Genomic DNA, 55133 nt, shown 5'->3' with positions numbered 1-55133 from the left:
CGAAGCGATGATGAACAGCGTCTCGGCCGGATCGAGATCACGCACGGCCTCGTGCAGGTCCGCGCCGTCCACGTTCGACACGAAACGGACCGTCAAGTCCCGGTCCGCGAAGGAGCGAAGCACCTCGTACGCCATCGCCGGACCGAGGTCGGAGCCGCCGATGCCGACATTCACGACGTTCTTGATGCGCTTGCCGGTGTGACCCGTCCACTCGCCCGAACGGACCTTGTCCGCGAAGACGGCCATCTTGTCCAGGACCGCATGCACCTGCGGGACGACATCGACGCCGTCGACCTCGATCACCGCGCCGCGCGGAGCCCGCAGCGCCGTGTGCAGAACGGCCCGGTCCTCCGTCGTGTTGATCTTCTCGCCGCGGAACATGGCGTCCCGCAGACCGAACACGTCGGTCGCGGCGGCGAGCTCGCGCAGCAGGCGCAGCGTCTCGTCAGTGACCAGGTGCTTGGAGTAGTCGACGTGCAGGTCGCCGACCTGGAGCGTGTAGTCGGAGCCGCGCGCAGGATCGGCGGCGAACAGCTCACGCAGCTGCACGTCTCCGAGTTCTTCCCGGTGCTTGGCGAGCGCCGTCCACTCGGGCATCTGATTGAGCCTCGCGCGGCCCTCATTTGCGTTCATCTCGGACTTCAGCCTTCTCTCGTACCTGAGTACGTACCTTGCCCCGCTGCTTGACCAACCTAATTGATCAGGGCCCGGTATACGGCGTCTGTCCGGACCGCTACGGCCGAACGAGTCCGGCCGGACACTTGGGTGTGTCCGGCCGGTGCTCAAGTCCTAGATCTCGCCCCGCAGTTTGGCGAGCGCCTCCGCGAGGATCGCCTCGCCGTCCGCGTCGCTGCGCCGCTCGCGGACGTACGCGAGATGCGTCTTGTAGGGCTCGGTGCGCGGGGGGTCCGGCGGGTTGTCCCGGTCCTGTCCGGCAGGGAAGCCGCAGCGCGGACAGTCCCAAGTCTCCGGCACCTGCGCGTCGGAGGCGAAGCTCGGCTGCGTCTCGTGCCCGTTGGAGCACCAGAAGGAGATGCGCAGACGCGGCGCGGACTCGCCGCGCTCGGCCTCGCCCATCGGCCCCGCCCCGACCCGACTTCCTCGGATCGCGTTGCCACTTGCCACGGTCGTAACTCCCTGCGTGATGGTGCCGCGGAGCGTCTCGGCGTCTCGCTCCGCCGCGGGCGCCTCAGTCTACGTAAGGCCCAACGCGCGTCCAGTGATTGGAGTTACATCCCCGCCCCTAGACGCAAGCCCCATGATAGGCCGCGCCGGAGGGCGCGTACCGAACATGGGGCCTTATGTGCGCGATGTGCAGGTGTGACGGCGTCAGTTGTTGACCTTCATGAGCAGGCCGAGCACGACAATGCACGCGAACCACAGCAGAGCGAGCACGATGGTGATGCGGTCCAGGTTGCGCTCGGCGACCGACGAGCCGCCGACGGAGGACTGCATGCCGCCACCGAACATGTCGGAGAGACCGCCACCCTTTCCCTTGTGCATCAGCACAAGGAGCATCAGCAGCAGGCTGAAGACGATCAGGGCGATCGAGAACCCCATAACCACGGCTGGTCCCTACTTCCTGGCAATTCTCTCGGACTAATACGTACTGCGAGGTAAATCTGTACTGCGACTTATACGTGCTGCGGGGGCCCGGTGGAAAGCCACCCGGCCCCCGCAAGGGTACGACGTAACGCCGCTACCGCATACTCGCAACCTGTTCGTTCGCCGCAGGGGCGCGTCTCACTGGTCGCGGAACCGGATGATCTTGACGAACTCCTCGGCGTCGAGCGCCGCGCCGCCGACGAGGGCGCCGTCGACGTCGGGCTTCGACATGATCTCCGCGACGTTCCCGGACTTCACCGAGCCGCCGTACTGGATGCGGACCTTGTCGGCCAGCTCCTGGGAGTACAGCTCGGCGAGCTTGCCACGGATCGCCCCGCAGACCTCCTGGGCGTCGTCGGCGCCGCAGACCTTGCCGGTGCCGATCGCCCAGACCGGCTCGTACGCGATCACGATGCTCTCGGCCTGCTCGGCCGGGATGTCCTTGAGGCCGCCCTCGACCTGCGACAGCGTGTGCGCGACGTGCTCGCCCGCCTCGCGGACGTGGAGCTCCTCGCCGACGCACAGGATCGGGGTCAGGCCGTGCTTGAAGGCAGCCTTCACCTTGGCGTTGCAGACCTCGTCGGTCTCGTCGTGGTACTGCCGGCGCTCGGAGTGGCCGACCGCCACGTACGTGCACTTGAGCTTGGAGAGCATCGGGCCCGAGATCTCACCGGTGTAGGCACCGGAGTCGTGGGCCGAGATGTCCTGGGCGCCGTACTTGATCTTGAGCTTGTCGCCGTCGACCAGGGTCTGTACGGAGCGCAGGTCGGTGAAGGGCGGCAGGACCGCGACCTCGACGGCGTCGTAGTCCTTGTCGGCCAGCGCGAAGGCGAGCTTCTGGACGTGGGCGATGGCCTCGAGGTGGTTGAGGTTCATCTTCCAGTTGCCCGCCATCAGCGGCGTGCGGGTGGTCATTGAGGTCAGTCCTCCAGTGCGGCAAGGCCGGGGAGCGTCTTGCCCTCAAGGTATTCGAGGGAGGCGCCGCCGCCGGTCGAGATGTGGCCGAATGCATTCTCGTCGAAGCCAAGGAGCCGGACGGCCGCGGCTGAGTCGCCGCCGCCGACGACCGTGAAGGCCGGGGAGTCGAGGAGCGCCTGGGCGACCGCCTTGGTGCCCTCGGCGTAGTCGGGGTGCTCGAAGACGCCCATCGGGCCGTTCCAGAAGACGGTCGAGGCGTCGGCGAGCTTCGATGCGTACAGCTTGCGGGTCTCCGGACCGATGTCGAGACCCTCCTCGTCGGCCGGGATGGCGTCCGCGGCGACGGTGGTGGGGTTGGCCGGGGCCTTGGTCTTGAGGTCGGGGAAGTCCGGCGAGACCAGCACGTCCACGGGGAGCACCAGCTCGACGCCCTTGTCCTTGGCGCGCTGGATGTACTCCTTGACGACCGGGATCTGGTCCTCCTGGAGGAGGGAGATGCCGACCTCGTGGCCCTGGGCCTTGAGGAAGGTGTAGGCCATGCCGCCGCCGATGAGCAGGCGGTCGGCCTTGCCGAGCAGCTGGTCGATGACGGCGAGCTTGTCGGAGACCTTGGCCCCGCCGAGCGCGACGACGTACGGCCGCTTGACCTCGTCGGTGAGCTTCTTCAGGACGCCGACCTCGGTGGCGATGAGGTAGCCGGCGTAGTGCGGCAGGCGGGCCGGCAGGTCGTACACCGAGGCGTGCTTGCGGTGCACGGCGCCGAAGCCGTCGCCCACGTAGACATCGGCCAGGGCGGCCAGCTGGTCGGCGAACTCGCCGCGCTCGGTGTCGTCCTTCGACGTCTCGCCGGCGTTGAAGCGGAGGTTCTCGATGACGGCGACCTGGCCGGGCTCCAGACCGTCCACGGCGTCGTGGGCGGCGGGGCCGACGGTGTCCTGGGCGAACGCGACCGGCTTGCCGAGGAGCTCGGCGAGGCGCTCGGCGGCCGGCAGCAGCGAGAACGCCGGGTCCGGGGCACCCTTGGGGCGGCCCAGGTGGGAGGCGACGATCACCTTGGCGCCCGCGTCGGCCAGGGCCTTGACGGTGGGCAGGACGGCGCGGATGCGGCCGTCGTCGGTGATCTGGCCGTCGGCGAGAGGCACGTTGAGGTCGGCGCGGACGAAGACCCGCTTGCCCTCGACCCCTTCGGCGAGCAGTTCGTCGATCGTCTTCATGGCTGGACTCCTGGACTTCTTGGGTGGGCTGACGCACAACAGGGCCCGGACGGCGCGGCGTTGCGCGGTCCGGACCCTGTGCTCACATCGAGATGTCTGCTCTGGATTTAGAGCTGGCCGCCGACGAACACCGTGAGGTCGACGAGACGGTTGGAGTAGCCCCACTCGTTGTCGTACCAGCCGAGGATCTTCACCGAGTTACCTTCCTGGACCATGGTCAGGGAGGAGTCGAAGGTGCAGGACGCCGGGTCACCGACGATGTCGGAGGAGACGATCGGGTCCTCGGTGTAGGCGAGGTAGCCCTTGAGGTCGCCGTCCTCGGACGCCTTCTTGAACGCGGCGTTGACCTCGTCCTTGGTGGTCTCGCGCGCCAGGGTGACGACCAGGTCGGTGGCGGAGCCGGTCGGGACCGGGACGCGCATCGCGATGCCGTCGAGCTTGCCCTTGAGCTGCGGGAGGACCAGGGCGGTCGCCTTGGCGGCGCCGGTGGTGGTGGGAATGATGTTCTCGGCGGCGGCACGGGCGCGGCGCAGGTCCGAGTGCGGGAAGTCCAGGATGCGCTGGTCGTTCGTGTACGCGTGGACCGTGGTCATCAGGCCCTTGACGATGCCGAAGTTCTCGTCGAGAACCTTGGCCATCGGCGCCACACAGTTGGTGGTGCAGGACGCGTTCGAGATGACGTGGTCCGTCGCCGGGTTGTACTGGTCCTGGTTGACGCCCATCACGATGGTGATGTCCTCGTCCTTGGCCGGAGCCGAGATGAGGACCTTCTTGGCGCCGCCGGCGATGTGCTTCTCGGCGTCGGCCTTCTTCGTGAAGATGCCGGTCGACTCGATGACGATGTCGACACCGAGGTCGCCCCACGGGATGTCGGCGGGGTTGCGCTCGGAAAGGACCTTGATGGTGTGGCCGTCGACGGTGATGGTGTCGGCGGTGTGCGTGACCTCGGCCTTGAGGCGGCCGAGGATCGTGTCGTACTTCAGAAGGTGTGCGGTGGTCGCGGTGTCACCGAGGTCGTTGACAGCCACGATCTCGATGTCTGCACCCTGCTCAAGCAGCGCGCGGAAGTAGTTACGCCCGATGCGGCCAAAGCCGTTGATGCCTACGCGGATCGTCACGAACCGATCTCCTCGTTGGTACGCCGGTTTTAGACGCCGGCGAGTTGTATGGGATGTCCCCGACCGCCTCCGACCCTACCTCTCCGAAGGCCTCTGAGTGACATTGAGTGGGCCCTTGTGCGGCCCGGCGGCCCGTACCGCCCAGTAGGGGTACGGACCGCCGGGATTCCCGCTCATCTGGCGCTTTTCGCGAAAAGTGAGCGGGGCATTTCGTCCGGTTTTCTGCTCGGCGTTTCTCAGCCCTTCAGGGAGTCCAGCGCCTTCCCCAGGAGCACGCTGCGCTCGGCCGCCGTGGCGACGTGTTCGAGACCGAATCCGAGGAGCACGGTGTCCTTGGTGCTGACGGCTCCGTACGTCTTGAACAGTTCACCCGCACGGGCCCAGTCCTTGGTGACGACGGGGCTGCCCGGGGGCGGGCCCGCGACCTTCCAGGCGCCGAACGACGACTCGAAGCCCTCGGTCTCCTTCGCGGTGCCGCCGGTGACGACGGACGCGTTGTCGGCGAGGACGCCGTGGCCGCCGCTGCCGGGGTCGGTGATGTAGCTGAGCGAGACCTCGACCGTCTTTCCGGCGTAGGCGCTCAGGTCGAAGGTCACCGGCTGCCAGCCGTCCGAGGCGCCCGTGAGGCTGTTCCAGGAGCCGGAGGTGCCGGTGGCCGTGCAGCCCGCGGAGCCGGGCGTCAGGTAGCGCTTGAGCGCCGGGTGCTCCTTGATCAGGAATCCGGCCTCGCACTCGGCGGGGACGGCGTTCGTCGTGGCGCCCCCGGCCTCGGGCAGCGTCGTCCAGTCGTCGGCGCCCGCTGTGTGCGCCTCCAGTACCGCGTGGTCGTAGCCGGGCTCGGTGTCCCACAGGAGCTGGAACTTCAGGGACGGCTTGTCGGCGGCGGAGACCCCGGTGAGGTCGACGGTGCGGGTCAGCCGCTTCCAGCCGTCGTCCGTGTGCACGGCGGCGGCCATGGAGCTGCCCTCGAACGGGCTGTAGGGGTTGGGCGTGCCCGCGTACTCACCGGCGCCCGCGCTCGTGAACTGCGGATAGTCGGCCTTGGCCAGCACGTCGGAGGTGGCCTGGTAGGTCGCGGCGGTGTTCAGCGGGTTGCCGGGGGCGTCCCCGAGGCCGGCGGCAGCGCCGGTGAGCACGCCGGATCCGGCGAACTTCGTGGCTCCCGGTGTCGACGTACGCGAGTACGCGCCCAGGTAATACTGGCTGAAGTCGTTCGTGGTGGTGTCGCCGATGGCGACGGAGCCGCCCGCCTGCTCACCGGCCTCGATCAGCTTGCCGCCCTCGTTGAGGTAGTCGCGCAGGGCGAGCTGGGTGGTGAGGCCGGGGCGGTCGGCGCCCGTGTAGTGGACGACCGTCCTGAAGTGGTCGAGGACCGCGAGTGCGTCCGGGGCACCCTGGGTGGCGACGTTCCACACGAGCGGGGTACGGCCGTTGGCCTTCAGCGCGTCCACGTATGCCTTGCTCTGCTGTCCCGTGGCGTCGTTCTCGGCGACGACGAGGGTGTCGGCCCTGGGGCGCTCGGCCACGGTGTACGTGAAGTGCTCGCTGGAGGTGCGCTTCCCGGACTTCGTGCGTCCGGTGAACCAGACCTCGACCTTGTCGCCCGGATCCGCGTCCTCGGTCTTCGCGCGGTACGCGTCGAAGTGGAGGTTGTCGTCGCCGCCGTAGGTCTCGCCGCCCTTCCAGGCGCGCAGGTCCTCGTCGTGCGTACGGCCGCCGTCCACGCGGTAGTTGAGCTCCTTGTCGCGCACCGACTTGCGGGCGGTCACGGAGACCTCCTGGTCGGCGCCGCGCGCGTACGAGGTGCTGAAGGCGGCCGGGGTGAAGTCGGCGGCGTCGAGACCGACCGAGGACGACGGCTGGTCCGGGTGCGCCGCGGTCTCGGCCACGGAGAGCGCGAACGGGATGTTCTTCGTGAACTCCTGCTGGATCAGCTTCTCGTCGTCCGGGAAGGTGAAGACCGACTCGCAGTCCTCGGGGCGCCACTGGTCGTCCGGGTCGACGGCCGACGCGGTCTGGCACTCGCTCATCTCGGGGGTGAACATCCCGGTGCCGTTGACGTTGCCCGCGTGCCCGTCGGCCTCGCCGTTGGTGGTGTACAGCTCGGAGGAGACCTGCGGGTGGTAGCCGGGGATCGCGGAGTGCTCGGGGGTCCCGGCGAGCGCCTTGTAGAGCACGTCGTCCGGCGTCGGTGTGGCCACCTGCCAGCCCACCCCGTAGAGCAGCAGCTCGGCCGCGGAGTGGTAGTTGATGGCGTACCGGAAGCCGATGCGCTTCTCGAAGGCGTCGAGGGCCTTCGTCTCGGGCTCGGAGCCGGGGCTCGCGCCGCGGTAGGTCTCACTGGCGGGGCTCGGGGACGAACCCTCGTCGTCGTAGCCCCACTTGTAGGCGAAGTTGCGGTTGAGGTCGACGCCGTCGCCCGCGGTGATCGCGCCGTCGCCGTTCACGTCCCGCATGTTCTTGCGCCACTGGCGGTCGCCGGCGGGGTTGAACGTCCAGTCGTACCCGTCGGGGTTCGCCGACAGGACGAACCACATCTCCGTGGAGTCGACGATCTTCTTGATGCGCTTGTCCTTGGAGTAGTTGTCCAAGTAGTAGTGCATCAGGCGGCGGGTCATCTCGGGGGTGATCCACTCGCGGGCGTGCTGGTTGGACATGTAGAGCACGGACGGCTTCGAACCGTCCCTGGTCGTACGGGCGCCCTTGGTGAGCTTGACCGCGAGGATGTCCTTGCCCTGGAGGGTCTTGCCGATGGAGACGACCTTGGTCAGGCCGGGGTGCTCCTGGCCCGTCCTGACGATCTCCTCCTGGAGATTGCCCTTGCCGCTGTAGGGGCGGAACACGCCGTCGCCCGCGGCCGCCACGCGCGCTCGCGCCTTGGCGGAGAGCGTGTGCTCGGTGAGCTCGACGCCCTTCTTCTCCAGCTGTTTCGCCTGCTTGTCGGTGAGGTAGACCTCAACCTCGGCCTTCCCCTTCTCGGGGGCCTGTTCACCGAGTTCGTGCCCGTCCTGCCCGGCCGCGAGGAGCAGGGGCACCTGCTCCTTCGTGACCTCGGCCCGGAACACCTTGACCGGATCGGAGTCCGACCGGGGTGCACCGCCGCTCTCCGCCTGGGCGGCGGGTGTCAGTCCCGCTCCTCCCAGTCCGCCCAGAATGAGTGCCGTGGCCGCGAGGATCGATCTCGCTCTTCGTCTCATGAGCCCCCCTTGCAGTTGTGTACCGCAGAAGCAGGTGAGTACCGCAGAAGCTGTGGTGAACCGCAGAAGCGGCTGTTCACCGCAGAAGAGAACAGACGCCAGACTCATGACAGTTCATGGTCAAGTCAAGGGCGCGTCAAAGGGGTCACGTCACGCCGTGCGCAGTCCCCCAGGGCAGCGAAAACGCCGGTGCCCGAGCCCCGGCAGGGCGCCGGCACCGGCGTGTGGCATTCCGCTCCGGGGTCAGCCGACGAGGTTGTCGGCCATCTCCTCGGTGATGTTCGACTCCGTGCCCGGGATGCCCATGTCCTGGGCCCGCTTGTCGGCCATCGCCAGCAGGCGGCGGATACGGCCCGCGACCGCGTCCTTCGTCAGCGGCGGGTCGGCGAGCGCGCCCAGCTCCTCCAGGGAGGCCTGCTTGTGCTCCATGCGCAGCCGCCCGGCGGCCGCGAGGTGCTCCGGCACCTCGTCGGCGAGGATCTCCAGGGCGCGCTGCACGCGGGCCCCGGCGGCTACGGCGGCGCGCGCCGAACGGCGCAGGTTCGCGTCGTCGAAGTTGGCCAGGCGATTGGCGGTGGCGCGGACCTCGCGCCGCATCCGCCGCTCCTCCCAGGCGAGCACCGACTCGTGGGCCCCCATCCGGGTGAGCAGGGCGCCGATGGCGTCCCCGTCCCGTACGACGACCCGGTCCACACCGCGTACCTCACGGGCCTTGCCCGCGATCTGGAGCCGGCGCGCGGCCCCGACCAGGGCGAGCGCGGCCTCCGGGCCGGGGCAGGTCACCTCCAGGGAGGAGGAGCGGCCGGGCTCGGTGAGCGAGCCGTGCGCCAGGAAGGCCCCGCGCCAGGCGGCCTCGGCGTCGCAGGTGGCCCCCGAGACCACCTGCGGCGGAAGGCCCCTGATCGGGCGGCCGCGGCCGTCCACAAGACCGGTCTGGCGCGCCAGCTGGTCACCGCCGGCCACGACGCGTACGACGAAGCGCGAGCCCCGGCGCAGCCCGCCGGGCGCCATCACGATCAGTTCCGAGCTGTGCCCGAAGATCTCGAGGATGTCCCGCTTCAGCCGTCGCGCCGCCATCGCCGTGTCGAGCTCCGCCTCGATCACGATGCGGCCGCTCACCAGGTGGAGCCCGCCCGCGAAGCGCAGGATGGCCGAGACCTCTGCCTTTCTGCAGCAGGTCCGGGTGACGGGAAGCCGGGAGATCTCGTCCTTCACCGCTGCCGTCATCGCCATGGGCCGATCCTTCCATGCATCCGAAAAATACGGTCGTACGCGGCGGCCAACAGCTCCGGATCGTGCCTCGGAGTCCCGTCGGGCCTGGCCACAGGCGCCAGCTCGACCGCAGCGCCGAAGCCCTCCTTGGCGGCGTCGGTCAGGGACTCGCGGTCGGGCACGGCGGCCTCGTCGGCCAGCACCACGTCCAGGGCGAGTTTAGGGGCGTGTCGTCCCAAAACCTCCAAATGACGCTGCGGTGAGAAGCCCTCGGTTTCTCCGGGCTGCGGCGCGAGGTTCAGCGAGAGGACCCTGCGGGCCTTCGTCGTCATCAGCGCGTCGAGCAGCTCGGGGACCAGCAGGTGCGGGATCACGGAGGAGAACCAGGAGCCGGGGCCGAGCACCACCCAGTCGGCGTCGAGCACCGCGGCGACCGCCTCGGGGACGGCCGGCGGGTCGTGCGGCACGAGATGCACGGACTGCACCTCGCCGGGGGTGAGGGCCACCGTGGCCTGACCGCGGACGGTGTCGACGTCGTCGGGGCGGGCCGGGTCGTGCCCCTTGACCAGGGCCTGGAGCTCCAGCGGGACCGCGGACATGGGCAGTACCCGCCCGTGCGCGCCGAGCAGCTTGCCGACCAGGTCGAGGGCCTGCACATGGTCGCCGAGCTGCTCCCACAGGGCGACGATGAGCAGATTGCCGACGGCGTGCTCGTGCAGGTCGCCCTGGGACTGGAAGCGGTGCTGGATGACGCGGGCCCAGGTCTGGCCCCAGTCGTCGTCGCCGCACAGGGCCGCGAGGGCCTTGCGCAGGTCGCCGGGCGGCAGGACGCCCAGCTCGTCGCGGAGCCGGCCGCTGGAGCCGCCGTCGTCGGCGACCGTCACCACGGCGGTGAGGTCGCCGGTGATGCGCCGCAGGGCCGCCAGGGACGCGGACAGGCCCATGCCGCCGCCGAGGGCGACGACCTTGGGCTGGGCGCCGCGCCGGCGGCCCGTGGTGGGCGTGACCCGGCGGAGCCTGCTGCCGAGCCGGAGTGTGCGACCGGTCATTCGCGGCCCATGTCCCGGTGGACGACCACGGTCTCCACGCCCTCCGCCGCGATGCGCGCGGCGAGCTTCTCCGACATGGCGACGGAGCGGTGCTTGCCTCCGGTGCAGCCGACCGCGATCGTCACGTACCGCTTGCCCTCGCGGCGGTATCCGGCGGCGATGAGCTGGAGCAGTTCGGTGTACCGGTCGAGGAACTCCTTGGCGCCGGGCTGGCCGAAGACGTAGCTCGCCACCTCTTCGTTCAGGCCGGTGAAGGGGCGCAGCTCGGGGACCCAGTGCGGGTTCGGCAGGAAGCGCATGTCGACGACCAGGTCGGCGTCGACGGGCAGGCCGTACTTGAAGCCGAACGACATGACCGTGGCCCGCAGCTCGGGCTCCTCGTCGCCGGCGAACTGGGCGTCCATCTTGGCGCGCAGTTCGTGCACGTTCAGGCTGGAGGTGTCGATGACCAGGTCGGCGTCGCCGCGCAGCTCGCGCAGGAGCGTGCGCTCGGCCGCGATGCCGTCGACGATGCGGCCGTCGCCCTGGAGCGGGTGCGGACGGCGCACCGACTCGAAGCGGCGCACCAGGGCCTCGTCGGAGGACTCCAGGAACACGATGCGCCGGGTGACCTGGCGGGACTCCAGGTCGGCAAGGGACTGGTGGAGGTCGTCGAAGAAGCGGCGGCCGCGCACGTCGACGACGACGGCGATCCGGGCGACATTGCCCTGGGAGCGGGCGCCGAGTTCGACCATCGTGGGGATCAGCGCGGGCGGCAGGTTGTCGACGACGAACCAGCCGAGATCCTCCAGACACTTGGCGGCCGTGGAACGCCCGGCACCGGACATCCCGGAGATGATCACCAGCTCGGGGATGGCCGCTTCGGGCGTCCCGGGGGTCTCGCTCGTCGTACCCGTACTCACCTGTGCTCCGTCTGTCTCCGCCGCCTGGCCCGCCGGGTCACCGGGGACCGGCTGTGGTGCGTGTGCGCCCTGCTCGTTCTCGTTCATGGCTCCTGCCCCCGTCGTCCTTCCGAGGTGGCCACGGCCGTGGCCGTGGGGTCCTCGTCTTCAATGATCTCTCCTGTGGCCGTGTTCACGGCCGGTGCGGCCGGCTCCGCGCTCGCGAAGGCCGCCACGATCGTCTCTGCCGTCTTGCGGCCTATGCCGGGAACCTCGCAGATCTGATCGATTGTGGCGGATCGCAGGCGCTTCACCGAACCGAAGTGCTTGATCAGGGCCTGCTTGCGCGCGTCGCCGAGACCGGGCATCTCGTCGAGCGGTCCGGCCCGGAAGCGTTTGGCCCGCTTGGTGCGCTGGTACGTGATCGCGAAGCGGTGCGCCTCGTCACGTACGCGCTGCAGAAGATAGAGCCCCTCGCTGGTGCGCGGAAGGATCACCGGGTCGTCCTCTTCGGGCACCCAGACCTCTTCGAGGCGCTTGGCCAGGCCGCACACCGCGATGTCGTCGATGCCCAGCTCGTCGAGCGCCCGCTTGGCCGCCGCGACCTGCGGCTGCCCGCCGTCGACGACGACCAGCTGGGGCGGGTACGCGAACCGCTTGGGGCGGCCGTCGTCCTCCGTGAGACGGGATTCGACGGGACCGTCCTCGTCCGTCAGCTCCGCGTCGGACCACTCCCCCGACTTCTCCTGCGCCGCCAGATACCGCTTGAAGCGGCGCGTGATCACCTCGTGCATCGAGCGGACGTCGTCCTGCCCCTCGAAGCCCTTGATCTGGAAGCGCCGGTACTCGCTCTTCCTGGCCAGACCGTCCTCGAAGACGACCATGGAGGCCACGACGTCGTCGCCCTGGAGGTGGGAGATGTCGTAGCACTCGATGCGCAGCGGCGCGCTGTCCAGCTCCAGGGCCCCGGCGATCTCCTCGAGGGCACGCGAGCGCGTGGTGAGGTCGGAGGCGCGCTTGGTCTTGTGGAGCGCGAGCGCCTGCTGCGCGTTCCTGTGGACCGTCTCCATGAGGGCCTTCTTGTCGCCGCGCTGCGGGATCCTCAGCGACACGTTCGACCCGCGGCGCGTCGTGAGCCACTCCTGTACGGGTTCCAGGGGCTCGGGCAGCGCGGGCACGAGGACCTCCTTGGGTACGGCGTCCCCGCGCTCCTCGCCGTACAGCTGCTGGAGCGCGTGCTCGACGAGGTCACCGCTGGTGACCGCCTCGACCTTGTCCGTGACCCAGCCGCGCTGGCCGCGCACGCGCCCGCCCCGCACGTGGAAGATCTGCACGGCGGCCTCCAGCTCGTCCTCGGCGAGGGCGATCAGGTCGGCGTCCGTGGCGTCGGCGAGGACGACGGCGCTCTTCTCCATGGCCTTGCGCAGCGCCTCTATGTCGTCACGCAGGCGCGCGGCGCGCTCGTACTCCATCTCCTCGGCGGCATCCGTCATGTCCTTCTCGAGGCGGCGGATGTACGTGCCGGTGCGGCCGGTCATGAAGTCGCAGAAGTCCTCGGCCAGTTCGCGGTGCTCCTCGGGCGAGACTCGGCCGACGCACGGGGCCGAGCACTTGCCGATGTAGCCGAGGAGGCAGGGGCGGCCGGTGCGGGCGGCGTTCTTGAAGACGCCGGCGGAGCAGGTGCGGACCGGGAAGACGCGCAGCAGCAGGTCGACGGTGTCGCGGATGGCCCAGGCGTGCCCGTAGGGACCGAAGTAGCGCACGCCCTTCTTCTTCTGGCCGCGCATGACCTGCACGCGCGGAAACTCCTCGTTCATCGTCACCGCGAGGTACGGATAGCTCTTGTCGTCGCGGTACTTGACGTTGAACCGGGGGTCGTACTCCTTGATCCAGGAATACTCCAGCTGGAGCGCCTCGACCTCCGTGGACACCACGGTCCACTCCACGGACGCGGCCGTGGTGACCATCGTGCGGGTGCGGGGGTGCAGGTTCGCCAGGTCCTGGAAGTAGTTGGCCAGGCGCTGGCGCAGGCTTTTCGCCTTCCCGACGTAGATCACCCGGCGGTGCTCGTCACGGAACCTGTACACCCCTGGGGAGTCCGGGATCTGTCCCGGCTGGGGGCGGTAACTGGAGGGGTCGGCCATGTCAGACACCCTACTTGCGGCCACCGACAGTGAGGTTGCCCACGCGTTTCCCGGAGCGGTCCGCCACCCGCCGGACGAGCCGGTTGTGCATCGAGTCTTGTCCGGGTCAGATCAACACGCTTCAATGCCGGGTGAATTGGGGCCGCGCACGCCCCGGCCGGACGGCCGTTGTGAGGATGCATGGGGGAGGGCCCTGGATGTCGTACGGCACACAGCACGCGGACACCGGCGCGCCCGCACTGGAAACGGCCCTGCAGGCGGGGCCCTTCCATGTCGCCCTGCGGGCCGCGATCACCGCGCGCGGGCTGCCGCTGCACCGCGTGCAGCACCATCTGACCCGGCACGGCGTCTCCGTCGGCGTCACCAGCCTGAGCTACTGGCAGCAAGGGGCGAGGCGGCCGCAGCGCACCGAGTCCCTGCGGGCCGTGCGCGCTCTGGAGGAGATCCTGGACCTGCCCGACGAGTCCCTCATCCGGCTGCTCGCCAAGGAAGAGGAACGCGCGGCCCGGCAGCGCCCCTCGACCCGCTCCTACCGTTCGCTCGTCGAGGCGTCGGGCGTCCTCGAACAGCTCCTCGCCGAGCTCGGCTCGCCCACGGACGGCGGCCTGCACACGGTCGGTCACCACGAGCGCGTGCGGATCGGGGCGCGCCGCGAGCTCCTCGGCCTCGACTCCCAGCACATCGTGCGCGCCCACCAGGACGGCGTGGACCGCTACGTGGCCGTCCACCACGGGGACCCTGGATGCAGCACCGAGCACGTCTCGGTGCGCGCCTTGGAGAACTGCCGCACGGGGCGGGTGCGCCGGCACCGTGGGACCGGCGTCGTCGTGGCCGAGCTGCTCTTCGACGCGCGGCTGCGGGCAGGCGACACGTTTCTCTTCCGCTACGGCTTCGAGGACGGCACCGCGGGCCCCTCGTCGGAGTATCTGCGCGGCTTCGGCTACGCGGGCGGGCAGTACGCGCTCCAGGTCAGGTTCACCGAGGGCGTCCTGCCCGTGCGTTGCCATCGCTTCACCCAGCACTCGGCGGCGGCCCCGCGCGGCGGCCGTCAGGACCTGACGCTCAGCGTCGGCCACCGCGCCGTCCACGTGGTGGAGCCACAGGTGCGGGCGGGGATCCTGGGGATCGGGTGGGACTGGGAGTGAGGGGGAGTGCTGATCGGGCGGGGGGCTGATCGGGCGGGGGCTGATCTGTGGGTCCCCGACTCATCAGGATCCGGGTCCTAGGTCCGGGCCCGGATCAGGATCAGGCCGCGGGGCCCGCGACGATCTTGCCGTTCTTCACCTCGACCGGCACCTTCGACAGTGGCTGCGTCGCCGGGGCGTGCAGCACCTTTCCGGTCTCGGCGTCGAACTTGCTGCCGTGGCAGGAGCAGGTGAGCTCCGTGCCCTCCAGCATGCTGATGGGGCACCCCGCGTGCGTGCAGATGGTGCTGAACGCGGCGTACTTGTCGGCCGCCGGACGGCTGACCACCACGTTCTCGTCCCGGTACAGCTTGACGCCGCCCACGGGCACCTCGTCGGCCTTGCCTAGGTCGACCGGGGCCGTCGGCGCCGAATCCGCGCCGTCGTCCGATCCGCCCGTCGAGCAGGCGGCCATCCCGAGCCCCGCGGTCCCGGCGAGGGCGACACCCCGCAGCACGGTTCGACGGGCGGGCGACGTGCCGGGCATGAGGACTCCAGGGGGTAAGCCGGGTGGGGAGGGGCACTGCACGCCAGGGCGCACATCAGTGACAGATCCGACGATACCGGTGGGGCGGGAGACGCCTGATGGGGCCCTGGTGCCGGCCACACCCACGCCTTCCGCACCGTCCTGGCACCGCGGTCGCAGTGACGGCGACGGCGACGGCGACCTACAGCATGCTGGTCATGGCGACGAAGGTCGCCGCGATCACCGCCGTCTCGGTGGCCACGCTGCGTCCCGACGGGAAGGCTCTGCCCGATTCGGTCCCGGACGTGCCCGTTTCCGACCGGGGCCGTGTGCCCGAGCCCGCGAGCCTCTAGCCTGTGCCTCGCCCCTCACGCTCCGATCCACCACTCCACAGCACCACACCGCACTCCACAGCACCGCACCGCACCGCAGCACAGCCCGAAAGGAACCACCCGTGATAGTCGTCGCCGGAGAGGCCCTGATCGACCTCGTGCCGCAGGGCGGGGGCGCCGATGACGGTGGCGACCTGCCCGCGCTCGCGCCCCGGCTCGGCGGCGGCCCCTACAACACCGCGGTGGCCGTCGGCCGGCTCGGCTCCCCCGTGGCCTTCTGCTCACGGGTCTCGCGCGACGCGTTCGGCGAGGCGCTGCTCGGTGGGCTCACCCGGGCGGGTGTGGACGTGTCGCACGTCCAGCGGGGCGACGAACCGACGACACTGGCGGTCGCGTCGATCGGTGCGGACGGCTCGGCCGGCTACTCGTTCTACGTCGAGGGCACGGCCGACCGGCTCTTCTCGGTCCCCGACCGGCTCCCGCCGGGCACGCGCGCGGTGTCCTTCGGTACGTGCTCGCTGGTCCTGGAGCCGGGCGCGAGCGCGTACGAGGAGCTGATGCGGTCGGCCTCGGCCCAGGGCGTGTTCACCGCGCTCGACCCGAACATCCGGGCCGTCCTCATCCACGACCCGGACGCGTACCGGGCGCGCTTCAAGAGCTGGCTCCCCTCGACCGGCCTGCTCAAGTTGTCCGCGGAGGACGCCCAGTGGCTGGGCGGCACCCCGCAGGAGTGGCTGGCCTCGGGTCCCGCGGCCGTCGTGATCACGCAGGGCGGCGACGGCCTGACGGTCTTCACGCGGGGCGGCGCGCGGTACGACGTACCGGGTGAGCGGGTCGACGTCGTGGACACGATCGGCGCGGGCGACACCGTGAACGCGGCACTGCTGCACGGGCTGGCCGCGTTGGACGCCCTGTCCGTGGAGGCGGTGGCGGGCCTCGGCGAGAGCGAGTGGCAGCGGCTGCTGCGGTTCGCCGCGCGCGCGGCCGCGGTCACCTGCTCGCGGGCGGGCGCGGAACCCCCGTACGCGTCAGAACTCCCGCCGCTGTAGCGGCCGTTCGCCCGTCCTCGGCCAGCCGTTGACCGCGCGCAGCGCCCCGGGCCTCGGCCGGCGAGGCGGTCGGTGGCGCTCGCCGTGGAGTTCGGCGGGGTGGTGGACGTGCCGGTCGACGGGAGCCGGCACGCGGGGTTCGGGGCGACGGGCGGGATCCGGCGGAGCGACTTCGGCCTAAACTTCGCGGCCGGGCTTCTTGGTGGTGTTGTCAAGATTCAGCTGGACATGCAGTTCGTCGAGCCGCAGGGCCAGGGTGGCTGACAGATGAACGCCCGGCGCCCCACGGGGAGTTCCCGTGGGGCGCCGGATGTTCTTCGTGCGGTCGCGGACCGCCCGCGCTCAGGCCTTGCGGGCCCGCGTGGACTTGGCCGCGGTCTTCTTCGCGGCCGTGACCTTCTGCGCCGCGGCCTTCGTGGCGGTCTTGCGGACCGCGGTGGTGTTGGCCGTGGCCACCTTCTTCGCCGGGGCCTTCGCAGTCGCCGAGACGGTCTTCTTCGCGGCCGCGGCCTTCTTCGCCGTGGCCACCGTCTTCTTCGTGCGTGCGGCGGGCACCGTCGCGTCGCTGAACCGGTCGGCGCCGAGGATGTCGCGCAGGAACTTGCCGGTGTGGCTGGCCGGTTCGCCCGCGACCTCTTCGGGGGTGCCTTCGGCGACGACGAGGCCACCGCCGTTACCGCCTTCGGGGCCCATGTCGACGACCCAGTCGGCGGTCTTGATGACGTCGAGGTTGTGCTCGATGACGATCACCGAGTTCCCCTTGTCGACAAGGCCCGACAGGACGGTGATGAGCTTGCTGATGTCCTCGAAGTGCAGGCCGGTGGTCGGCTCGTCGAGGACGTAGACGGTGCGTCCCGTGGACCGCTTCTGCAACTCGCTGGCCAGCTTCACGCGCTGCGCCTCGCCGCCGGAGAGGGTCGGCGCGGACTGGCCGAGCCTGACGTAGCCGAGGCCGACGTCGTTCAGCGTGCGCAGGTGGCGGGCGATGGCCGGGACCGCCTCGAAGAAGCCGAGCGCCTCCTCGATGGGCATGTCCAGGACCTCGGCGATGGACTTGCCCTTGTAGTGGACGTCCAGCGTCTCGCGGTTGTAGCGCGCTCCGTGGCAGACCTCGCACGGGACGTAGACGTCCGGCAGGAAGTTCATCTCGATCTTGATGGTGCCGTCGCCGGAGCAGTTCTCGCAGCGGCCGCCCTTGACGTTGAAGGAGAAGCGTCCGGGCAGATAGCCGCGGACCTTCGCCTCGGTCGTCTCCGCGAAGAGCTTGCGGACGTGGTCGAAGACTCCGGTGTACGTCGCCGGGTTCGAGCGCGGGGTGCGGCCGATCGGCGACTGGTCGACGTGCACGACCTTGTCGACGAGGTCGTCGCCCTCCACGCGCGTGTGCCGCCCGGGAACGTTGCGCGCCCCGTTCAGCTCGCGGGCGAGGTGCGTGTACAGGATGTCGTTGACCAGGGTCGACTTGCCGGAGCCGGAGACACCGGTGACGGCGGTCAGCACGCCGAGCGGGAACGACACGTCGATGTCGCGCAGGTTGTTCTCGCGGGCGCCGTGCACGGTCAGCTTGCGGGTCGGGTCCACGGGGCGCCGGATGTCCGGCAGCGGGATGGACTTCTTGCCCGACAGGTACTGGCCGGTCATCGACTCGGCGTTGGTGAGCAGCTCCTTCAAGGGGCCGCTGTGGACGACCTTGCCGCCGTGCTCACCCGCGCCGGGGCCGATGTCGACGACCCAGTCGGCGACCTTGATGGTGTCCTCGTCGTGCTCGACGACGATGAGCGTGTTGCCCATGTCGCGCAGCCGTACGAGGGTCTCGATCAGGCGGTGGTTGTCGCGCTGGTGGAGGCCGATCGAGGGCTCGTCCAGGACGTAGAGCACACCGACCAGGCCGGAGCCGATCTGTGTCGCGAGGCGGATGCGCTGGGCCTCGCCGCCGGAGAGGGTGCCGGCCGCGCGGTTGAGCGAGAGGTAGTCGAGGCCTACGTCGACGAGGAACCGCAGCCGCTCGTTGACCTCCTTGAGGACCCGCTCGGCGATCTTCTTGTCTCGCGCGTTGAGCTTCAGCTCGCCCAGGAAGTCCGCGCAGTCGCTGATGGACATCGCGGAGACCTCGGCGATCGACTTCTCCATCACCGTGACGGCGAGGACGATCGGCTTGAGGCGCGTGCCCTCGCAGGTGGGGCAGGGCACCTCGCGCATGTAGCCCTCGAAGCGCTCGCGGCTGGAGTCGCTCTCGGCCTCGCTGTGACGCCGCTTGACGAACGGGACGGCGCCTTCGAAGGGGGTCGTGTAGACCCGCTCGCGGCCGTACCGGTTGCGGTAGCGGACCTCGATCTGCGTCTTGTGACCGTGCAGGAGGGCCTTCCTGGCGCGCTGCGGCAGGCCCGCGAAGGGGATGTCGGTCCGGAATCCCAACGCGTCCGCGAGGGCGCCGATGAGACGTCCGAAGTAGTCCTTGGTGTGTCCGTGCGACCAGGGGTGGATGGCGCCCTCGTCGAGGGACTTGTCCTCGTCCGGGACGATCAGCTCGGGGTCGACCTCCATGCGCGTGCCGATGCCGGTGCAGTCCGGGCAGGCGCCGAAGGGCGAGTTGAAGGAGAAGGAGCGCGGCTCCAGCTCTTCGAAGGACAGGTCGTCGTACGGGCAGTACAGGTGCTCCGAGTACATGCGCTCGCGCTCGGGGTCGTCCTCGGGGAGGTCGACGAAGTCGAGGACGACCATGCCTCCGGCGAGGCCGAGCGCGGTCTCCACGGAGTCGGTCAGGCGGCGCTTGGCGGATTCCTTCACCGTGAGGCGGTCGACGACCACCTCGATGGTGTGCTTCTCCTGCTTCTTCAGGGTGGGCGGTTCCGACAGCTGGATCGTCTGTCCGTCGACCCGGGCGCGGCTGTACCCCTTGGTCTGGAGGTCGGCGAAGAGGTCGACGAACTCGCCCTTGCGCTCGCGCACGAGCGGCGAGAGGACCTGGAAGCGGCTGCCCTCGGGCAGGGCGAGGACCTTGTCGACGATCGCCTGGGGCGACTGGCGCGAGATGGGGCGGCCGCACTCGGGACAGTGCGGCTTGCCGATGCGCGCGAAGAGCAGGCGCAGGTAGTCGTAGACCTCGGTGATGGTGCCGACCGTGGAGCGCGGGTTGCGCGAGGTCGACTTCTGGTCGATCGAGACGGCCGGGGAAAGGCCCTCGATGAAGTCGACGTCCGGCTTGTCCATCTGGCCGAGGAACTGACGGGCGTACGAGGAGAGCGACTCGACGTACCGCCGCTGCCCCTCGGCGAAGATCGTGTCGAAGGCGAGCGACGACTTGCCGGACCCCGACAGACCCGTGAAGACGATGAGCGAGTCGCGCGGGAGGTCGAGCGAGACGTTACGGAGATTGTGCTCGCGCGCGCCACGGACGATGAGACGGTCGGCCACGCCGGTCCGCACCTTTCTTGAGAGAAGCAACAGGGGCGGGGCCCCATGTCTTCCGACACTAGGGGGGCCACCGTCAGCGATGGACTGTTTTCCATGGTTGGTAACAAACCCGGACCACCAAGAATGCCCGATGCCGCTTCCGAGCTTATAGCACGTACATTCGATTCCCGGTCGCGGTCGGCCGCCTTCACCCGATCGAGTGGCGGCGCTATCGTCTGCGCCATGAGCGATCATGTGCGCGACCTGGCCTCTGTACGTGAAGCTACCGATCGGCTCCTCACCGCTGTCGGCACGCTGGACAACGCGGCTGTGGCCGAGTCGTCACGGCTTCCCGGCTGGACCCGGGGCCATGTCCTCGCCCACCTCGCCCGTAACGCGGACGCACTCGCGAACGTGCTCGCGGGCCGGCCCATGTATCCGAGCGCCGAGACGCGCGACGTGGACATCGAGCGGGACGCGCCGCGCGGCGTGCGCGAGCAGCTCGACGACCTGCGGACCAGCGCCACGGGCTTCGAGCGCCAGGCCGCGGTCCCGGGCGACTGGGCACGCACGGTCGAGCTGCGCAACGGCGTCAAGGACTCGGCCTCCCGGATCCCCTTCCGGCGCTGGGTCGAGGTCGACCTGCACCACGTCGACCTCGGGATCGGTTACGAGCTGGAGGATCTGCCGGCGGAGTTCACCGAGCGGGAGATCGACTTCCTCTCCGAGCGCTTCGCGGGGCATCCGGACATGCCGTCGACCGGTCTGAAGTCGGACGGCGGCCAGGTGTGGACGACGGGCGGCGGCGCCGGGACGGGTTCGGTCGGCGTCGCGGGCCCCGCCGCCGAGCTGCTCGGCTGGCTCTCCGGGCGGCGCGACGGCTCCGGGCTCACCGTCGAAGGCGGCGGGCTGCCTGTCGTACCCCCGCTATAGGCTGAGTCCATGACGTACAGCGGAGCGGTGAAGGTCGGCGGCCCGGCGGATGTGCACGAGCTGCAGGACCTGATGATCTCCAAGGTCGCGGTCGGCGCGATGAACAACAACGCGTATCTGCTGCGCTGCCGCGCCACCGGCGAGCAGCTGCTGATCGACGCGGCCGCCGAGGCGGAGACGCTGCTGACCCTGATCGGGGACGACGGCATCGCGTCCGTCGTCACGACGCATCAGCACGGGGACCACTGGCAGGCACTCGGACGGATCGTGGAGGTCACGGGCCCGCGTACGTACGCGGGCCGCTACGACGCGGAGGGCATCCCGGTGCCCACGGACGTGCCCGTCGAGGACGGGGACACGATCGAGGTCGGCCGGGTCTCGCTGACCGCCCGGCACCTGGTCGGCCACACGCCCGGCTCGATCGCCCTGATCTACGACGACCCGCACGGCCACCCCCATGTCTTCACCGGGGACTGCCTGTTCCCGGGCGGCGTGGGGAACACGTGGAAGGACCCGAAGGCCTTCGCGAGCCTGATCGACGACGTCGAGTCGAAGATCTTCGACGAGCTCCCCGACGAGACGTGGGTCTACCCCGGGCACGGGAACGACACGACGCTCGGCGCCGAGCGTCCGCATCTGCAGGAGTGGCGCGAGCGCGGCTGGTGAGTCAACGCCCGGCAGCGCCGGGCGTGTTCACTCCACAGGGCAGGAGAGTCCGGTGGGCCTAGACCGTGGCCACGCCGGGCTCGGCCAGGGCCGCCACCCGCTCCACCGCGAACGCGTATCCCTGGACACCGCATCCGGCGATCACGCCGTCCGCCCTGAGGGACACGTAGGAGTGGTGCCTGAACTCCTCGCGCTGGTGGATGTTGGAGATGTGGACCTCGATGACGGGCAGGGCGTCGCACGTGTTGAGGGCGTCCAGGATCGCGACCGAGGTGTGCGAGTAGGCGGCCGGGTTGATCACGATGCCCACGTGGTTCTGGCGCGCCTCATGGATCCAGTCCACCAGCTCGCCCTCGTGGTTGGACTGCCGGAAGTCGACGCTCCCGCCGTGCACGGCAGCCGCCTTGGCACAGAGGGCCTCGACGTCCGCGAGGGTGTCGGACCCGTAGATCTCCGGCTGCCGGCGACCGAGAAGATTCAGGTTCGGGCCGTTCAGAACCATGATCGGGGCGTTGGCGAGGGTGCGGGGCACAGGGGACCTCCGTGCGTCGGGCGGCTGCTCCCCCACGGTCTATCACGAGGCGTGACGGCGCTGCCCGGCCGTATCACCATGACCGATCACCGCTGCCGGTCACCGTGACCGTCACGGCGTGACGGCGAGCTCCACGTACGCGGCGAACACCACGAGGTGGACGCCGCCCTGGAGCGGAGTGGCGCGGCCGGGGACGACGGTCAGCGTGCTCACCAGCATCGTCAGGACGAGCAGCACCATCTGTGTGGCGCCGAGTCCGAGGACGAGTGGACCCGACAGCCAGAACGAGGCGATGGCGACGGCCGGGATGGTCAGCCCGATGCTGGCCATCGCGGAGCCGAGCGCGAGGTTGAGGCTCGTCTGGACGCGGTCGCGGCGGGCCGCGCGCAGGGCCGCGATCGTCTCGGGGAGCAGGACGAGCAGCGCGATGATCACGCCGACGACGGAGTGCGGCATCCCGGCTGCTTCGACACCCGACTCGATCGTCGGGGACACGCCTTTGGCCAGGCCGACGACGGCGATGAGGGCGAGACCGAGGAAGCCGAGGCTGATCAGGGCGGTGCGGGAGGTGGGCACGTCCGCGTGGTCGTCGCCTTCGATGACGTTGCCCTGCTTGGTGATCGGCAGGAAGTAGTCGCGGTGCCGGACGGTCTGGGTCGCCACGAAGATCCCGTACAGGACGAGCGAGGCGCAGGCCGCGAAAATCAGCTGCGAGGTGGAGAACTCCGGGCCCGGCTTGCTCGTGGTGAACGTCGGCAGGACCAGGCAGAGCGTGGCCAGGGTGGCGACGGTGGCGAGCGCGCCGCCGGTGCCCTCGGGCTGGAAGACGGCCACGCGGTGCCGGAACGCGGCGGTGAGCAGGCTCAGTCCGACGATGCCGTTGCAGGTGATCATGACGGCGGCGAAGACGGTGTCGCGGGCGAGCGTGGCGCCTTTGTCGCCGCCGTCGGCCATCAGGGTGACGATCAGGGCCACTTCGATGACGGTGACGGCGACGGCCAGAACGAGGGAACCGAAGGGTTCGCCGACGCGGTGGGCCACCACCTCGGCGTGGTGGACGGCCGCGAGTACGGATGCGGCGAGCACCACGGAGACGACGGCCACGACGGCGCCCGGCAGTGAGCGGCCCCAGGTGAACAGCAGCAGGACGACCGCGAGGACGGGAACGACGGCCGTCCACTGCGAGACCAGTCTCCGAAGCCCAGCGATCATGCCTTTGATGGTGCACCGACGGTGCGGGGCACGCGACTTCGGGACGGGCTCGTATGCGTGGGGCCCGAACGGGGGAAGGAGCGCGCGGCCGGCAGCCGCGCGCTCCTTCCCTGTATCGAACGGGTCAGGCCTGGATGCTGTCCTTACGGGCACCGTCGGCCGCGTCGCCGCCCTGGTCACCGTCGTCCCCGCCCTCGGCGGCCTGCTTCTCGGCCTGCTTCTTGGAGGCGATCAGGCTGGTGATCGTGGTGATCACCAGGACGCCGCAGATGACGGCCAGGGAGACCGGGATGGAGATCTCCGGTACGTGCAGCCCGGACTCGTGCATTGCGTGCAGGACGAGCTTCACGCCGATGAAGCCGAGGATCACCGACAGGCCGTAGCTGAGGTGGACCAGCTTCCTGAGGAGTCCGCCGATGAGGAAGTACAGCTGGCGCAGGCCCATCAGCGCGAACGCGTTGGCCGTGAAGACGATGTACGGGTCCTGGGTCAGGCCGAAGATCGCGGGGATCGAGTCCATCGCGAACAGCACGTCGGTCGTGCCGATCGCGAGCATGACGACCATGAGGGGCGTCAGGATCCGCTTGCCGTTGACCCGGATGAACAGCTTCGTGCCGTGGTACCGGTCGGCGACGCCGAACTTCTTCTCGATGGACTTGAGGAGGCGGTTCTCCTCGAACTCCTCGTCCTCGTCGTCCGACATCGCTTCCTGGATGAGCTTCCAGGCGGTGTAGATGAGGAACGCGCCGAAGATGTAGAAGACCCACGAGAAGTTGGCGATGACCGCGGCACCGGCCGCGATGAAGATCGCGCGCAGCACCAGGGCGATCAGCACACCGAACAGCAGGACGCGCTGCTGGAGCTGGGACGGCACCGAGAACTTCGCCATGATCAGGATGAAGACGAAGAGGTTGTCGACGCTCAGCGACTTCTCGGTGATGAAGCCGGCGAAGAACTCGCCCGAAGCCTGTGCGCTCCCCCAGACCAGCAGGCCGATCCCGAAGAGGGCCGCCAGCACGATCCAGACGACCGACCAGATTCCGGCTTCCTTGATCGATACGTCGTGGGGCTTGCGCCCGATGAAGAAGTCGACCGCGATCAGGGCGACCAGACCAAGAATGGTCAGCACCCAAAGGGTCATCGATACGTCCACTGCGCCTCCGGCGTCGTACGGCTACTGATCAGCGTCGTCGCTGCCGGAGGTCTCTTCCACCCGGGCGGCCTCAGCTCGCCTCGGGCCGACGCCCCGGGACCGATGTCGGTCCGTATTGACGGGAACGCCGCGTTCGGGAGTACTCCCCTCCGCTCGTCGGAGCCTACGGGAAACACCCATGAAACGTAAAGGGTTCGGTAAAGATACGTTCAAAATCAGTGCTCAGGGGTGTCAGATGCCCAGCTCTCGTCGCGCTCTGGCGACCTCTTCGAGGACCTGCTCCAGGATCCGGCTGCCGGGCGGGACATTCGGCGGCTCGTACGTCCACGCGTGCCCCACCCAGGGGTCGGCGAGGTGGTCGCCGGGCACCGGCGTGAGCCGCAGCAGCGCGCGCCAGAGCGGGTCGAGGACCGGTCCGTACTCGGCGGCGTCTTCGCGGTCCGCGACCATCAGGAGGTGGACGCCGACGGCGGGGCCCTCGTCGGCGAGGTAGCGCAACTGGGTCACCGCGCGGTCGTCGAAGCCGTGCGGGAAGTCGTTGACGATCAGCAGTTGCTCGGCCGTGTCCAGATCGGGCGGCAGCGCGTCGGCCGCTCCGCCGCGGACCGCCATCTGTACGAGGTCCACGCGCTGCGTGAGCCGGGCGAGCACCTCGGAGACGCCCGCCGCTCCCGCGGCCGGCGGCCCGGCGAGCACTCCGGCCCGCACGAGCGGGGCGAGCACTCCCGCGGCCGATCCGGCGGGGTCGATGACATGGACGGCGAACTCGCCTGCCGGGTAGACCGCGAGGAGGCGCACGGCGTGCTCGACGGCGCTGCGCATGGCGCGGCGGCGGAGCTCGTCGGACTCGGTGAGAGCGTCGGCCCCGGAGCGGCCGCTGTCGATCCACATGCCGCGCTCCAGGGGCAGCCGCACGAGCATCCGGATGCGCAGGCCCACATTGCGGGACTCGGGCAGCTGGAGGTCGCCCAGGCGCAGGGCCATCGGGATCTCCATGGGGCTGCGGTACGCGTGCCAGACCGGGTTGTCCCAGCCCGCGTAGGCCGGGGGCAGGGCGGGCTCGACGACCGCGGACTCGGCGGCCAGCTGGGCGAGGTCACGGTCGAGGACCTCCTTCGCCCGGTCGACGAGTTGTCCGTGCTTGGCGCGGGCGGCCTCCCGGGCGACGTCGCCCTGGCCGCCGATCCGGCTGCGCGGGTCGGACAGCGCCTTGTCGAGCTCCTGCTCCCTACGGGAGTCCGCGAAGTCGACGGCGCTGCGGTACGCGGCGACGCAGCGGGCCAGGTCCTCGAACATGCCCCACACCTGGTTGTAGAGCCGCTCGTCCATGGACCAGCCGGTCGCGTCACCGGCGACGGGGACGGCGGGCTGCCCCGGCGCCCCGGGGGACGCGGTGGGCGCGGGGGCGGGTGGTGCGGGGGCCTGGCGGCCGGGGTGCGTGTAGTTGACGGGGCCTGCGCCGCCCGTCCGGCCGGAGGGGCGGGCCTGCGGCTGTAGGTCGTGCGTCGGCCGGGGGCCGGGGGGTGACTGGGGTTCTGCGGATGCCTGGGGCGGGTTGGAGCGGGGCGGACCGGCGGGCGGGGGTGCGCCCGGTGATGCAGCGTGGGAGGTGGCGGTCGCGCCCGTCGCGTCCGCCATCGCGCTCGCCCCGGAGGGCGCCGTCCGGGGCGGAGGCGGCGCCACCGCACGCGCGAGCCCCCGCGCCACCGCTTCGCCGATCTCGCCCGCCAGATCCCCCGCGTCGGGGAGTCCCTGGTCCGTCAGCAGGGCGCCGAGGCCGCCCGCGTACCCCTGGCCCACCGCGCGGACCTTCCACGCGCCCTGGCGGCGGTAGAGCTCCAGGGCGACGACCGCGGACTCGGCGTCGAGGTCGGTGATGGTGTAGCTGGCCACCTCGGAGCCGTCGAGTCCGGTGACAGCGAGGAAGGGGGCCGCGACGGCGCCGAAGCGGTCGGGGTCGCCAGGACCGGTGGGCAGCGCGAGCAGCACGCTGACGCGGTGGGCGGCCTCGGGCACGGCGTCCAGGTCGACGGCCAGGCGATGGTCGGCCGCCGCCTGCCGGGGGACCTCGAGGCCCGGCAGCGCGGGGGCACCGGGGTGCGCGACCCAGTCACGGCCGTGCACCTTGCCCTGGTCGTCGCTGAGCGTCGCGCCTGCCACGATCGGCGCTCCCGCCGACACGCGGATCTCCAGACGGGTCTGGGTGAGGGGGTGGTTCTGCCCCCGGACCAGCTCGGCCGTCATCGCCTTCTCCCCCTCGTCCCGTCCGTCTGCTCTCGCGGTCCCGCTACCTCACAGGCCCGGCAGGATCGCCGGCATGAGGTCCTGGAACGTGCGGCCGTTGGCCGGCGAGCCCAGGGCGGTCATCTGCCAGCCGGCGCCCGCGCGGTGCACCTTCGCCATGATCTGGGCGGTGTACTGGCCGCCGCCGTCGAGCGTGTAGCGCGCCAGCTCCTGGCCGTTGGTCTCGTCGACCAGGCGGCAGAACGCGTTCTGCACCTCCTGGAAGGTCTGGCCGGTGAACGAGTTCACCGTGAAGACGATCTGGTCGATGTGGACCGGGACGCGCTGGAGGTCGACGAGGATCGCCTCGTCGTCGCCGCCCTGGCCGGCGCCGCCCACGAGGTTGTCACCGGTGTGGCGCACGGAGCCGTCGTCGCTGACGAGGTGGCGGAAGAAGACGACGTCCACCGGCTGCTTGTCCGCGAACAGGACCGCCGAGGCGTCGAGGTCGATCTCCCGTGTACGGGACCCGAAGAGGCCACGGCGCGGGGCGGCCTGCCAGCCGAGTCCCATCCGGACGGCCGTGAGGTTGCCCCCGTCCTGCTTCTGCAGGCTGATCGCCTGGCCCTTGCTCAGATTGACACCAGGACCCTTGGAAAAGTTGGCCGTCACGCGTCCGTCCCCTCTCGAACTGTGCTCGTCACCGCCCGTCCGGACGGCTGAGGGAACCCTATGCAGGGCCACTGACAACGCCGAACATCGGCAAGGACTTTGTGTCGGTCTTGCAACACACCGCGCGGCATGCCGGATCCGTCCGGCATGCCGTGGGGCGTGCGGGGTGCGCGGTGCGTCAGGCCAGCCCGGCCTCCTTCATCTGGCGCAGCTCCTTCTTCATCTCGGACACCTCGTCACGCAGGCGCGCGGCGATCTCGAACTGGAGATCCGCGGCGGCAGCCCGCATCCGGTCGGTCAACTCCTCGATCTGCTCGGCGAGTTCGGCCGCGGGACGGTCGGTGGGCACCGTCTGGGCCGCCTTGCCCTTGGCGGCCTTGCCACCGGTCTTCTTGGCACCCGCCTTGGCGAGCGCGGGTACGGGTGCCTTGGCGCCCTTGCCGTCCTTCGCGCCCTTGCGGTAGCCGGAGCCGAGGAGTTCCTCGGTGTCGACGTCCTCGCGCGCGATGGACGCGACGATGTCGTTGATCTTCTTACGGAGGGGCTGGGGGTCGATCCCCTTCTCCGTGTTGTACGCGATCTGCTTCTCCCGGCGGCGGTTGGTCTCGTCGATGGCCTTCTCCATCGCCGGGGTGATCTTGTCCGCGTACATATGGACCTGGCCGGACACGTTGCGCGCGGCGCGGCCGATGGTCTGGATCAGGGAGGTGCCGGAGCGCAGGAAGCCCTCCTTGTCGGCGTCGAGGATCGCCACCAGGGAGACCTCGGGCAGGTCGAGGCCCTCACGGAGGAGGTTGATGCCGACGAGGACGTCGTACTCGCCCGCGCGCAGTTCGCGCAGCAGCTCGACGCGGCGCAGCGTGTCGACGTCGCTGTGCAGGTAGCGCACCTGGATGCCCAGCTCCAGGAAGTATTCGGTGAGGTCCTCGGCCATCTTCTTGGTGAGCGTGGTGACGAGGACGCGCTCGTCCTTCTCGGTGCGCTTGCGGATCTCGTGCACCAGGTCGTCGATCTGGCCCTCGGTGGGCTTGACCACGACTTCCGGGTCGATGAGGCCGGTGGGGCGGATGATCTGCTCCACGAAGCCGTCGCCCCGCGCGAGCTCGTACTTGCCCGGGGTGGCCGACAGGTAGACGGTCTGGCCGATGCGCTCCTGGAACTCCTCCCACTTCAGGGGGCGGTTGTCCAGGGCGGACGGGAGCCGGAAGCCGTGGTCGACGAGGGTGCGCTTACGGGAGGCGTCGCCCTCGTACATGGCGCCGATCTGCGGCACGGTGACATGCGACTCGTCGATGACGAGGAGGAAGTCGTCCGGGAAGTAGTCGAGCAGCGTGTTCGGCGGGGAGCCGGGCGAGCGGCCGTCGAAGTGCATCGAGTAGTTCTCCACGCCGGAGCAGGAGCCGATCTGACGCAGCATCTCGAGGTCGTACGTGGTGCGCATGCGCAGCCGCTGGGCCTCGAGCATCTTGCCCTGCTTCTCCAGCTCCGCGAGGCGCTCCCCGAGCTCCTTCTCGATGTCGTTGGCCGCACGCTCCAGGCGCTCGGGGCCCGCCACGTAGTGCGTGGCCGGGAAGACGTACAGAGACTCGTCGTCGCTGATGACCTCGCCGGTGAGGGGGTGGAGGGTGGAGAGGGACTCGATCTCGTCGCCGAACATCTCGATGCGGACGGCGAGCTCCTCGTAGACCGGGAAGATCTCGATGGTGTCGCCGCGGACGCGGAACGTGCCGCGGCTGAAGGCCACGTCGTTGCGCGTGTACTGGATGTCGACGAAGCGGCGCAGCAGCGTGTCCCGGTCGATCTCGTCGCCGACCTTGAGCGACACCATGCGGTCGACGTACTCCTGCGGCGTGCCCAGGCCGTAGATGCAGGAGACGGAGGCGACCACGATGACGTCTCGCCGGGTGAGCAGCGAGTTCGTCGCGGAGTGGCGCAGGCGCTCCACCTCCTCGTTGATCGAGGAGTCCTTCTCGATGTAGGTGTCCGACTGCGGGACGTACGCCTCGGGCTGGTAGTAGTCGTAGTACGAGACGAAATACTCGACCGCGTTGTTCGGCAGCAGCTCGCGGAACTCGTTGGCCAGCTGGGCGGCCAGCGTCTTGTTCGGCGCCATCACGAGGGTGGGGCGCTGGAGCTTCTCGATCATCCACGCGGTGGTGGCGGACTTACCTGTTCCCGTCGCACCGAGGAGGACGACATCCTTCTCACCTGCGGTGATGCGCCGCTCCAGGTCGGCGATGGCTGCCGGCTGGTCGCCGCTTGGCTGGTAGGGACTGACGACCTCGAAAGGCGCCACCGTGCGTTCGATCTTGGATACGGGCCGCATGGAATCCACCGTACGACCCCGCACTGACAACGGGGTCGGATCAGCCTGCCCGCCGCAGGGGACGGACGGTCCGGCCCGCCCTGCTCGCGGCCTCGACGACGTCCCGCCGGTCGGGCCTGCCCGTCATCATCATCGGATCGAACACCACTACGACGCCGGCCAGGAGCAGGAAGCACAGGGGGCCGATCATCAGGGGCGCGAGGAGTTCGGCGGGGGTGTCGCCGGCGGGGGTGCCGCCGGTCCCGTGCACGTGGACGCTGAGGGCGGCCATTCCCGTGTAGTGCATGCCCGTGACCGCGAGGCCCATGACGAGGCTCGCGCCGACGCTCCAGGTGAACCCCCTGACCTGGACCGCGGCCCAGAGCGCGGCGGTGGCGGCGGCCATGGCGATCACTACGGAGGCTCCGACGGTGAAGGTGTTGTACCGAAGCGTCGCATCCAGGCGCATACCGGCCATTCCGAGGTAGTGCATCGACGCGATGCCCAGACCGGTGACCGTGCCGCCGGTGAACAGGGCCGCTCCCGTCGCACCCCGGTAACCGACGATGAAGATCCCGACCCCGACCATGACGATGGCGACGCCCAGGCTCGCGAACGTCGTCAGTTTGTCGTAGTGGATCGGGGTGCCCTGGACACGGAAGCCCATCATCGCGATGAAGTGCATCGTCCAGATTCCGGACCCGATCGCCGCCGAGCCGAGCGCGAGCCAGCCGGGCCGCCAGGACTGGGTGACGAGCAGCGATCTGGTGGTGCAGCGCAGACCCAGCGCCCCGCCGAGGCAGGCCATGAAGAACGCCACCAGCGGCGTGACCAGTCCATAGCTGAATCCGTCGACCGTGCCCTGCATCCGCTGCAGCCTTTCCGCCCTGATGTCCTGATGTTCTTGATGTCCTGATGCGTTCCGTATACGCCCCCGGCAACGGCTGCCGGAGCGACCGCGATTGGAGCAGAGATTAAAGCTCCCACAGGAACGTCTGAACGATTTTCCGGCAAAGCCTCACGACACCCGCCCGCGGGGTGCACGTCCTCCCACCACTCCGTTCAGTGGGTGGCCATCCTTCACCTGTCTCCTGTTGGCCACCGACTGTCACTCTCGTCCAGTCCTTGATCCTCGACGCGAGGAGTACACGTGCCCGCACGCGCAGTCACCGCGACCGTCACCCTGGTGGGATTCGTCGGCATCCTGGTCCTCCCCACCGCCGCCGAGGCGGCCCAGCAGCACGACAGACCAGTCGTCGTCGCACACCGCGGCGGCTCCGGGTACGCGCCCGAGAACACCCTGCAGGCCATCGACAAGGCCGACAAGCTCGGCTTCGACTGGGTCGAGAACGACGTGCAGCGCACCAAGGACGGCCGCCTCGTCGTCATCCACGACACGCATCTGGCACGCACCACGAACGTGGAGCAGGTGTTCCCCGGCCGCGCCCCGTACAACGTCCGCGACTTCACCGCTGCGGAGATCGCCAAGCTCGACGCCGGCCGCTGGAAAGGCGCCAAGTTCACCGGCGCCCGCATCCCGACCCTCACCCAGTACCTGGATCGGGTCGACCACAACCACCAGAAGCTCCTCATGGAGATCAAGGCCCCAGAACTCTATCCGGGCATCGAGAAGGACGTCCTGCGCCTCCTCGGCAAGGAGGGCTGGCTCAACCGCGATCACGTCCGGAACCGCCTGGTGATCCAGAGCTTCAGCGCCGCCAGCGTACGGACCGTGCACGAGCGCCGCCCGGACATCACGACGGGATTCCTCGGCACCCCCGCCAAGGGCGACCTCCCCCGGTACGCCCGGTTCGCCGACCTGATCAACCCCAGCAACGGGACGATCTCGGCCGGATACGTCGCCGCGGTGCACGCCTTCAGGGGCCCGCACGGAAAGCGCCTGAAGCTCTTCACCTGGACCGTGAACGACGCGGCGACCGCGCGGCGCGTGACCGGTCTCGGCGTGGACGGCATCATCAGCAACGTCCCGGATGTCGTGCGCAAGGCCGTGGGCGGCGGCGAGTAGCGCCGTCGCCGGGCAGGGGGAGGCGAGGCCGGCGAACGGCGCGGGCCGTTGTCAGTGGCGCCCCGTACGGTGGTCGGCATGAACGCCAACGGGCAGAAATCCACGGGGGACAGCGCCGCCGGAGACGGGGCCGGGGACGCGGCCGGGCTCACGGTCGTCTGGGCCGTCGTCGGCACGGACATCGGGCCGCTGCTCCTCGCCGCGACGGACGCCGGCCTGGTGAACGTCGTCTTCCACGCCTCCCCCGCCGTGCGGGACCCGGCGGTCGAGCGGCTCGGCTCCCGGCTCGGGACCGAGCCGGTCGAGGCCCTGGACTCGCCGCTCCTGGCCGAGCCCATACGTCAGTTGAAGGCCTACTTCGCCGGTGAGCGGCGCGACTTCGAGCTGCCACTCGACTGGTCGCTGATCTCCGGGTTCAACCGGCAGGTCCTGCGCGAGCTGGCGTCCGGCGTCCCGTTCGGCACGGTCGTCGGTTACGGCGATCTGGCGGGCCGCGTCGGGCAGCCGAGGGCGGCGCAGGCGGTGGGCATGGCGATGGGCGCCAATCCGCTGCCGGTCGTGGTGCCGTGTCACCGCGTCGTGGAGAGCGACGGCGGCATCGGCGGATTCGGCGGCGGGCTGGAGACGAAGCGGCAGCTGCTCGCGCTGGAAGGGGTCCTTCCGCAGCCGCTGTTCTGAGCCGCGGGAGCGACCTGTTCCGAGCCGCGGGAGCCGTTGTGGTGAGCCCCCGGCACGGGCCTGCGCCGGGTCGCACGGGGATACCCGGTGTTCGCGGAGGGGTGCCGGCTGGCACACTGCGCCGGTGCTCATACCCGCTTCCGCCGCGCGCCGCCGGTCTTCCGTCCCCGTGACGCCCGAGGAACTGGCCGGGCTGCGCCGCCGTGTCACCGCCGTGCTCGTCGCGAGCCAGATACTCGGCGGGCTCGGTGTCGCCACCGGCATCGCGCTCGCCGCCGTGCTCGCCAAGCAGGTCAGCGGGGACGAGGCGCTGTCCGGGCTCGCGCCGACCGCGACGGTCACCGGGACCGCCCTGCTGTCCGTTCCGCTCGCCGCCCTGATGACCTCGCGAGGGCGGCGGCCCGGACTCGTCCTGGCGTATCTCATCGGTGCGCTGGGGGCCGGGGTCGTCGTGCTGGCCGCCGTGATGGGGAGCTTCCCGCTGCTGCTCATCGGCATGGCCGGGTTCGGCGCCGCCTCCTCGGCCAATCTCCAGGCGCGGTTCGCGGCCGCCGATCTGGCCGAGCCGCAGCGCCGGGCGCGGGCGATCTCGAACGTCGTGTGGGCCACCACGATCGGCGCGGTGCTCGGGCCCAACATCGCGGCGCCCGCGGGCCGCAGCGTCACCGGACTCGGCATCCCCGCGGCGGCGGGGCCCTTCCTGTGGGCGGCCGGGGTCTTCCTCGTCTCGGCCGTCATGGTGCAGCTCCTGCTGCGTCCCGACCCGCTCCTGACCGCCCGCGCCCTGGCGCCCGCGGAGGAGAAGTCGGCGGCCGGACGGTCGATCCGTGCCGGGTTCGCCGCGGTGGCCGCGTCGCCGCGCGCCAGGCTCGCCCTCGTCACCGTCGCCGTCTCGCACACCGCGATGGTGTCGATCATGTCGATGACACCGGTCGACCTCGGACACCACGGGGCGAGCATCGACCTCATCGGCCTGGTCATCAGCGGGCACATCGCGGGCATGTACGCGTTCTCGCCGGTGATGGGCCGGCTGTCGGACCGGCTCGGGCGGCTCTCCGTGATCGGCCTCGCCGTGGGCCTGCTCGCCTGCGCGGCGCTGCTCGCGGGCACTGCGGGCGGCAGCCACGGGCAGACCGCCGCGGGCCTGTTCGTCCTGGGGCTCGGCTGGTCCGCGGGCCTCGTCTCCGGTTCGGCCCTGCTGACCGACTCGGTACCGCAGGCCGCGCGGGCCGCCGCACAGGGGCTGTCCGACCTGACCATGAACACGTCGGCGGGCGTCGGCGGCGCGGCCGCGGGCCTGGTCGTCGCGACGGCGAGTTACGCCTGGCTCAACCTGGCCGCGGCCTGCCTCCTGCTGCCGCTCGCCGTGCTCACCCTCTTCAGCCGGCGGCCCGCGACGCCGTGATCATCGCGGCGTGACGGGGTTGGTCATCAGGTCGACATGACGCTCGTCAGGGCAACGTGATGTGGTACGCCTTCCGCAGCGTCTCGTGCACCGTCCACGTCGTGCGGTCGCCCTCGCGCAGTACCGCAGCGTCGCCGGGGCCCACCTCCAGGGTCTGCCCGCCCTCGACCTCGACCGTGGCGCGACCGGAGACGACCACGAACAGCTCGTTCGCCTCCGTGTCCGTCACCACCCCCGGCGTGATCTGCCAGATGCCCCGCAGCTGCTTGCCGTCGGTGGACTCCCAGAGCACCTTGCCCGTGACGACGGGGGCGCCCGAGACGATCTGCTCCGGATCGAGGGGCTCCGGATCGAGTTCAACGTCCGGGATGTGTACGGCAAAAGAAGCAGTGGCCTGATCGTTCGTGGTCATGAACGGTCACTCTAGGCAGCGCGGACCCCACTGTTCACTGGACGACCCGTACCTCGGTCGCGGTCCGGACTGGACGGCTCGTCAAGGGGAAGAGACCTGGAGACAGATCTCCCGGGCGCCGCGTGCCCGGGTTCTAGGGAGTCGTGGGGACATGGAGATTTCCGGCGTCATCAGCGCGATCGTGATCGGCATCGTCATCGGCGTCCTGGGCCGGCTCGCCCTGCCGGGCCGTCAGCGCATCGGCATCCTGGCGACGGTCGTCGTCGGCATCGTGGCCGCGCTGCTCGGCTCGGCCATCGCCGCGGGCGTCGGTGTCGCGGACACCAAGGGGGTCGACTGGGTGGAGTGGCTGATCCAGATCGGCCTGGCCGCCCTGGGCGTGGCCCTGCTCGACCGCGGCCGGACGGGCGGCCGGTCACGCGGCCGCGCATGGGGCCGCGCACGCCGCTGAACCTCGGCCCCCGTACAAGCAGGGCTCCGTACCAGGCCCCTCAGGCCTCAAGCCTCAGACCTCAAGCCTCAGGCCTCGGCATCGGCCTCGGCGTCGGCATCGTCGTAGTAGCGCGCTTCGAAGACGTTCCCGTCGGGGTCGCGGAAGTAGAAGCTGCGGACGGCCGGGCCGCGGGCGCCGTACGAGTGGCGGCCGTGGTCGGAGACCGGCACCTCGCGCTCCTCCAGACGGGCGCGCAGGCTGTCGTAGCCGCCTTCGGTGAGGGCGATGCACACATGGTTGACCGGGTGGCCGGCGCTCTTGTCGCCGCCCGGCACCATGTTCATGCGGGCCGCCATCGGCAGTGGCGCGAGATCGAGGATGGTCTCCTCGTTGAGCCGCACCGAGGGGAACGAGACCTTGCCCTCGGTGAACTCGGCGACCCTGATGGGTTCGAGGCCGACGGCCTGCTCGTAGAAGTCCGCCGCGGCCACCGGGTCGCTGACCCAGAGCACGACATGGTCGAGGCGTGCCGTGTTGTCCGTCATGCGCTCAGAGTTGTCCGTCATGCGCTCAGGCTGCTCGGCCCGCCGGCGCGCCGCAAGTGCTTTCCGGTACACCGCGAGTGATTACCGTCATGCCGCGGGGGTTTGCGCGTGCGCGCCGCTCGCCAGGGATGAGGGAAGACCCGACAGGCAGGAGGCAGGCGCGTGGTGCTGGTGTCCGAAGAGGTGCGGGAAGCGGTGGCGGCGGGCCGGCCGGTCGTGGCCCTGGAGTCGACGATCATCGCGCACGGGCTGCCGCGCCCGCGCAATCTGCGGGTGGCGCTCGAACTCGAAGAGCTGGTGCGCGCCGGTGGCGCGGTCCCCGCGACGATCGCCGTGCTGGACGGGCGGCCTCAGGTCGGCCTGGACAAGGGCCAGTTGGAGCGGGTCGCGACGGAGGACGGCATCCGCAAGCTGAGCCACCGCGATCTGCCGCTCGCGGTGGCGACGGGGGCGAGCGGGGCTACGACCGTGTCGGCGACGGCGCTGCTCGCGGCGCGCGCGGGGGTACGGGTGTTCGCTACGGGTGGGCTCGGCGGGGTGCACCGACGGTGGACCGAGACCCAGGACGAGTCGGCGGACCTCGGGCTCCTCGCGCGGACGCGGATCACCGTGGTGTGCGCGGGCGTCAAGTCGATCCTGGACGTACCGGCGACCCTTCAGCGCCTGGAGACCCTGGGGGTGTCGGTGGCCGGGTACGGGACCGACCGCTTCCCGGGCTTCTACCTCTCCGACTCCGGCCATCCGGTGGACTGGACGCTGCGCGACCCGGCCGAGGTGGCCGCGGTGATGCGGGCACAGGACGCGCTGGGCGGGCCCGAGGCAGCGTTGATCGTGGCGAACCCGGTGCCCGAGGCGGAGCAGCTCGATCCCGCGCTCCACGCGCGCGTGCTCGACGACGCGCTGCGGGCGTGCGACGCCGAGGGCGTCACGGGGCAGGCGGTCACGCCGTTCCTCCTGGACTACCTGGTACGGCACACGGACGGCGCCTCACTGGAGGCCAACCTCGCGGCGGTGCGCGGCAACGTACGGCTCGCGGGGCGCGTCGCGGCGGCCTGGGCGCGGTCGTGAGCGCGGGTGGGGCCGGCCGACGCAGCACCGAGAGCGGCTCGGCCCCGTACACCCCACGGGAGAGGACCCGGGCCCGACCGCCGAGGGCCACCCGCGCCGTCACCCCGCCGGCGGGCGAAGCCCTCACGGAAGCTCACCGTGCGCGACCTGATCCGCCGGACATGTCCTAGGCCGGCTTCCGCCCCCACGCCGAGATCAGCGGCGCCGTCGCCAGGTCCATCGTGCCGGTCGCGACATCGGCCAGGTGGCGGTCGATCTCCTCGTCCGTGGCGTGGCCCGCGCGGACCAGTGACTCGCGGATCTGCTGGAACGTGGCCTCCTCCAGGGCCCCGCACGCCTCCGACGCCAGCGGGAAGTACGCGTCGGCCTCCACCTGGCTCAGGCCCGCCTCCCGCAGCAGCCTCGGCAGCTTGCGGCCGTACGACAGATCGGCGCCGCGCTCCGCGAGCAGCTTGCGGAAGCCGCGGCGCAGCCGGTTCGCCAGCTCCTCGGCGGGGCCGTGCTCGTCGGGGCAGGCCAGCGGCTGGAGCGCGGGATCGGCGTCCTCGACGAGCAGCCGTCCGCCCGGCCGCAGCGCGCGCAGCATGGACTTCAACGCCCGCTCCCTGTCGGGCACATGGACCAGGACGAGGCGGGCGTGGACGAGGTCGAAGCCCTCGCCGGGCGGCTCGTCGGCGGCCACGTCGTGGCGGCGGACCTCGACGGGGGAACGGGCGGCGGACGTCTGCCACGAGGTGTCGATGTCGGTCGCGAGGACCCGGCCGGTGGGGCCGACCTTCTTGGCGAGCCAGGACACCACGGAGGTGCCCCCCGCGCCGACCTCCCAGCAGCGCCAGCCGGGACCGATGCCGAGCCGTTCGATGTGCCGGAACGTCGTGGGGTCGAAGAGGGCCGAGAAGGCGTCGAAGCGCCGGCCCGCCTCTTGCTGCCGGTTGTCCAGGAGATAGCCCTCGGATCGCGTCATGACCCGATCATCCCAGTTGTCCGGCCCGGTCCCGGGAGGCGGTTCCGCGCGTTCTGAAGGGGAGGGTTCCGTTCCCCCAGGGGCCATAGGCCCTGTCGCCGCGAGCTGGCAGACTGGCCCGCCGAGTCACCGAAACACGACGTCAAGCCGCGCGAGGAGCCCCGCATGTCGATGGCAGGCAACCTGCGGAAGGTCGGAGACCTCCGGAAGGTGTCCGACCTGCGCAAGGTCGGAGGCCTGAGAAGAGTGGCGCGCCTGGCCCGGCGGCACCCCCGCGTCGACCTGAGCCACCCCGCCCGCTCGCCGCTGGGTTCGGCCGTCGTCAAGTGCGTGACGTACCGGGACGGGGTCCGCGAGGAGGCCGGGCGCGATCTCGTGGACGCGGTCGACCGGGTCCGCAAGTCCGACGACGGCTTCGTCTGGCTGGGCCTGCACGAGCCGACGGAGCTGGAGTTCGCGGACATCGCCGAGCTGTTCGACCTGCACCCGCTCGCCGTCGAGGACGCGGTGCACGCGCACCAGCGGCCGAAGGTCGAGCGGTACGGCCAGACGCTGTTCGCCGTGTTCAAGACCGTCTGTTACGTGGAGCACGCGGAGCTGACCGCGACCAGTGAGGTCGTCGACACCGGCGAGATCATGGTGTTCATCGGCCGGGACTTCGTGATCACCGTGCGGCACGGGAGGCACGGCTCGCTCGGCCCGGTGCGCGAGGGCCTCGAGGCGGACCCGGGGCAGCTCGCCAAGGGGCCGGCCGCCGTGCTGCACGCGATCGCCGACCACGTGGTCGACGACTATCTCACCGTGATCGACGCCGTCCAGTCCGACATCGACCAGGTCGAGACGGACGTGTTCACCGAGGACGGGGCGCGCGCCGACCCGGGCCGCATCTACCAGCTCAAGCGCGAGCTGCTCGAGCTGAAGCGGGCCGTGGTGCCGCTCGCCCGTCCGATGGAGGAGCTCTCGGGCCGCCCCTTCCAGGTGGTGGCGCCGGAGATACAGGCCTACTTCCGGGACGTCTCCGACCACCTGCTGAGGGCCGTCGAACAGATAGCGTCCTTCGACGAGCTGCTGAACTCGATCCTCCAGGCCCATCTCGCCCAGGTGTCGGTCGCCCAGAACGAGGACATGCGCAAGATCACGGCCTGGGCCGCGGTCGTGGCCGTGCCGACGATGGGCTGCGGCGTGTACGGGATGAACTTCGACCACATGCCGGAGCTGCACTGGCAGTTCGGGTACCCGCTGTTCCTGGCCGTGATCGCGAGCACCTGTTTCATCCTGCACCGCGCCTTCCGGCGCAACGGGTGGTTGTGACCCCGTACCGCGGGGCCACTAGTCTGTACCGTCCATGTCAGCCACGGGGGGAGGGCGGCCGATGGCTCTGCGCGAGGGTGATCCCGAGTCGATCGGCGAGTATGCGATCGAGTCGCGGATCGGCACCGGCGGCATGGGTGTCGTCTACCTCGGCCGGTCCGCCTCCGGCAGGGCGGTCGCCGTCAAGGTCGTGCACACGCAGTACGCGGACGATCCTGACTTCCGTGCCAGGTTCCGGCAGGAGGTCGCGGCCGCGCGGCGCGTGAGCGGCGCGTTCACCGCACCCGTCGTGGACGCCGATCCCGAGGCCGAGCTGCCGTGGATGGCGACGGCGTACGTCGACGGGGACACCCTCGCCCAGCGGGTGACGGCGTCGGGCCCTCTGCGGTGGCCGCAGCTGCGCCGCCTCGGCGTCGAGCTCGCCGAGGCGCTACGGGAGATCCATCGCGCCGAGGTCGTCCACCGTGATCTGAAGCCGAGCAATGTGCTGCTCCTCGACACCGGGAGCGCGGGCGGCGGGGCCGACGGTGCCGTGCGGGTGATCGACTTCGGCATCTCGCGCGCGGCACACAGTGACGTCCGTACGCAGACGGGCCTGGTGATGGGCTCGCCGCCGTTCATGGCGCCCGAGCAGTTCAGCAGCCCACGCGACGTGGGACCGCCGGTCGACGTCTTCTCGCTCGGCGCGCTCCTGGTGTACGCGGCCACGGGCCGCAGCCCGTTCGAGGCGGAGAACGCGTATCTGGCGGCGTACCAGACCGTGCACAACGACCCTGAACTCGGCCGCCTTCCGGGGCTGTTGCGTCCGCTGGTCCTGTCCTGCCTCGCCAAGTCGCCGCAGGACCGGCCCACTCCGGACGCGGTGCGCGAGGCGCTGGCCGCGCTTTCGGAGGAGCCGTCGGGCACGGAGCCGGAGAGCGTCCCGAGCGCGGTCGACCGGCCCACCGCCACCCTCACCGCCTCCGCCGAGGCCTCAGCGGGGAACGGCTCCGCGACGCTCCCGCCCGGCACCACAAGCGGCACCACCACCCCCGACACCCCGGTCGCGCAGCAAGCCCCCGCCTCCCCGCGGCACCTCGGCCGCGCCCGGCGCATCAAGATCGCCGTGAGCGTCGTGGCCGTCCTCGCGGCCGCCGTCGTAGGAGTCGGCGTCACCTCGACGAGCGGCGAGGGCGAGGCCGTGCACCAGGACGCGCGCCCCGGCGTCCCGGACGGCTGGCGCCCCTGGCACACGGACCTCACTGCCGCCGACGACAAGGGGGCCGACGGCAAGGGGAAGGACAAGCTCCCGGCGTCGATGATGCCGGACATGCCGTCCTGCACCCCGTCCGCTCTCGGCGTCTACTGCTCCTCGGCGAAGAGGGCGCTGTTCCGGCTGGACCCGCTGACGGGCCGCACCGACTGGACGAAGCCGATGCACCGCCCGGCCCGGGTCGGCGGATTCACCGTCACGGACCCGAAGGTGGTGGGCGACCGCGTCCTCGCCCTGAGCGACGACGGCAGCGAGGGCATCGACGCGTTCGACGCCACCAGCGGCCGCAAGGTGTGGCGCTTCAAGGGCCCGCAGGCCGAGTTCTCCTTTCTGAGCGGTGTGGTCGTCGTGCACGTGGGCAAGCTCGGCGCGTCGAACACGGCGACGTACGCGGCTCTCGATCCGCGCACGGGGCGGGAGTTGTGGCGCCGCACCCTCACCAGCGACTCCCCCGGGCCGCTGTACGCAGGCCCGGACGGCACGCTCGTGGCAGACCTGCGCCACACGCGGACCGGCGACAGGACCGTCGCCCGCCTCGACGCGCGCACCGGCAAGACCCTCGGCCGGGTGACCGCACCCAAGGGCGACCTGTGGCTGGCGACGGTGCACGACGGCACGGCGTACTACGCGCGCTGGGAGAACGACTCGGGGGCCTCGTCCCGCACCTTCATCCAGGATCTGACGTCGGGCGCCGTGCGCTCCGTCGACTTCCCGTGGGCGGTCGAGCCCGAGGCGCCGCCACTCGTGCGCGGGGGCGTGATGTACGTCTTCGACTACGCGAACGAAATGGTGCTCGCCCTCGACCTCAAGCGCGGCAAGGCGCTGTGGACGACGTCGCGGGAGCTGCGCGTCTTCAGCGAGCCGTCGGTGCGGGGCACGACGCTCTACGCGACGACGCCGGACAGCAGCGTCGTCGCGATCAACACCCGTACGGGCAGGGAGCGTTGGCGAACGAAGCCCGCGATGGCGGCGGACGGCGGGAAGAGCGGCACGGTCGACGAGCGGTCACCGAGCCCGGTCGCCCCCCTGCCCGTGGGCGGGGTTCTGTACGCGGTGACGGACAGCGGACCGTTCTCGGTGGCGGCGGGCCGCTCCTAGGGTCTTTCGTTTGTTTCGTTTGCATCAGACCCAGGGCGGCGGCCCGACGGATGGTGACCTCAAAGACTCAATGGCCCAAAGGCCCCCAAGGTTCCAAGGTCAGCTCCTTGCGTAGACACTCTCGACCCAGTGCGACATCTGGTCGTCGGTCAGATGCTGCGCGAGGTCGGCCTCGCTGATCACGCCGACGAGGCGCTTGTTCTCGATGACGGGGAGCCGGCGGATCTGGTGGTCCTGCATCTCCTGGAGGACCTCGTCGACGTCGGCGCCCGAGTCGATCCAGCGGGGCGTCCCCTGGGCGAGGTCACCTGCGGTGATCTTGGCGGGGTCGTGACCTATGGCCACACAGCCGACCACGATGTCGCGGTCCGTGAGGATCCCGCAGAGGCGTTCGTTCTCGTCGCTGATGGGCAGCGCGCCCACGTTCAGCTGACGCATGAGCTGGGCGGCGCGGTCCAGGGTCTCGTGGGCGGGGATCCACTGCGCACCGCGGTGCATGATGTCTCCGGCGGTGGTCATGAGTACCTCCCGGTGCCGGTGGCCGGCGCGGCACGGAGGCGCCGCAGGTCCCGGCGCAATCCATTCTCTCCGGGCTGCCCTGGGCCCGCACCTGGGTGCGGCCCCGTACTCGAGCGGGAGCAGTCCGTTACGAGGGGAGCCCGCCCCAGGCCGGATGCCGGGGGTCGTCCGCCCGTACGACGACGTCCGCCGTGCCGGCCGGGTCCGTCTCGCTCGCGTAGCGCTCGAAGGCCGGCAGCGTCCACTGCGCGTCGTCGGCCGTACGCCGCCGGAGCGCGCCCGGCGACAGGCTCAGGTGCACGGTCAGGTCGAACGGGAACCAGTGCCCCATCAGCAGCGGCCCGTGCAGCAACAGGACGCCGCCGGGCGGCAGTTCGACGTAGGCGCTGCGTGTCGCGCGGTCGGCCGCCGGGTCCCACAGGTCCGGCAGGACCCGTCCCGTGCCGCCCGGTTCGAGGGGCCCGAAGACCTCGCGCCACAGTGCGGCCGTGTCGAACCAGCCGCTGTAGTACGCCTCCACGTCCTCGCGCCCGTACTCGAAGCGCAGCGAGGCGGGCCGCAGGAATCCGCCCGTGCCGACGGCGAGCGAGGGACGTCCGCGCACGCGCAGCGCCTCACCGACGAGTTCGGCGAGGTCACCGGGGCGGGCGGCCGGCGGGCCGTCGACGGCGATGCGCGGCCACGGGCTCCCGTCGGCCGGCTTCAGTTCGAGCAGCCGCTCGGCGAGGGCGCCGCCGAGCCGTTCCCAGGTGATCGCTTCGAGTCGCACGCGCCTCATGATGCCTCGCACGCCGGACGGGAGCCGAAGGGGACCCGGACCCCGGACCCCAGACCCCGGCCCGGACCCGGACCCCGGACCCCTGCGACGCGTTCGCGCCCGCACGCGGGGAATGAACCGCGTATGACCGCCACGGCCGGGCCCGACCGGTCCCCCCACCACCGGACTCCCCCGCCGTCCACCGGCCCCGGCGGGCCGGTCGTCGTGCAGCCGCTGAAGCGCCGGCAGTGCGCGGAGTGCCGGCGGGGGCCGCTGGACCTGCTGACCATGGAGGACGGGGCGCCGCGCTGCCTGGACTGCGCGGACCTCGGGCATCTCGTGTATCTGCCGCGCGGCGACTGGGCGCTCACCCGCCGTGCCAGGGAAGGCAGTTCGCTGTCGGCGGTGGTCGTGCGCTTCCATCGGCGGCGCGGCCGTTACGAGCGTCAGGGCGTCCTCGTGGAGGAGGCGGCGCTGGCCCGTGCCGAGGAGCGGTGTCTGGCGGACGCCGATGCGCGGGCCAGGCGCCGGGCGCGGGACGCGGCGCGCAGGGCGGCACAGGACGCGTCCTTCACGGCCGCGTTCGCACGGGAGATCCTGCGGCTCTTCCCCGGCTGCCCGCCGGACCGCGCGGCGGCGATCGCGACGCACGCGTCCCTGCGCGGCAGCGGCCGGGTGGGGCGCAGCGCGGCGGGCCGCGCCCTGTCCCGGGCCGCGGTGACGGCGGCGGTGCGGGCGGCGGTGCGGCACACGGAGACCGCGTACGACGCGTTGCTGATGAGCGGGGTGCGGCGGGGCGAGGCCAGACGGAGAATCGAGGGACCGCTGGAGGCCGTACTGGCCGCGTGGCGCGCGCGGGAATCGTGAGACACGCATACGCATGCACGTACGTGCACACGACACATGCATGCCCGTGTGTACGTCACATGCACATGTACATGCACGTGTACGTGTACGTGTACGCCGCACGGTGGCGGCCGCCCCCTCCGTGCGGCAGGATCTTGACCGGACCGCGACGCCAACGGCGCCGCCGGCAAGGGGGGTTGTGATGATCGAGGGACCGTACTTCGCGCTCACCGTCCTGGGCGCGCTCGCCTGCGGGGTGTCGGCGGGCGTCTTCATCGCGTTCTCGGCCTTCGTGATGAAGGGGCTCGCGGCGCTGCCGCCCGCGCAGGGCATCGCGGCGATGCAGGCGATCAACGTCGCGGCGGTCAGCCCGGCGTTCATGGTGGTGTTCCTGGGGGCCGCGGTGCTGTGCGTGGTGCTCGCCGTCGTGACGTTCGTGCTCTGGCCCGAGCAGGGCACCGTGGAGCTGCTGCTCGGCAGCGCGTTCCAGCTCGTCGGCGCGTTCGGCGTGACCGTCGCCGCGAACATCCCGCGCAACGACGCGCTCGCGAAGCTCGACCCCGAGGCGCCGGACAGCGCGGGACCGTGGCGTACGTACGTGTCCGAGTGGCTGATGTGGAACCACATCAGGGGTGGTGCGTCGCTGGCCGCGTCGGCCTCGTTCATCCTCGCCCTGACCTGAGCCTTCGCCGCCCGCCACGCCTCTTGCGCACCGCAGGAACACGCCTCTGCACACCGGGGGAAACGGACGTATCGTGGCGAGAAGGACACGGCAAGGGAGACGGCCATGGCCGACCCCAAGGGCTTTCTCACCACCCCGCGGCAGGAGTGGCCGCGCCGCCCTGTCGGCGAGCGGGTCCGTGACTGGGACGAGGTGTACGTCCCCGGGGCTCTCCTTCCGATCATCGAGGCGCAGGCCGACCGCTGCATGGACTGCGGAGTCCCGTTCTGTCACGAGGCGTGCCCGCTCGGGAACCTGATTCCGGAGTGGAACGACCTCGTGTCACGCGACGACTGGCGGGCGGCGAGCGACCGGCTGCACGCCACGAACAACTTTCCCGAGTTCACCGGACGCCTGTGCCCCGCGCCGTGCGAGGCGGGCTGTGTCCTGGCGATCAACCAGCCGGCGGTGACCATCAAGAACGTGGAGGTCGCCATCGCCGACCGCGCGTGGCAGGACGGCCTCACCCCGCCCAAGCCGCCCGACCGGCTGTCCGGCCGCACGGTCGCCGTGGTCGGCTCGGGCCCGGCGGGACTCGCGGCCGCCCAGCAGCTCACGCGGGCCGGACACACGGTGGCGGTCTTCGAGCGGGACGACCGGCCGGGCGGACTGATGCGGTACGGCATCCCCGCCTTCAAGATGGAGAAGCGCCATCTGGACCGCAGGCTCGCGCAGTTGAGGGACGAGGGGGTGCACTTTCGTACGTCGACGGAGGTGGGCCGCGACATCGGCGCGGCCGAACTGCGGTCCCGCTACGACGCCGTGGTCCTCGCGGTCGGCGCCACGGCCTGGCGCGAACTGGACGTGCCGGGGCGGGAGTTGACCGGAATCGTGCAGGCGATGGAGTACCTGCCGCTGGCCAACCGCGTGTGCGAGGGCGACCTCGACGCCTCTCCCCTGTCGGCCGAGGGCAAGCACGTCGTGATCGTCGGTGGCGGCGACACCGGCGCCGACTGCCTGGGCACGGCGGTGCGCGAGGGCGCCGCGTCCGTCACGCAGCTGGACATCTACGGGCAGCCGGACGCCGAGCGCGACGAGCTGACCGAGCCCTGGCCGACGTACCCGAAGATCTACCGGCTGTCGGCCGCCCACGAGGAGGCCGGGGAGCTGCGGACCGCGCCCGCGGCGGACGCCGACGCGCGGCTGTTCGCGGCGTCCACGCTCCGTTTCGAGGGGGACGAGTGGGGCCGGGTGAGGGCGCTGCATCTCGTCGAGGTCGATGAGGCGCGGCGGCCCAGGGAGGGCACGTCCCGGGAGCTGCCTGCCGATCTGGTGCTGCTCGCCCTCGGCTTCTCGGGGCCCGAGCGCGGCGCGGAGGGCCCGGTCGGCCAGCTCGGCCTGGCCGTGGAGCCGCGCGGCACGCTCGCCCGGAACGCGCGGTTCACGACCTCGGTGCCCGGCGTGTTCGCGGCCGGTGACGCGGCCCGCGGCCAGTCGCTCATCGTGTGGGCGATCGCCGAGGGCCGCTCGGCCGCCGCCGCGGTGGACCACTGGCTGACCGGCTCGACGCAGCTGCCCGCGCCGATCGGGCCGTACGACCGTCCGATGACGACCTGAGCCCGCCGCCGGTCAGCACTCGCCGCTCATCGGCGCTCGTCGGTGCCCGCGACCTTGCCGGTCGACAGGGCGACCCGGTTCCAGGTGTTGATCGTGAGGATCAGGGACAGGACGTGGGCCAGCTCCTGCTCGTCGAACTGGGCGGCGGCCTCGGCGTAGACGTCGTCGGGGACGCCGCCGTCGGCGATCAGCGTGACGGCTTCGGTGAGCGCGAGTGCCGCGCGCTCCCGGGCGCTGAAGAAGTGCTGGGCCTCGCGCCACACGGCCACCATGTGCAGCCGGTCCTCGCTCTCGCCGGCCTTGCGCGCGTCGTTGGTGTGCATGTGGAGGCAGTACGCGCAGTGGTTGAGGTGCGAGGCGCGGATCTGGATCAGCTCGACCAGGGCCGGGTCGAGGCCCTCGCGGGCGGCGGCGTCGAAGCCGACGAGGGCGCGGAAGACCTTGGGGGCGGCCTTCGCGAAGTCGATACGGCCGGCGGAGTGGGTGTGACCGGCGGACTGGGTGTGGGCGGTGGTGTTCGCGGTGGCGGTGGTGCTCGTGTTCGTCGTCATGACCATGAACCTACGGGCCGGATAGACCTCTTGTAGGGTGCATTTCCATGGCAGATTCATGGGTCAATTCTGCGGAGCGCATCGGCGCCGACCTCCATCTGGACCTGTCCGGGGCGGGCAGCCGCAGGGCCGCTCTCATGGGGGCGCTGCGCGATGCCGTGCGCTCGGGGCGGCTCACTCCCGGCACCCGGCTGCCGCCCTACCGTTCGCTCGCCGCCGACCTCGGCGTCGCCCGCAACACGGTCGCCGACGCGTACGCGGAGCTCGTCGCCGAAGGCTGGCTGACCGCGCGGCAGGGCTCGGGGACGCGCGTCGCCGAGCGGGCCGGGCCGCCCTCCCCCGGCCGCGTCCCGAAGAAGGGTCCGGTCCGCGCACACGGGCCACGGCACGACCTCCGCCAGGGCACCCCGGACGCGTCGTCCTTCCCGCGCGCGGAGTGGGCGGCCGCGTACCGGCGCGCGCTCCAGGCCGCGCCGAACGAGGCGTTCGGGCCGGGCGATCCGCAGGGCCGCGTCGAGCTGCGGGAGGCGCTCACGGAGTATCTGGCCCGCGCGCGCGGCGTGCGCACGGAGCCGGACCGCATCGTGATCTGCTCCGGCTTCGCGCACGCCCTGCGCCTTCTGTTCGACGGCCGGGTGCTGCGCGGACCGCTCGCCGTGGAGTCGTACGGGCTCGGCTTCCACCGCGAGATCCTGGCGGCGGCCGGGGTGCGGACGCTGTCCCTGACGCTCGACGAACACGGCGCACGCGTCGGGGAGTTGACGGCTGGTGCGGGCCGGGCGAGGGCGGCGCTGCTGACGCCCGCGCACCAGTTCCCCACGGGCGGGCCGCTGCACGCGGAGCGGCGTACGGCGGTCGTCGACTGGGCACGCGCGCGTGGCGGGCTGATCGTGGAGGACGACTACGACGGCGAGTTCCGCTACGACCGCAGGCCCGTCGGCGCGGTACAGGGCCTGGATCCCGAACGGGTGGTCTATGTCGGCTCGGTGAGCAAGAGCCTGTCGCCGGCGCTGCGGCTCGGCTGGATGGTGCTGCCGCGGGGTCTTGTGGGGGACGCCGTCGCGGTGAAGGGCGAGCGGGAGGCGTGGGCGAGCGTGCCGGACCAGCTGGCGCTCGCGGACTTCCTGGTCTCGGGGGCGTACGACCGGCATGTGCGCCGGATGCGGCAGCGGTACCGGGGGCGGCGCGACCGTCTGGTGGAGGCGCTCACCGAGCGGGCGCCCGGGGTGGCGGCCACCGGGATCGCGGCCGGACTGCACGCGGTGCTGCGGCTGCCCCCGGGGACCGAGCGGTCCGTGGTCAAGGCCGCCTCGTGGGGCGGTGTCGCCCTCGACGGCCTCGCGGAGTTCCGCCACCCGGAGGCGACGATGCCGCACGCGGACGGCCTGGTGGTGGGGTACTCGACGCCGTCGGACCACGCCTACGGCGCCGCGCTGGACGCCCTGTGCGGGGTGCTGCCACCGGACTGAGATCCGGCCAAAGGCTGCCGGGCCCGCGGCCCGCGCACTCCGCCGGCTCAGGAGAACAGAAAGTCCGCCGGCTCACGAGAGCAGAAAGTCCGCCGCCCCGGACTTCGCGCCCTCGATGAACGCGGTGATCTCGCCCGGGGTGTAGATCAGGGCGGGCCCGTCCGGGTCGGCCGACTGACGCATCGCGACCCGGCCGTCGGCCAGCTTCATCGCTTCCACGCAGTTGCCCCCGTTGCCACCGCTCCAGGGCTTGTGCCAGCCCTCGGTGCCGAGTTCGCGGGCGGGCATCCCGTTGTAGATGACCTCCCCGTCGACACCTCGTATGCGGGCCTTGATCCGATCCATTCACAGCTCCTTGCGGAAATCCCGGAGGATGTCCTTTGTGCGATGTGCCGTCGCGGCGTGCGCCGCCATGCGGTCCATGACCTCCAGGTGGGTGGCCACCTCGGGGCGCGCGTCGAGGTAGACCGCGCCGGTCAGGTACTCGCTGTAGACCATGTCCGGCAGTTCTGACATGGCAAATCGGAACAACACGAAGGGGCCGTACGTGCCGGGGTGCGGGCCGGAGGCGAATTCGGCGATCTGCAGCGTCACGTTGGCCAGCTCCGTGACCTCGAGGAGCCGGTCGATCTGGCCGCGCATCACGTCGGGGCCGCCGACGGGGCGGCGCAGCGCGGTCTCGTCCATGACCATCCACAGGCGCGGGGCGTCCTCGCGGGTGATCAGCTCCTGGCGCTGCATCCGGAGTGCGACATGCCGCTCGACGACGTCGGGGTCCTCCGCGAGGGCGCGGCCGACGGCTCCGGAGCGCAGCACTCCACGCGCGTAGTCCTCGGTCTGCAGGAGCCCGGGAACGAAGTGGGGTTCGTACGACCGGATGAGGCTGGCGGCGCCCTCCAGGCTCACGTACATCGAGAACCAGCCGGGCAGGATGTCGTGGAACCGCTGCCACCAGCCTGGCTTGTTGGCCTCTTCGGCGAGGGTGACGAAGGCTTCCGCCTCTTCGTCGGTGACGTCGTAGGACTTCAGGAGCAGCTGGAGGTACGGGATCTTGAGGCCGACCTCGGCCATTTCCATGCGGCGGACCGTGGCGGGGGCGACGCGGAGGACTTTGGCGGCGTCCTCGCGCTTGAGCCCGGCGCGTTCGCGCAGGTCCTGGAGACGTCGGCCGAGGACGACCTGGCCAACGGTCGGAGCGGACCGCGGTTCGCTCACGCCCCTCTACCTCCCAGTCGTCCCTGTGGTCCTGTTGCGGTCGCGCGCGTGGTCGCGCTCCCAGAGGGAAGCCGGGCCGCCCCGACGCCCGGTCATTCCGGGCAACTTCCCTGAAATCGTAGGCACTTTCGCCATGGCGGGCCGCCGTACGGCACACCGCCGACAGCAGTGTGCCACGGCTCAGCGCCCGAGCACACTGCACTCTGCACTTTTCAGAGTGGCTCTTGCCAAGTGTTCACGACGGGGAGATAGTGGCAAGCGTGACTCCGTCCGTGCCGTTAGGAACAGAAGTCGGCGAAGCTACGCTCGGTGACGAAGCCGATGCGCGCTCCGGCGCCGCGTCCGTGCGCCGCAGCAGCTTCGAACTGGCTCCCCACCCGGGCTCTGCCGCTCAGGCCCGGAAGCTGACGCGCGCCCACCTCAGCGGCTGGGCAGTGTGCGATGACACCTGCGACGCGGCCGCCCTGGTCATCTCCGAACTGGTCACGAACGCGATCGTCCACACCGCGAGCAGCCGCATAGTGTGCGAGCTCCACGACTGTGACGACCGGGTCCGGATAGCTGTGCGTGACGAGGGCTGGGCCCCCGGTGAGCCGCATCCCTCCCGCCGCGTCGCGCCGGAGGAGGAGCATGGGCGGGGCCTGCTGCTCGTGGCGGCGGTGAGTACCGCGTGGGGCGCGCAGGAGACCGGCCCCGGACTCCTCGTGTGGGCCGAGCTCGCACGCGACGCGGACAGCGCTCAGGACATGGGCGCCACCGGTGCCCAAGGACAGTCGGCCGTCGCGGGAACCGCTGCCATACCCGGGCCGCACCACAGCGGCGAATCGCACGCCGGCCGAGCGTCCGACTCCGCCGACACGGGACCGGGCACCGGACAGGACCCGGCCTTCGACACGCAGCAGTTCGAGTCAGAGTTCGAGACGGGGTTCGACACCGGCTTCGGCCCGGCCGCCGACTCCGGTACGGGGACAGGGGCGGGAACCGGATGGGTGTGGTGACGACGCGCACGATGGATCTCGACTCGCTGGTCCGCTTCTCACGGCAGCGACAGGTCCTGCGGACCGCCCCGCTCAGACTCGCCGTTCCCGACGGCATGACCGCCCCGCTCGGCTGCGACGCCGTGGCGGTCCCCGAGGCCTGCGGGCGCGCCATGGTCGCGCGGCTGCCGCGCATGGGGTGCGTGTACGCCGACGGTGACCGCTGGTGGTGGATCGTTCCCTCGGACTCGGATGTCGCCCTGGAGTGGCCGGCCCCGGCCAGTTACGCGGCGGGCGCACTGGTGCCTGACGCGCGGCGCGCGCCCGGACTGATCCACCGGCCCGACGGCAGCGTCCCGTACACCCCGCCGATCCCGCTCTATCTCGCGCTGTGCCGGGTCACCGGCACGACGCCCGCCTGGTCCCGCTCGATCGGCGCGGACGCCGCCGACGCCGCCTGAGCCGCACGCTCCGCCCTCCCGACTCAGCCCGCGACAGACTCGGCGCAGGGCACGATCACCAGGAAGGCGTCCGTCGCGAGGTCCATGACGACCTCCGCGGACTGACCCTCCATTCGCCGGTCCTGCGCGAACTCCTCGGCCGGCCACGACCCGCGCGGTCCCCCCGCGGGAAAGCGTTCAAGTACCACTCGTCCGTCGATCATCGTGCACCCCTGCCCCCGTCGTCGTACGTGCGCTGTCGCGCGTTCTTACGGAGAAGAACGCCCGCGAGGTGCCCGAGGGCTCGCAACATGACGACAATGAAACCGAGTTGAGACGCACGGCGCCGCCGGGTGAGCAGCACATGGCCGCCGCGTCAGTCCAGATACTCGTCGTGATAGCGGACCCGCGCGCTGCCCGCCGCGGCCCCGAGCGCCGACGCCCGCCCCCGCGGCTCCTCCCACTCCTCCTGCCGGCCGAGCGCGGTCAGGTCGAGCAGGCTCGTGAGGGAGCCGACGCCGTCGAGGCCCCGGCCCGTCGTGGAGTACGTGAGGTAGACCCGGTCGCCGTCACGCAGGAAGCAGCTGAGACCGGGCAGGTCGCGTGACTCCCCTTCGGACGCGAAGCCGAAGTCCTGGTTGAAGTCGCTCATGGCCGACGAGTACCAGGGCACGGTCCAGCCCATGCGGGCCTTGAACGGCAGGAGTTTGGTGAACGGCGCGCGTGACACGGCGGCGAACTCCGTGCCCCTGGCGCGCAGATGGGAGAGGTGGCCGATCTGGTCGAGGAACGCGGAGCAGGTGGGGCAGCCCGCGTCCTGGTCCGGGCCGAACATGAAGTGGTAGACGACCAGCTGGGAGCGGCCCTCGAACAGGTCGAGGAGCTCCGCCTTGCCGTCGGGCCCCTCGAAGGCGTACAGCTTCTCGATCTCCACCATGGGCAGTTCGCGGCGCTGTGCGTTGAGCGCGTCGCGGGCGCGGGTCACCGCCTCCTCCTTGGCGAGCAGTTCTTGGCGCGCGCCGAGCCACTCCTCGCGGGTGACGATGTTCGGCAGCCCCATGGGTCCTCCTCCGGTAGGTACTCCTCAGGTGGTTGACCGGGGGTCTTCGCGGAACTCATCGCTCGGCGGCAGAAAACTTTCGCACTTCTTCCGGGAGATCCGTTGTGTTCGCTGAGCATGCACTGTTGTCCGCTGACGCCGACACCACCACAATGCACATGTCAAAGCCGGTAGTTGACGGTTTCAGCAAGCAACGGGAGAGGACCCCCACATGAACAAGCCTCTCGTCGGTGCGGTGTTCGGCCTGCTCCTCATAGGAGCAACAGCCGCGCCCGCCACGGCAGTCGGAGCCCAGCACGAGGCGAAGGCCAAGGCCAAGGCGGTCACCTTCGCCGGGACGGTGGCACTCAGCAACTGCTCCGGTTCGGTCGTCCGCGTGCCGGACTCCCAGCCCACGGACCCGGCCCTGGTCATGTCCAACGGGCACTGCCTCGAGAGCGGATTCCCCGGACCGGGCGAGGTCATCGTCGACCAGCCGTCGTCCCGCACCTTCAGCCTGCTCAACTCCGCGGGCAGCAAGGTCGCGACGCTGCGCGCGGACAAGATCGCGTACGGCACGATGACGGACACGGACGTCTCGCTCTACCAACTCACCAGCACCTACGAGCAGATCGAGAACTCGTACGGCATCAAGGCCCTCGAACTGTCGGCCTCGCACCCCACGGCGGGCACGGCCATCACGGTCGTCTCCGGCTACTGGAAGAAGACCTACAGCTGCAACGTCGACGGCTTCGCGTACCGCCTCAAGGAGGGCGAGTGGACCTGGAAGGACTCGGTCCGCTACACCTCCACCTGCAACACGATCGGCGGCACCTCGGGCTCCCCCGTCGTCGACCAGGCGTCCGGCAAGGTCGTCGCGGTCAACAACACGGGCAACGAGGACGGCGCCCGCTGCACCGACAACAACCCGTGCGAGGTCGACGAGAACGGCAACGTCACGGTCCGCAAGGGCATCAACTACGCGCAGGAGACGTACGGGATCGTGCCGTGCGTCGGGATCGGCAACAAGATCGACCTGAGCGCGGCGGGCTGTGAACTGCCGAAGCCGTAACCGTAACTCCCCTGCCTAGGCGGCCAGTTCGGCGAGCATTCCTAGGCGGCCGGTTCCGCTCGCATTCCTAGGCGGCCGGTTCCGCGGGCAGCGCGTCGATCCGTTCGGCGCGCTGCTCCGGGACGCGGCCCGGGTCGTCGAGGTGCACGGGAACCTGCTCCTCTCGCATCGCCCGCTCAGGTCCTGCGCGCGGAGTCGACGGCGGTCTCCAGGAGGAGCCGAGTCCGGTCGACCACGTCCGTCAGGTCGCCCGACGCGCCCGCGAGCAGACTGTGCACGCCCAGCAGGCCGGCGCGCTCCAGGAGCCGCTTCTCGTTGGTGACCCACTCGCCGCGGGCGGCGAGGACGGCGTGCGCGGCCGACATCGCGGCCACGGCGACCGCGCCGTGGACCTCGGCCCTGCCTCCCGTGGGCGCGTTGTTGGCCTTCGCGTAGTGCAGCGTGCCGGAGGCCCGGCCCCACCACATCTCGGGGGCGGCCTTGCGCAGTGCCTCGGGGTAGCGGTCAGGGCGGGGCGTCGTACCGCGCAGCACCTGGTTGACGGCGAGCTCGGCGACGACGAGGTAGGTCGGGATCCCGGCCAGATGGAACATCAGCGGCTCCCAGCGAACCCGCCCCCGCTCGGCATCGGCCAACTCCCGCTCCACCACGTCGAGATCCCGGTAGTGGACGTCGACGCGCCGCCCGTCGACGGTCAGCCAGGCCCCGCCGTTGAAGACCCCGCCACCCCACCCCCCGATCTCGGAGACCTCCCCTTCCCACCCGACGCCCCGCAGGTCGTCCGGCTGGAAATCGCCCCGGTAGTAGATCGCGAAGTCCCAGTCGCTGTCGGGCCGTTGAGTGCCCTGGGCCCGCGACCCACCGAGCGCAACGGCCCGCACACCAGGAAGCGCGGCGAGCTGCTCGGCGACGTGGTCGGCGAAGAGGTCATCGGTCATGGCGCGCGCTACGGACATTACGCGGTGTGCCGGGCGGCAAACCCGACGAACTCGGTCCAGGCAGTCACCGTAAGGCTCACTACGGGGCCCGCCTCGTCCTTCGAGTCACGGACGTGCGTAAGGCCGAGCCGGGACGCGACCTCGACACACTCGCCGCCGTTCCCAGCGCTGTAACTGCTTTTGAACCAAGTCAGCTCATCACCGTTCGGCCCGGCCACTGCCCCGCTCATCTCTCTCCCAACAACTTCTCGATCAACGAAAGCGATTCGGCCGGTGTGAGCGCCTGCGCGCGGAGACTCCCGTACGCAGCTTCGATCTCCCGGACCTTTCCCCGCTCCGTATGGACGCGGCTGTCACCCTGGACCTCCGTGTAGGCGATCCTCCGCCCATCTCTGGTCTCCATCAAGGTGAACGGGCCAGCCAGTCCTGCATGTTCCAGGCGGGAGAGCGGCATCACCTGAATCTCGACGTTCCGCTTCTCACTGGCCAGAAGGAACTGCTCCAGCTGACCGCGCCAAACGACCTCCCCGCCAAGAGGACGGTGCAGTACAGCCTCCTCGATCACGAAGCTCATGTGAGGCGCCGGGCGCCGGGCGAAGATCTCCTGCCGCGCCAGGCGAGCGGCTACTCGCTGTTCGATGAGCACTTCATCAAGCAGCGGCCGCCACATCGCGAAGACCGCCCGCGCGTACTCCTCTGTCTGCAACAGCCCCGGCGCCGCCTGGGTCGCATACACATGCGACTCGACCGCATGCGCCTCATGCTGCGCCGCATCCCTGAAGAACGCCGGATACTGCGCCCGAGCCACCTCCTCCTTCCCCACCCTCAGGACCCCGCCCGCGTCCAGCACTTCATCAGCGAGGTCGATGAACTTGGGCGGCGGAATTCTTCTTCCCTGCTCGAACGACGCGATCGTCGACGCCGAGTACCCCGCCCGCGCCCCCAACTCCGCCCGGTCCAACCCCGCCCGTTCCCGGCACAGCTTCAGCTGACGCCCGAACACATGCAGAATCCCCGCCCCGGACTCGTACTCCCCCTCCGCCTGCTGCTCCTCCACACCCGGCACCTCCCGTACGCCCCTCCGCCGCCACGAACACCACGCAACCTCCCGCGACCAACGCGCCGCACGGAAAGCCGGTCACGCCTCACCGCGCGTACAACGGCACGCCAGCCACGTACAACGACCACCGGTCAGCGCGTCGTTCCTGTTCAAAGCTACGCACGGGCCACGACCGTTGACGGTATGAAGCCCGTAACTCCCCCTCAAAGGCATACGCCCCAACGCGCCTTACCCGTACACGAGTTCGCCATGCGGTTCACTTCGACCCCACGCGGCGCACGAGTCGCCCGCCGTCTCATCTCGCACCGTCTGAACGACTGGGGCCACCCCTACACCTCACCGACCAACGAGACCGTCACCCTCATCGCGGCGGAGCTGACCGCGAACGCCGTCCGCCACGGCCACGTCCCCGGCCGGGACTTCCACCTCCGCCTCACCGCCGAGGCCGACGGTGCCTTACGCGTCGAAGTCACCGACACCTGCGCCGAGAGGCTCCCCGTCACGGGAACGCCGGATCCGGACGGCGAGTCGGGCCGCGGCCTCCTCCTCGTCGACGCGCTCGCGGACGACTGGGGCGTCACCCCTCGCCCGTCCGCCCCCGGCAAGACGGTCTGGGCCGACCTTCATCATCACCCTGACCGCCGCGGCGGGCGCACATGACGGAGAATCGCTCCCGTACCTGTACGCGGGAGTTACGTGCCCGCCCGGACAAGGAGTTCTGTGCCCACCCGGACACCGATAGGCGCCGCCCGTACCCGCCCCTGCACCCTCGTGGTGTGCCGGGGCTGTTGCTGCGGCAATGCGGCGAAGTACCCCGGTTACGACCACGCGTGGCAGTTGGAGCGGCTGCGGGCCGCGGCCGAATCGTCCGGCGGGCGGGTCGCGGTGCGGGTGACGGACTGTCTGGGCCCGTGCGACCAGGCGAACGTCATGGTCGTGCAGCCGTCGGGCGAGGGCCGGCGACGGGGCGGACGCCCCGCGTGGATCGGCTGGTCGATGGGGGACGACGCGACGGACGAGATCCTGCGCTGGGCCGAGGCGGGCGGCCCCGGGATCGCCCCGGCCCCGGTCGCCCTGGAGCTCCAGTTCATCGAGACTCCCGGCGAACGGACCCGCCGCCGCACGCGCCGCTGACGGCGTACGCCTGACGGCCGACCGCCGACGCCGACGCCGACCACTACGGCTGACCGCTGTCGGCGCGCCGCACACCCCTCACGTCCACGCCGCACCCGCCGCCACGAATCCGCAGATCAGCACGAACAGGATGGCCAGCAGCGGCCAGATGAACCGCAGATACTTGTCGTAGCCGACCTTGGCGAGGG

Annotated in this window: 55 protein-coding genes and 1 pseudogene (1 of these 56 running past the window's edge); 22 read left to right on the top strand and 34 right to left on the bottom strand. The window is 70.7% G+C overall.

The window, feature by feature from the left end:
- The 11 genes from AC07EJ_RS07400 to uvrC form a co-directional block, all read right to left on the bottom strand.
- Window positions 1–633, bottom strand: a 633-nt coding sequence (locus AC07EJ_RS07400; RefSeq protein ID WP_478883919.1) for a glucose-6-phosphate isomerase, incomplete at its 3' end; no start/stop codon positions are given.
- 156 nt (window positions 634–789) lie between these two features.
- Window positions 790–1125, bottom strand: a complete 336-nt coding sequence (locus AC07EJ_RS07395; protein WP_003976875.1) for an RNA polymerase-binding protein RbpA — start codon at window positions 1123–1125, stop codon at window positions 790–792.
- 204 nt (window positions 1126–1329) lie between these two features.
- Window positions 1330–1560, bottom strand: a complete 231-nt coding sequence (secG, locus tag AC07EJ_RS07390; RefSeq protein ID WP_362905724.1) for a preprotein translocase subunit SecG — start codon at window positions 1558–1560, stop codon at window positions 1330–1332.
- A 183-nt stretch (window positions 1561–1743) separates the two neighbouring features.
- Window positions 1744–2520 carry a triose-phosphate isomerase gene (tpiA, locus tag AC07EJ_RS07385; protein ID WP_478883918.1) on the bottom strand — a complete coding sequence of 259 codons (777 nt, stop codon included), beginning with the start codon at window positions 2518–2520 and terminating at the stop codon, window positions 1744–1746.
- A 5-nt stretch (window positions 2521–2525) separates the two neighbouring features.
- A complete protein-coding gene (locus AC07EJ_RS07380) occupies window positions 2526–3737 on the bottom strand; it encodes a phosphoglycerate kinase (RefSeq protein WP_389475344.1) in 1212 nt (403 codons plus the stop codon).
- 107 nt (window positions 3738–3844) lie between these two features.
- The gene (gene gap, locus AC07EJ_RS07375) at window positions 3845–4855 is read right to left on the bottom strand and encodes a type I glyceraldehyde-3-phosphate dehydrogenase (RefSeq protein WP_362905718.1); all 1011 of its coding nucleotides are present in this window, start codon (window positions 4853–4855) and stop codon (window positions 3845–3847) included.
- A gap of 236 nt (window positions 4856–5091) precedes the next feature.
- A complete protein-coding gene (locus AC07EJ_RS07370; protein WP_478883917.1) occupies window positions 5092–8052 on the bottom strand; it encodes a M14 family metallopeptidase in 2961 nt (986 codons plus the stop codon).
- Between the two features lie 243 nt (window positions 8053–8295).
- The gene (gene whiA / locus AC07EJ_RS07365) at window positions 8296–9285 is read right to left on the bottom strand and encodes a DNA-binding protein WhiA (protein WP_266669321.1); all 990 of its coding nucleotides are present in this window, start codon (window positions 9283–9285) and stop codon (window positions 8296–8298) included.
- Window positions 9276–10313, bottom strand: coding sequence for a gluconeogenesis factor YvcK family protein (locus AC07EJ_RS07360; RefSeq protein ID WP_389475339.1), 1038 nt, complete (start codon window positions 10311–10313; stop codon window positions 9276–9278). Before AC07EJ_RS07360 ends, whiA begins: the two co-directional genes overlap by 10 nt.
- On the bottom strand, window positions 10310–11302 hold the full coding sequence (rapZ, locus tag AC07EJ_RS07355; protein ID WP_389475337.1) for an RNase adapter RapZ: 993 nt from the start codon (window positions 11300–11302) through the stop codon (window positions 10310–10312). The genes AC07EJ_RS07360 and rapZ overlap by 4 nt, the downstream gene beginning before the upstream one ends.
- The gene (gene uvrC, locus AC07EJ_RS07350; protein ID WP_478883916.1) at window positions 11299–13338 is read right to left on the bottom strand and encodes an excinuclease ABC subunit UvrC; all 2040 of its coding nucleotides are present in this window, start codon (window positions 13336–13338) and stop codon (window positions 11299–11301) included. The genes rapZ and uvrC overlap by 4 nt, the downstream gene beginning before the upstream one ends.
- A 197-nt stretch (window positions 13339–13535) precedes the next feature.
- On the opposite strand from uvrC, the gene AC07EJ_RS07345 reads away from it, so the two are divergent.
- The gene (locus AC07EJ_RS07345; protein WP_389475333.1) at window positions 13536–14483 is read left to right on the top strand and encodes a hypothetical protein; all 948 of its coding nucleotides are present in this window, start codon (window positions 13536–13538) and stop codon (window positions 14481–14483) included.
- Between the two features lie 100 nt (window positions 14484–14583).
- Here AC07EJ_RS07345 and AC07EJ_RS07340 read toward each other — a convergent pair whose 3' ends face one another.
- Complete coding sequence (locus AC07EJ_RS07340) at window positions 14584–15009, bottom strand: Rieske (2Fe-2S) protein (RefSeq protein ID WP_389475331.1); 426 nt, start codon at window positions 15007–15009, stop codon at window positions 14584–14586.
- Window positions 15010–15206: 197 nt separating this feature from the next.
- Between AC07EJ_RS07340 and AC07EJ_RS07335 the strand changes: the two genes are divergently transcribed.
- The 3 genes and pseudogenes from AC07EJ_RS07335 to AC07EJ_RS07325 all read left to right on the top strand — a co-directional run.
- On the top strand, window positions 15207–15341 hold the full coding sequence (locus tag AC07EJ_RS07335) for a hypothetical protein (protein WP_478883915.1): 135 nt from the start codon (window positions 15207–15209) through the stop codon (window positions 15339–15341).
- A gap of 101 nt (window positions 15342–15442) precedes the next feature.
- Window positions 15443–16369, top strand: coding sequence for a carbohydrate kinase family protein (locus AC07EJ_RS07330; RefSeq protein ID WP_389475327.1), 927 nt, complete (start codon window positions 15443–15445; stop codon window positions 16367–16369).
- Between the two features lie 66 nt (window positions 16370–16435).
- Window positions 16436–16633: pseudogene (locus AC07EJ_RS07325) on the top strand (YceI family protein); the annotation flags it as partial.
- A gap of 78 nt (window positions 16634–16711) precedes the next feature.
- On the opposite strand, the gene uvrA reads toward AC07EJ_RS07325, so the two are convergent.
- Complete coding sequence (gene uvrA, locus AC07EJ_RS07320; RefSeq protein WP_389475325.1) at window positions 16712–19783, bottom strand: excinuclease ABC subunit UvrA; 3072 nt, start codon at window positions 19781–19783, stop codon at window positions 16712–16714.
- Window positions 19784–20005: 222 nt separating this feature from the next.
- On the opposite strand from uvrA, the gene AC07EJ_RS07315 reads away from it, so the two are divergent.
- Both AC07EJ_RS07315 and AC07EJ_RS07310 read left to right on the top strand, forming a co-directional pair.
- Window positions 20006–20695: a maleylpyruvate isomerase family mycothiol-dependent enzyme gene (locus AC07EJ_RS07315; protein WP_389475323.1), complete on the top strand. Its 690-nt coding sequence runs from the start codon at window positions 20006–20008 to the stop codon at window positions 20693–20695.
- Window positions 20696–20704: 9 nt separating this feature from the next.
- Window positions 20705–21361: an MBL fold metallo-hydrolase gene (locus AC07EJ_RS07310; RefSeq protein ID WP_393582260.1), complete on the top strand. Its 657-nt coding sequence runs from the start codon at window positions 20705–20707 to the stop codon at window positions 21359–21361.
- Between the two features lie 58 nt (window positions 21362–21419).
- Here the strand turns inward: AC07EJ_RS07310 and aroQ are convergent, their stop codons facing one another.
- From aroQ to AC07EJ_RS07275, 7 genes are all read right to left on the bottom strand, one after another.
- Window positions 21420–21893, bottom strand: coding sequence for a type II 3-dehydroquinate dehydratase (aroQ, locus tag AC07EJ_RS07305; protein ID WP_389475319.1), 474 nt, complete (start codon window positions 21891–21893; stop codon window positions 21420–21422).
- A gap of 111 nt (window positions 21894–22004) precedes the next feature.
- Window positions 22005–23105: a calcium:cation antiporter gene (locus tag AC07EJ_RS07300; RefSeq protein WP_389475317.1), complete on the bottom strand. Its 1101-nt coding sequence runs from the start codon at window positions 23103–23105 to the stop codon at window positions 22005–22007.
- Between the two features lie 124 nt (window positions 23106–23229).
- On the bottom strand, window positions 23230–24258 hold the full coding sequence (locus AC07EJ_RS07295; RefSeq protein ID WP_478883914.1) for a TerC family protein: 1029 nt from the start codon (window positions 24256–24258) through the stop codon (window positions 23230–23232).
- A gap of 231 nt (window positions 24259–24489) precedes the next feature.
- Window positions 24490–26502: a TerD family protein gene (locus AC07EJ_RS07290; RefSeq protein WP_478883913.1), complete on the bottom strand. Its 2013-nt coding sequence runs from the start codon at window positions 26500–26502 to the stop codon at window positions 24490–24492.
- A 48-nt stretch (window positions 26503–26550) separates the two neighbouring features.
- Window positions 26551–27153, bottom strand: coding sequence for a TerD family protein (locus AC07EJ_RS07285; protein ID WP_389475311.1), 603 nt, complete (start codon window positions 27151–27153; stop codon window positions 26551–26553).
- 178 nt (window positions 27154–27331) lie between these two features.
- Window positions 27332–29479, bottom strand: a complete 2148-nt coding sequence (uvrB, locus tag AC07EJ_RS07280; protein ID WP_393582263.1) for an excinuclease ABC subunit UvrB — start codon at window positions 29477–29479, stop codon at window positions 27332–27334.
- Window positions 29480–29519: 40 nt separating this feature from the next.
- On the bottom strand, window positions 29520–30326 hold the full coding sequence (locus AC07EJ_RS07275; RefSeq protein ID WP_389475307.1) for an MHYT domain-containing protein: 807 nt from the start codon (window positions 30324–30326) through the stop codon (window positions 29520–29522).
- A 282-nt stretch (window positions 30327–30608) separates the two neighbouring features.
- Between AC07EJ_RS07275 and AC07EJ_RS07270 the strand changes: the two genes are divergently transcribed.
- The 3 genes from AC07EJ_RS07270 (at window position 30609) to AC07EJ_RS07260 (ending at window position 33567) form a co-directional block, all read left to right on the top strand.
- Window positions 30609–31484, top strand: a complete 876-nt coding sequence (locus tag AC07EJ_RS07270) for a glycerophosphodiester phosphodiesterase (RefSeq protein WP_478883912.1) — start codon at window positions 30609–30611, stop codon at window positions 31482–31484.
- Between the two features lie 78 nt (window positions 31485–31562).
- Entirely contained in the window at window positions 31563–32162 is a 600-nt protein-coding gene (locus tag AC07EJ_RS07265) for a methylated-DNA--[protein]-cysteine S-methyltransferase (protein ID WP_393582266.1), read from the top strand.
- 130 nt (window positions 32163–32292) lie between these two features.
- Window positions 32293–33567 (top strand): MFS transporter, encoded by a 1275-nt coding sequence (locus AC07EJ_RS07260; protein WP_389475658.1) that lies wholly within the window; start codon window positions 32293–32295, stop codon window positions 33565–33567.
- A 46-nt stretch (window positions 33568–33613) separates the two neighbouring features.
- On the opposite strand, the gene AC07EJ_RS07255 is transcribed toward AC07EJ_RS07260, so the two are convergent.
- Window positions 33614–33979, bottom strand: coding sequence for a cupin domain-containing protein (locus AC07EJ_RS07255; protein WP_389475301.1), 366 nt, complete (start codon window positions 33977–33979; stop codon window positions 33614–33616).
- 151 nt (window positions 33980–34130) lie between these two features.
- Between AC07EJ_RS07255 and AC07EJ_RS07250 the strand changes: the two genes are divergently transcribed.
- Window positions 34131–34430, top strand: a complete 300-nt coding sequence (locus tag AC07EJ_RS07250; protein ID WP_389475299.1) for a GlsB/YeaQ/YmgE family stress response membrane protein — start codon at window positions 34131–34133, stop codon at window positions 34428–34430.
- Between the two features lie 68 nt (window positions 34431–34498).
- Here the strand turns inward: AC07EJ_RS07250 and AC07EJ_RS07245 are convergent, their stop codons facing one another.
- Window positions 34499–34957, bottom strand: a complete 459-nt coding sequence (locus AC07EJ_RS07245; RefSeq protein ID WP_478883933.1) for a VOC family protein — start codon at window positions 34955–34957, stop codon at window positions 34499–34501.
- Window positions 34958–35119: 162 nt separating this feature from the next.
- Between AC07EJ_RS07245 and AC07EJ_RS07240 the strand changes: the two genes are divergently transcribed.
- Entirely contained in the window at window positions 35120–36025 is a 906-nt protein-coding gene (locus tag AC07EJ_RS07240) for a pseudouridine-5'-phosphate glycosidase (RefSeq protein WP_389475297.1), read from the top strand.
- 166 nt (window positions 36026–36191) lie between these two features.
- Here the strand turns inward: AC07EJ_RS07240 and AC07EJ_RS07235 are convergent, their stop codons facing one another.
- Entirely contained in the window at window positions 36192–36989 is a 798-nt protein-coding gene (locus AC07EJ_RS07235; RefSeq protein WP_389475295.1) for a methyltransferase domain-containing protein, read from the bottom strand.
- A gap of 165 nt (window positions 36990–37154) precedes the next feature.
- On the opposite strand from AC07EJ_RS07235, the gene AC07EJ_RS07230 reads away from it, so the two are divergent.
- Together AC07EJ_RS07230 and AC07EJ_RS07225 are read left to right on the top strand one after the other, a co-directional pair.
- Window positions 37155–38300 (top strand): magnesium and cobalt transport protein CorA, encoded by a 1146-nt coding sequence (locus AC07EJ_RS07230; protein ID WP_393582269.1) that lies wholly within the window; start codon window positions 37155–37157, stop codon window positions 38298–38300.
- A 61-nt stretch (window positions 38301–38361) separates the two neighbouring features.
- Window positions 38362–40650, top strand: a complete 2289-nt coding sequence (locus tag AC07EJ_RS07225) for a protein kinase domain-containing protein (RefSeq protein ID WP_478883911.1) — start codon at window positions 38362–38364, stop codon at window positions 40648–40650.
- 99 nt (window positions 40651–40749) lie between these two features.
- Here AC07EJ_RS07225 and AC07EJ_RS07220 read toward each other — a convergent pair whose 3' ends face one another.
- On the bottom strand, window positions 40750–41169 hold the full coding sequence (locus AC07EJ_RS07220; protein ID WP_389475289.1) for a CBS domain-containing protein: 420 nt from the start codon (window positions 41167–41169) through the stop codon (window positions 40750–40752).
- A gap of 127 nt (window positions 41170–41296) precedes the next feature.
- Window positions 41297–41947 carry a nucleoside/nucleotide kinase family protein gene (locus tag AC07EJ_RS07215; RefSeq protein ID WP_478883910.1) on the bottom strand — a complete coding sequence of 217 codons (651 nt, stop codon included), beginning with the start codon at window positions 41945–41947 and terminating at the stop codon, window positions 41297–41299.
- Between the two features lie 123 nt (window positions 41948–42070).
- Between AC07EJ_RS07215 and AC07EJ_RS07210 the strand changes: the two genes are divergently transcribed.
- The 3 genes from AC07EJ_RS07210 (at window position 42071) to AC07EJ_RS07200 (ending at window position 45050) form a co-directional block, all read left to right on the top strand.
- The gene (locus tag AC07EJ_RS07210; RefSeq protein ID WP_389475285.1) at window positions 42071–42793 is read left to right on the top strand and encodes a DUF2293 domain-containing protein; all 723 of its coding nucleotides are present in this window, start codon (window positions 42071–42073) and stop codon (window positions 42791–42793) included.
- Between the two features lie 181 nt (window positions 42794–42974).
- Window positions 42975–43454 carry an anthrone oxygenase family protein gene (locus AC07EJ_RS07205; protein WP_389475283.1) on the top strand — a complete coding sequence of 160 codons (480 nt, stop codon included), beginning with the start codon at window positions 42975–42977 and terminating at the stop codon, window positions 43452–43454.
- 105 nt (window positions 43455–43559) lie between these two features.
- Complete coding sequence (locus AC07EJ_RS07200; RefSeq protein ID WP_389475281.1) at window positions 43560–45050, top strand: glutamate synthase subunit beta; 1491 nt, start codon at window positions 43560–43562, stop codon at window positions 45048–45050.
- Between the two features lie 26 nt (window positions 45051–45076).
- Here the strand turns inward: AC07EJ_RS07200 and AC07EJ_RS07195 are convergent, their stop codons facing one another.
- Window positions 45077–45601 (bottom strand): carboxymuconolactone decarboxylase family protein, encoded by a 525-nt coding sequence (locus AC07EJ_RS07195; RefSeq protein ID WP_478883909.1) that lies wholly within the window; start codon window positions 45599–45601, stop codon window positions 45077–45079.
- A 47-nt stretch (window positions 45602–45648) separates the two neighbouring features.
- Here AC07EJ_RS07195 and pdxR point away from each other — a divergent pair, with 47 nt between their 5' ends.
- On the top strand, window positions 45649–47070 hold the full coding sequence (pdxR, locus tag AC07EJ_RS07190; protein WP_478883908.1) for a MocR-like pyridoxine biosynthesis transcription factor PdxR: 1422 nt from the start codon (window positions 45649–45651) through the stop codon (window positions 47068–47070).
- Window positions 47071–47142: 72 nt separating this feature from the next.
- Here the strand turns inward: pdxR and AC07EJ_RS07185 are convergent, their stop codons facing one another.
- Both AC07EJ_RS07185 and AC07EJ_RS07180 read right to left on the bottom strand, forming a co-directional pair.
- A complete protein-coding gene (locus tag AC07EJ_RS07185; protein WP_389475275.1) occupies window positions 47143–47415 on the bottom strand; it encodes a DUF397 domain-containing protein in 273 nt (90 codons plus the stop codon).
- The gene (locus tag AC07EJ_RS07180; RefSeq protein WP_389475273.1) at window positions 47416–48285 is read right to left on the bottom strand and encodes a helix-turn-helix domain-containing protein; all 870 of its coding nucleotides are present in this window, start codon (window positions 48283–48285) and stop codon (window positions 47416–47418) included. It lies immediately after the preceding gene.
- A gap of 344 nt (window positions 48286–48629) precedes the next feature.
- On the opposite strand from AC07EJ_RS07180, the gene AC07EJ_RS07175 reads away from it, so the two are divergent.
- Window positions 48630–49283 carry an ATP-binding protein gene (locus AC07EJ_RS07175; protein WP_478883907.1) on the top strand — a complete coding sequence of 218 codons (654 nt, stop codon included), beginning with the start codon at window positions 48630–48632 and terminating at the stop codon, window positions 49281–49283.
- Window positions 49271–49723, top strand: coding sequence for a hypothetical protein (locus AC07EJ_RS07170; RefSeq protein ID WP_478883906.1), 453 nt, complete (start codon window positions 49271–49273; stop codon window positions 49721–49723). The genes AC07EJ_RS07175 and AC07EJ_RS07170 overlap by 13 nt, the downstream gene beginning before the upstream one ends.
- A gap of 23 nt (window positions 49724–49746) precedes the next feature.
- Here AC07EJ_RS07170 and AC07EJ_RS07165 read toward each other — a convergent pair whose 3' ends face one another.
- Window positions 49747–49926 (bottom strand): hypothetical protein, encoded by a 180-nt coding sequence (locus tag AC07EJ_RS07165; protein WP_389475267.1) that lies wholly within the window; start codon window positions 49924–49926, stop codon window positions 49747–49749.
- A 152-nt stretch (window positions 49927–50078) separates the two neighbouring features.
- Window positions 50079–50762, bottom strand: coding sequence for a DUF899 domain-containing protein (locus AC07EJ_RS07160; RefSeq protein WP_389475265.1), 684 nt, complete (start codon window positions 50760–50762; stop codon window positions 50079–50081).
- A gap of 211 nt (window positions 50763–50973) precedes the next feature.
- On the opposite strand from AC07EJ_RS07160, the gene AC07EJ_RS07155 reads away from it, so the two are divergent.
- Window positions 50974–51813, top strand: coding sequence for a trypsin-like serine peptidase (locus tag AC07EJ_RS07155; protein ID WP_389475263.1), 840 nt, complete (start codon window positions 50974–50976; stop codon window positions 51811–51813).
- 176 nt (window positions 51814–51989) lie between these two features.
- On the opposite strand, the gene AC07EJ_RS07150 is transcribed toward AC07EJ_RS07155, so the two are convergent.
- The 3 genes from AC07EJ_RS07150 to AC07EJ_RS07140 are packed head-to-tail and all read right to left on the bottom strand — an operon-like array spanning window position 51990 to window position 53808.
- Window positions 51990–52751, bottom strand: coding sequence for a nucleotidyltransferase family protein (locus tag AC07EJ_RS07150; protein WP_389475261.1), 762 nt, complete (start codon window positions 52749–52751; stop codon window positions 51990–51992).
- 17 nt (window positions 52752–52768) lie between these two features.
- Complete coding sequence (locus AC07EJ_RS07145) at window positions 52769–52981, bottom strand: DUF397 domain-containing protein (protein ID WP_389475259.1); 213 nt, start codon at window positions 52979–52981, stop codon at window positions 52769–52771.
- Window positions 52978–53808 (bottom strand): helix-turn-helix domain-containing protein, encoded by an 831-nt coding sequence (locus tag AC07EJ_RS07140; RefSeq protein ID WP_389475257.1) that lies wholly within the window; start codon window positions 53806–53808, stop codon window positions 52978–52980. The genes AC07EJ_RS07145 and AC07EJ_RS07140 overlap by 4 nt, the downstream gene beginning before the upstream one ends.
- A 252-nt stretch (window positions 53809–54060) precedes the next feature.
- On the opposite strand from AC07EJ_RS07140, the gene AC07EJ_RS07135 reads away from it, so the two are divergent.
- Together AC07EJ_RS07135 and AC07EJ_RS07130 are read left to right on the top strand one after the other, a co-directional pair.
- On the top strand, window positions 54061–54471 hold the full coding sequence (locus AC07EJ_RS07135) for an ATP-binding protein (RefSeq protein WP_389475255.1): 411 nt from the start codon (window positions 54061–54063) through the stop codon (window positions 54469–54471).
- A gap of 60 nt (window positions 54472–54531) precedes the next feature.
- The gene (locus AC07EJ_RS07130; RefSeq protein ID WP_389475253.1) at window positions 54532–54945 is read left to right on the top strand and encodes a (2Fe-2S) ferredoxin domain-containing protein; all 414 of its coding nucleotides are present in this window, start codon (window positions 54532–54534) and stop codon (window positions 54943–54945) included.
- 78 nt (window positions 54946–55023) lie between these two features.
- Here AC07EJ_RS07130 and AC07EJ_RS07125 read toward each other — a convergent pair whose 3' ends face one another.
- On the bottom strand, window positions 55024–55133 hold the end of the coding sequence (locus AC07EJ_RS07125) for a YfcC family protein (protein WP_389475251.1). It continues 1423 nt past the right edge of the window; only the last 110 of its 1533 coding nucleotides appear in the window; the start codon falls outside the window, past its right edge — the gene reads right to left on this strand; it ends in the stop codon at window positions 55024–55026.

Source organism: Streptomyces sp. NPDC045026, from assembly GCF_056432625.1.
Note: the sequence above shows the minus strand (reverse complement) of the source record. Positions and strands in the feature narration are given on the sequence as shown.

Bases quoted from the DNA above. Each gene is read 5' to 3' on its own strand.
- secG (WP_362905724.1), bottom strand. From the start codon at position 1,560: ATGGGGTTCTCGATCGCCCTGATCGTCTTCAGCCTGCTGCTGATGCTC.
- tpiA (WP_478883918.1), bottom strand. From the start codon at position 2,520: ATGACCACCCGCACGCCGCTGATGGCGGGCAACTGGAAGATGAACCTC.
- AC07EJ_RS07380 (WP_389475344.1), bottom strand. From the start codon at position 3,737: ATGAAGACGATCGACGAACTGCTCGCCGAAGGGGTCGAGGGCAAGCGG.
- AC07EJ_RS07370 (WP_478883917.1), bottom strand. From the start codon at position 8,052: ATGAGACGAAGAGCGAGATCGATCCTCGCGGCCACGGCACTCATTCTG.
- whiA (WP_266669321.1), bottom strand. From the start codon at position 9,285: ATGGCGATGACGGCAGCGGTGAAGGACGAGATCTCCCGGCTTCCCGTC.
- AC07EJ_RS07360 (WP_389475339.1), bottom strand. From the start codon at position 10,313: ATGACCGGTCGCACACTCCGGCTCGGCAGCAGGCTCCGCCGGGTCACG.
- rapZ (WP_389475337.1), bottom strand. From the start codon at position 11,302: ATGAACGAGAACGAGCAGGGCGCACACGCACCACAGCCGGTCCCCGGT.
- uvrC (WP_478883916.1), bottom strand. From the start codon at position 13,338: ATGGCCGACCCCTCCAGTTACCGCCCCCAGCCGGGACAGATCCCGGAC.
- AC07EJ_RS07345 (WP_389475333.1), top strand. From the start codon at position 13,536: ATGTCGTACGGCACACAGCACGCGGACACCGGCGCGCCCGCACTGGAA.
- AC07EJ_RS07340 (WP_389475331.1), bottom strand. From the start codon at position 15,009: ATGCCCGGCACGTCGCCCGCCCGTCGAACCGTGCTGCGGGGTGTCGCC.
- AC07EJ_RS07335 (WP_478883915.1), top strand. From the start codon at position 15,207: ATGGCGACGAAGGTCGCCGCGATCACCGCCGTCTCGGTGGCCACGCTG.
- AC07EJ_RS07315 (WP_389475323.1), top strand. From the start codon at position 20,006: ATGAGCGATCATGTGCGCGACCTGGCCTCTGTACGTGAAGCTACCGAT.
- AC07EJ_RS07310 (WP_393582260.1), top strand. From the start codon at position 20,705: ATGACGTACAGCGGAGCGGTGAAGGTCGGCGGCCCGGCGGATGTGCAC.
- AC07EJ_RS07300 (WP_389475317.1), bottom strand. From the start codon at position 23,105: ATGATCGCTGGGCTTCGGAGACTGGTCTCGCAGTGGACGGCCGTCGTT.
- AC07EJ_RS07290 (WP_478883913.1), bottom strand. From the start codon at position 26,502: ATGACGGCCGAGCTGGTCCGGGGGCAGAACCACCCCCTCACCCAGACC.
- uvrB (WP_393582263.1), bottom strand. From the start codon at position 29,479: ATGCGGCCCGTATCCAAGATCGAACGCACGGTGGCGCCTTTCGAGGTC.
- AC07EJ_RS07275 (WP_389475307.1), bottom strand. From the start codon at position 30,326: ATGCAGGGCACGGTCGACGGATTCAGCTATGGACTGGTCACGCCGCTG.
- AC07EJ_RS07265 (WP_393582266.1), top strand. From the start codon at position 31,563: ATGAACGCCAACGGGCAGAAATCCACGGGGGACAGCGCCGCCGGAGAC.
- AC07EJ_RS07255 (WP_389475301.1), bottom strand. From the start codon at position 33,979: ATGACCACGAACGATCAGGCCACTGCTTCTTTTGCCGTACACATCCCG.
- AC07EJ_RS07250 (WP_389475299.1), top strand. From the start codon at position 34,131: ATGGAGATTTCCGGCGTCATCAGCGCGATCGTGATCGGCATCGTCATC.
- AC07EJ_RS07245 (WP_478883933.1), bottom strand. From the start codon at position 34,957: ATGACGGACAACACGGCACGCCTCGACCATGTCGTGCTCTGGGTCAGC.
- AC07EJ_RS07235 (WP_389475295.1), bottom strand. From the start codon at position 36,989: ATGACGCGATCCGAGGGCTATCTCCTGGACAACCGGCAGCAAGAGGCG.
- AC07EJ_RS07230 (WP_393582269.1), top strand. From the start codon at position 37,155: ATGTCGATGGCAGGCAACCTGCGGAAGGTCGGAGACCTCCGGAAGGTG.
- AC07EJ_RS07225 (WP_478883911.1), top strand. From the start codon at position 38,362: ATGGCTCTGCGCGAGGGTGATCCCGAGTCGATCGGCGAGTATGCGATC.
- AC07EJ_RS07220 (WP_389475289.1), bottom strand. From the start codon at position 41,169: ATGACCACCGCCGGAGACATCATGCACCGCGGTGCGCAGTGGATCCCC.
- AC07EJ_RS07215 (WP_478883910.1), bottom strand. From the start codon at position 41,947: ATGAGGCGCGTGCGACTCGAAGCGATCACCTGGGAACGGCTCGGCGGC.
- AC07EJ_RS07210 (WP_389475285.1), top strand. From the start codon at position 42,071: ATGACCGCCACGGCCGGGCCCGACCGGTCCCCCCACCACCGGACTCCC.
- AC07EJ_RS07205 (WP_389475283.1), top strand. From the start codon at position 42,975: ATGATCGAGGGACCGTACTTCGCGCTCACCGTCCTGGGCGCGCTCGCC.
- AC07EJ_RS07200 (WP_389475281.1), top strand. From the start codon at position 43,560: ATGGCCGACCCCAAGGGCTTTCTCACCACCCCGCGGCAGGAGTGGCCG.
- AC07EJ_RS07195 (WP_478883909.1), bottom strand. From the start codon at position 45,601: ATGACGACGAACACGAGCACCACCGCCACCGCGAACACCACCGCCCAC.
- pdxR (WP_478883908.1), top strand. From the start codon at position 45,649: ATGGCAGATTCATGGGTCAATTCTGCGGAGCGCATCGGCGCCGACCTC.
- AC07EJ_RS07185 (WP_389475275.1), bottom strand. From the start codon at position 47,415: ATGGATCGGATCAAGGCCCGCATACGAGGTGTCGACGGGGAGGTCATC.
- AC07EJ_RS07170 (WP_478883906.1), top strand. From the start codon at position 49,271: ATGGGTGTGGTGACGACGCGCACGATGGATCTCGACTCGCTGGTCCGC.
- AC07EJ_RS07165 (WP_389475267.1), bottom strand. From the start codon at position 49,926: ATGATCGACGGACGAGTGGTACTTGAACGCTTTCCCGCGGGGGGACCG.
- AC07EJ_RS07160 (WP_389475265.1), bottom strand. From the start codon at position 50,762: ATGGGGCTGCCGAACATCGTCACCCGCGAGGAGTGGCTCGGCGCGCGC.
- AC07EJ_RS07155 (WP_389475263.1), top strand. From the start codon at position 50,974: ATGAACAAGCCTCTCGTCGGTGCGGTGTTCGGCCTGCTCCTCATAGGA.
- AC07EJ_RS07150 (WP_389475261.1), bottom strand. From the start codon at position 52,751: ATGACCGATGACCTCTTCGCCGACCACGTCGCCGAGCAGCTCGCCGCG.
- AC07EJ_RS07145 (WP_389475259.1), bottom strand. From the start codon at position 52,981: ATGAGCGGGGCAGTGGCCGGGCCGAACGGTGATGAGCTGACTTGGTTC.
- AC07EJ_RS07135 (WP_389475255.1), top strand. From the start codon at position 54,061: ATGCGGTTCACTTCGACCCCACGCGGCGCACGAGTCGCCCGCCGTCTC.